We start from the raw sequence: 53,904 nt of genomic DNA on the forward strand, positions 1-53,904 counted from the left end.
CAAAAACCATGGGCCAGCGCTTGACTGCCAAGACAGTCGCTCACCAACTCCGACTAGATCGCTGCGCTCTCAAGTCTCCGTATCCTCTCCCTTTGGGAGAGGAATGATGATTCCCGGAGTCTCGATCGGCCCTGATCTCGAGAAACGGGCGCCGGATCGCGCCGCACTTTCTCAAGTCGCGGATTTCACTGTCGCTTTGGTAAGGAGTTCGCGGCAGGATGCCTTCGGTTCAACCGGGGAGGACGCGATGGATCGAGTGCGCAAGATTGGCTGGGGCTATTTCGCCGGCTTCATCGCGGTGGTCGCGGTCGGTTATGTGCCCGGCTTCCATGATGCGGACGGCAATTTGTTCGGGCTGTTCAAGCTCGATCTCTATGACGACAGCCTGCACCTTGCTTCCGGCATTTGGGCGGGCGTTGCCGCCTGGCTCTCCTACCGGGCGTCGCGCGGCTATTTCCGGCTGTTCGGGCCGCTCTATTTCCTCGACGGGGTGCTCGGGCTGATCACCGGCAGCGGCTATCTCGACGGGGGCATCTTCCTCTACGGGCCGCTCGACCTGTCGCTGACGATCCGGTTCTTCGCCAATTTGCCGCACCTCCTGATCGGCGGCTTCGCGATCTACACGGGCTATGTCCTCGCGCGACAGCCAGCCGCGACTTCATGAAACGGCGCTGGAAGATCGCGATCGGGGCCGGCTGCCTGCTGGCCGCGACGATCCTGATCCCGACGGCCTATATCGAGATGGGCTGCCGCTCGCCGATCGCCGGGTTCGATCCGGGGGCGCCCTACAAGCCGATCCTTCAGCCCGCCGAGCGCCGGCCCGAGGCGCGGACCTTCCTGACCTATCCCGAATGGCACATCGTCTATTCGGCGGAGAGCTATGGCCGGCATTTGACCGCCGGGCAGCGGCCGAGCGGCTATGCCTTTGGCGGCGATATCGGCGGTTTCTGGTCGAGCTATTGCGCGCTCAACCGCGCGACGGCGGGCGGCGATGCGGGCGATGCCAAGATGATGATCTACACGATCGGCATCAGCTATTCGGTCGAGATGCTGGTCAAGGCGGCTTATGAACGGCTAATCGGGCGGTTCTTCGAATGGACGGGCGGCTGGCAGAGCGCCGACGACCGCTACGCCGCCGCCGTGCAGCGCGAATATGGCCAGTTCATGCATGAGACGCCCTGGTACATGTTCCCGTTCGGCAAGGCGTTCAGCGGGGAATGGCGGACGGCAGACAGCAAGAACCGGTTGCGGCATGTCGAGCGGCGGTTTGCGCTGAGCGCCGAATATGGGGTGAAGGCGGGCTATGCGAAGCTGATCGGGTCGGCCGCGGGCGCGACGATGGACCCCGCGGCACCGAAGCTGTGGTTCGTTGCGAAGGGCTCACCGGCGGCAATCCAGACGATCGACCCGCGGCTGAAGCCGATCCGCACGGCGGGCGCCCTGACGGTGGTCGAGGCCCCGCGTTATGCGCAGTTCACCGATCTGCTGGGCAAGCTGGCTGTCTCGCAAGTCGAGGTCGTCGAGATTTCCGGGAATGACGATATCTTCGTCACCGCCCTCGCCCCGGCCTCCGCCGCGCCGAAGCCCGAAGACGGAACGGTGCTGATCTCCCAATCGCTGGCCGACCGGCCCGGCTGGAGGCGCTATGGTATCTCGACCAAGGTGCCGAAGCTGCTCGCGTTGCTGCGTGCGGTGAAGGCGCGCGGCGGGACAGTCGAGCATATCTATGATTATTAGGGCCGACCTCGACCAACCGAACTTCCGTCACCCCGGACTTGTTCCGGCATGACGATGTGGTTGTGACCGTGCCCAAAAATCTGCTCCGCATCGCCGCACGCGTGGCGCTGGTGCTGGGTGGCTGGACGGCGATCATGCTCGCCATGCCCTTTGTCGGGCCGGCGCGGCAGGTGGCCGTGGTCGGCGACCGGGCGCGGGCGCTCCGCGCCATCGCGGCGGCGGGCGGAACCGTGGTCGAAGTGCGCGACGGGGCGACCCTCGCCCGATCCGACACGCCCGGCTTCGTCGCCGCGCTCTACCGCAACGGCGCCCGGCTGGTGATCGAAGGGCGGATCGGCGCGGGCTGTTTCAGCTCTTCGGCAAAGGCGCGCTGAACGCCGGGGCATAGCGGGCATACCAGCTGTTGCTGAACAGCCCGTCCGGGTCCCAGCGCCGTTTCTCCGCGAAGAAAGCACCGATCTGCGGATAGGAGCGCTCGAGCTGCTCCGGCGTGTAATGGAGCTGATAGGGCAGGAAGAAGCGACCGCCTTCCTTGACGGTCAGGTCGATCAGGTCGCTGGTCAGCTTGGCCATCGCCTTCGTGCCTTCGGCATCGGTCTTCTGGTTGAGATAGAGCACGACCGAGAAGGCGGGTGCGGGCGCATAGCTGAGCGCGTTGCTCTCGGTATCGACCGCGCGGATCGACGCGTTGACCAGGTTCGCATGCTGCTGCTGGAACAGCGTGCGCATCGCGTCGATGAACGGCACGATCCGGTCCCGCGGGATGAAATATTCGTGGAGGATGTCGGTCTCGGCCGGCAAGGCGTTGCGCAGATAGGCGACGCTGTCGTGCATCGGATCGTTGCGCGAGACGAGACACGCCTCCCCGTCCTTCATCGCCTGGGCGCGGGTGATGGTGCAGGTTTCGAGCCGGTGCTCGATATGCTTTTCCGACCACCATTTGGCCGACGCGAAGAAGTCGTTGCGCTTGGCGAGGTTGACGGTGAGGCGCCGCAGCTTGGTCGAGCTGACTTCGGTCAGCGGCGCGCGCGTCAGGCCCTGATCTTCGGGCACCTTGCGGTAGCTGTAGACCAGCGCCTCACGCAGCAGCGAACCGGGCGCGGTGGAGAGATGCGTATAGGTCAGACCGACCGCGGGGTTGGCCTCGAGCGCGACGAAGGTCTTCGGGAAATCGCGATAGTCGATCATCGCGCGTTCGGAGCGATAGACGTCGTTCGGCACGACATCGAGCTCGGCCGAGAGCAGCACGCCGAACAGGCCGTAACCACCGACGATATGATTGAAGAGATCGGGGTTCTCGGTACGCGACGCCGTGACGATGCGCCCGTCGGCCAGCATCACGCGCAGGCTGCGGATCGAGCGCATCACCGCACCGGCGCGGTGATCCATGCCATGCGCATTGACCGAGATCGAGCCGCCGACGGTGAAGATATCGGTCGACTGCATCGCCTTGACCGCGAAGCGCGGATGGATCGCCTTCTGGATATCGTGCCAGGTCGCGCCCGACCCAACGGTGACCGTCTGCTTCCCAGCGTCGAGCACGATGGCGCTGAGGCCCTTCATGTCGAGCACGACCCCGCCCTTGCGGAAGGCGTGGCCGCCCATGCTGTGCTTCATGCCGGCGGGCGAGATGGTGAGGCCGTGCGCGCGGGCATAGGCGATCGCGCCGGCGACATCCTGCTCGCTGCGCACCGCGACAACGCCCGCGACCGGCGTGCGGCTAAGGCAGCTCGCGTCGTTGACGGTACCGCCGCGCTGCGCCCAATGCGGTTCGGGGACGCTCGCAGCATGGCCCTTCAGCGCTGGCAGCGGCGGCAGGATGTCGCCGCAATCCTTGGCGCCGACCGGATCGGCGGCAAGCGGCAGCGCGTAGATCGTCGCGCTCGCGGCGATGAGCGCGATCACCGAGACAGTGATCAGCAGCTTCTTGCGTTTCATGGTCGTTCCTCGATGGCGCGGTCCAGCGCGGGCAGGAAATGCGCCGGATCCTCGATATGCGGGATATGGCCGATACCGGGCAGGCGCTGGAGCGGCGCATGCAGGATCCTGGCGAGCCGCTCGCCCTGGGCGATCGGGGTGACGGTATCGGCCTCGCCCCAGATGATCGCCACCGGCGGCTTCATCGCCGCGAGTCGGTCGCGCCGCCAGCTCCAGCCGCCGTCATTGGTCGAGAACAAGGCCGGCGCCCACGCGGCATAGGCAGCGGTCGAGCCGGTGCGGCGCATCGGCTGACGGATCGTCTCGATCCAGGGATCCGCCGCATCCTTGCGCGCGAGCAGCGATCGCATCAGCGCCGGCAGCGCCCAGGGATTGGTGAGCGAGACGGCGATGGCGGGTTGCATGACGATCGGCTGATGGATCAGGCCGCCTGAGGCGGGAGCGCCCGGCGGATCGAGGGCACCCAGCGCCGCATCGACCAGCACCAGCCGTCCTATTTGTCCCGGCGCACGCAACGCCAGTTCGGTCGCCGCGCCTGCACCGAAGCTATGGGCGACGACGATCGCGGGGCGATCGGCAACCAGCGTCTTCAGGACAGCGGCAAGGCGCTGGGCCTGCGCGGCCCGGTCATAACGCAGCTCCGGATCCCGATCGGAATAGCCGAAGGGCGGAAGATCGACCGCGATCACGCGGTAGCCGCGGCCGGCGAGATGGCTCGACACGTCGCGCCAGAAGCCGCTCCACCCCGCAGTGCCCGGGATGAGCATCACTGGCGTGCCGCCCGCCGGCCCCGACAGCGCCACCGCGACGCGGCCCAGCGGCGTCGCGACGAGGGTGGAACTGGCCGGCACGCCATCGCTTCGTTCGCGAAAAACGGCGGCGATGCGGAACAGGAGCAGCAGGACGACGATCAGCACGATCAACCCGAGCGCGAGCCGCCAGAAGAAGCGCCAGGCGCCGCCGATACTGATCCCCCCGGTCATCAGAACGGGACGATAGCGGTTCGGGAGGCGACCGCAACGCGCTTCGCAGCAGGATCGGGGTTAAGCAGCCTTAGGTTTTGCCGCTCCAATCGCCCGGATCCGCCGGTCACCGCGCCCGGCGCACGCCCCGTCGCTGAGCGGATGACCGGAACGGCCGGGCCGGGTTTTCTCTCGCAGGCCGGGGTGGGCGTGTTGCATGCGGGCGTTTTTCCGCATGCGCTTAAAGGGATGAGTTATATGCGTTTCCACCCCATCATGCTGGCAGGCCTGGGCGCCCTGGCGCTCGCCGGCTGCGCCCGGAACGAGCCCCCCGCACCGCCGCCTCCCCCACCGCCGGGCGCCGTCCCGGGTAGTGTCGCGGCCGATCGCGACGGCGACGGGATCATCGACGGCTATTATTCGTCGGATGGCATCTATCATCCCAATGCCCCCGCCCTCCCGCCACCGCCGCCCCCACCCACCCGTCGGGGGGAACGAGGCTGATCGCTTCGTTCCGGGGAATGCGGCGCCGCCGCATTCCCCGTTGCCTCGCTCCTTTCGCCGGCGCGATCGCCGCGGTGTCGATCGGCGGCGCTCCCGCTGCAACGGCGCAGACGAGCAATTCCCTCTCCCTCGCCATCCGGGAAGAAGCAGGCGGCGCGTTCAGGCGCTTCTATGCCGATCGAGGCTTTCGCCCGCTCTGGGTATCGAATGGGAAGATCGGGCGGCAGGCCGGTGCGCTGCTCGACGATCTCGATTCCGCCCGATTCGACGGGCTGAAACCGTACAGGACCGGCGATCTGCGTGAGGCAATCGCCGCGGCGCGCAGCGGCGATCCGAAAGCCGTCGCCCGCGCGGAACTCAAGCTCTCCGCCGCCTTTGTCCGCTATGTGCAGGACCAGCGTCGCGCGCGGGTCAGGATGATCTACGCCGACAGGAAGCTTAAGCCGAAAAGGCTGCCGGCTGAAACGGTGCTGCGCGCTGCCTCCTTCCAGAAATCCTTTAGCGACTATCTGGACGGAATGGGCTGGATGAGCCCGCACTATACGCGCCTGCGCGGCTTGATGGCGCGCGCCGAGAAGACCGGTGCGTCGGAAGCGGCGATGAAACGTCTGCGCCTCAACCTCGACCGGGCGCGATTGCTGCCCAGCGCCTGGACCAGGCATATCGTGGTCGACGCCTCATCGGGTCAGCTCTGGTATTATGAGACGGGCAAACAGGTCGGCACGATGCGCGTCGTGGTGGGCGCCGAGGATACCCAGACGCCGATGCTGGTCGGCACGCTGCAATGGGCGATCCTGAATCCCTATTGGAACGTGCCCGACTATCTCGCGCAGAAGAGCGTCGCACCGAAGATTCTCGCCGGCCGCACCCTCGCCTCGATGCGCATGGAGGCGCTGTCCGACTGGAGTGCCTCGGCACGCAAGCTCGACCCGGCCGGGATCAACTGGACCGCCGTCGCCTCCGGCAAGCGGGTGCTGCGGCTGCGCGAATTGCCGGGGGCGGACAATTCGATGGGCCGTGTGAAATTCCTCTTCCCCAATGACGAGGGCATCTACCTGCACGACACACCGGTTCGGGCGCTGCTGGAGAAGAGCGACCGGCATTTCAGCAACGGCTGCATCCGGCTGGAGAACGCCGCCGAGCTTGGCCGCTGGCTGCTGCAGAAGCCTATCGGCACGACCAAAGCCCCTGAGCAGGCAGTCCCGCTGCCGGTGCAGGTGCCGGTCTATCTGACCTATATCACCGCCCTGCCGACCGAGGCCGGTATCGCCTTCCGCCGGGATGTGTACGGCCGCGACAAGGTCGGGAAATCCGGCTAGCGGCGATTCACCGGCAGCGACGAACGGGGATACCCATGGCGGAGTACGACTATTGCACCGTGGACGTGTTCACGGACCGGCGTTTCGGCGGCAATCCGCTGGCGGTGTTTCCCGCAGCGGCCGGACTGGATACCGCGACCATGCAAGCGCTCGCTGCCGAGATGAACTATAGCGAGACGTCGTTCGTCCTGCCGCCCGCCGATCCGGCCAACACCGCCCAGGTCCGGATTTTCAATCGGACGGCTGAAATGCCCTTTGCCGGGCACCCCAATGTCGGGACGGCCTATGCGCTGGCACAGCTTGGGCTGGCGACGGGGCCGATATTGCGCTTCGAGGAGATTGCCGGACTGGTCGAGGTTCGCCTGACCGAAGAAGCGGGGGCGGTGGTCGGAGCGGAGATCGATGCGCCGCAGCCACTAAGCCTCAAGGGAGAATTACCGGCGGCGGAGATCGCGGCCTGCCTGTCCTTGCCGACGGAAGCGATCGTGCGGGCGGAGCACCCGCCACTACGCGCGACCGTCGGCGTCGATTTCGTGATCGTCGCGGTCGAACCGGATGCGCTGGCCCAGGCCGTGCCCGACATCACCGCCTATCGGCACCTGGCCGATGCGCGGCCCGAGCTTGAGGGCCGCCTGTCCATTTTCCTCTACGCGCTGGCGGGATCAGGCGCTCGGGCCCGGATGTTCGCGCCCCTGGCGGGCACATGGGAGGATGCCGCCACGGGCAGCGCCAACGCCACGCTGGCCGCGCTAAGGCTATCGCTCTCCAGTGAGGAGACGCTTGCCTATGAGGCCGTACAGGGAGTCGAGATGGGCCGCGAAAGCCGGCTCGCGCTGCGCGCATGGCGCGCTGACGATGGCATTCGCGCCAGCGTCGGCGGGCGCTGCGTCAGCATGTTTCGCGGCACGGTGTCGTTGTAACCGTCGCTTATTCGACCGTCACCGACTTCGCCAGGTTACGCGGCTGGTCGACATCCGTGCCCTTGGCCACCGCCACATGGTACGCCAGCAACTGCACCGGCACGGCATAGACGAGCGGCGCGATCAGCGGGTGGACCTTGGGCATCTCGATCGTCGCGATGGTGTTCTCGCCGGCCTGGGCGATACCGTCCGCGTCGGAGATCAGCACGACCTGCGCGCCGCGCGCCTGAGCTTCCTGCATGTTGCTCACGGTCTTGTCGAACAACGGGCCTGAGGGCGCGATGACGATTAGCGGCACCTGATCGTCGATCAGCGCGATCGGCCCGTGCTTCATCTCGCCCGACGCATAGCCTTCCGCGTGGATGTAGCTGATTTCCTTGAGCTTCAGCGCGCCCTCGAGCGCCATCGGATAATCCGGACCGCGGCCGAGATAGAGCACGTCGCGCGCCACCGCGATCTTCGGCGCCATCGCCGCGATCTCCTCGTCATGCGACAGCGCATGGCTCATCGCCTCGGGCACGGCGCGCAGATGCGTGACGATCTCGCGCTCCGCCTCATGGGTCAGCTTGCCCTTCGCCCGGGCGAGGTTGATCGCCAGCGCCGCCATCACCGCGAGCTGGCAGGTAAAGGCCTTGGTCGAGGCGACGCCGATCTCCGGCCCGGCATGAGTCGGCAGCAGGAGGTCGACCTCGCGCGCCATCGAGCTGGTCGGGACGTTGATGATGCCCGCCGTCGTCAGGCCCGCCGCCTTCATGTGACGGAGCGCGGCCAGCGTATCGGCCGTCTCGCCCGACTGCGAGATGACGATGCCGAGCATGTTCGGCGTCAGGACCGGATCGCGATACCGGAACTCCGACGCGACATCGACCTCGACCGGCAGGCGGGCGAACTGCTCGATCCAGTATTTGCCGATCATGCCGACATAGGAGGCGGTGCCGCAGGCGACGATCGCGACGCGCTCGACCGAGCCCAGGTCGAACTCCATGTCGGGCAGCGCGACCATCTCCTCGAGCGGGCGGAGATAGGAACGCAGCGTCTGCGCCACGACCACCGGCTGCTCGTAGATCTCCTTGAGCATGAAGTGGCGGTGGTTGCCCTTGTCCATCAACTGGCCCGAGGCACCCGAGTTGACGATCGGCCGTGTGACCGGATTATTGTCGCGGTCATAGACCTGCACGCCGTCGCGCTTGATGACCGCCCAGTCGCCTTCGTCGAGATAGGCGATGCGCTGAGTCATCGGTGCCAGCGCGAGCGCGTCGGAGCCGAGATAATTCTCGCCTTCGCCATACCCCACGGTCAGCGGTGCGCCGAGGCGGGCGCCGATCAGCAGGTCGGGCTCGGACTTGAACATCACGCCGAGCGCAAAGGCGCCGTGGAGACGCGGCAGCACGTTCGCCACTGCCTCGCGCGGGGCGAAGCCTCGGCTCAACTCGCGGTCGATCAGATGCGCGACGACTTCGGTATCGGTCTGGCTCTGGAATTCGCGGCCCTCGGCGATCAGCTCGTCGCGGAGCGGCTTGAAATTCTCGATGATGCCGTTGTGGACCAGCACCACGTCGCCGACGATGTGCGGATGGGCATTGTCGACCGTCGGCGCGCCGTGCGTCGCCCAGCGGGTATGCGCGATGCCGCTATCCCCGGGGAGCGGATCCTTGGCCAGCTCGGCGGCGAGGTTGAGCAGCTTGCCCGGCGCGCGGCGGCGGTCGAACGCGCCGTCATGCACGGTGCAGATGCCGGCTGAGTCATAGCCGCGATATTCGAGGCGCTTCAGGCCGTCGAGCAGCCGGTCCGCGACGGGGCCCTTGCCAAGAATTCCAACGATGCCGCACATAACTCAAAATCTCCCCCCTCCCTTTAAGGGAGGGGCTGGGGGTGGGTCAGCGGCGACGGAGGCTCGATGCCTCCGACGTCGCTTTTACGGTGAGGGTGGAAGGCTCGCTACGCTCGCTACCCACCCCCGACCCCTCCCTGAAAGGGAGGGGAGAAAGTCATTTCTTGGCCGCCGCCTTCTTCGCCGCCATCACGTCACGGAAGCGCTTGGCGCGGCCGGGCCGTGTCTCCTGCTTGCCCCGGGCGATCGCGAGCGCATCGGCCTCGACATCGGCGGTGATCACCGATCCCGCACCGACGATCGCGCCGGCACCGATCGTGACTGGCGCGACCAGGGCGCTGTTCGATCCGATGAATGCACCCTCGCCGATGACGGTCTTGTATTTGAAATAGCCGTCGTAATTGCAGGTGATCGTGCCGGCACCGATGTTCGCGCCGGCGCCGATCTCCGCATCGCCCAGATAGGTCAGGTGATTGGCCTTTGCACCGGGGCCGAGCACGGCCTTCTTCATCTCGACGAAATTGCCGACCTTCGACTTCTCGCCCATCACTGCGCCGGGACGCAGGCGGGCGAACGGACCGACCTCGGCCTTGGGCCCGATGGTCGCGCCCTCGAGATGACTGAAACCGTGGATCGTCGCGCCGTCGGCGATGCTGGTGCCGGGGCCGAAAAACACATTGGGCTCGATCACCACGTCGCGACCGATCTGCGTGTCATAGGCGAACCACACCGTCTCGGGTGCGATCAGCGTCGCCCCCTCGGCCATGGCCCGCGCGCGGCGGCTGTGCTGCCAGCTCGCTTCGACCGCGGCCAGCTCGCCGCGACTGTTGACCCCTGCCACTTCGGTCGCGTCGGTCTCGATTACCGCGGAGGACCGGCCGTCCTTGCCTGCAAGCATCACGATATCGGGCAAATAGAATTCGCCCGCGGCATTGTCGTTGCCGACCAGGGCGAGGAGCGCGAACAGATCCTCACCACGCACTGCCATCAGGCCCGAATTGCACAAGGTCTCGGCGCGCTCCTCGGGCGTCGCGTCCTTATATTCGACCATCTTCGCGATGCGGCCGTCGCCATCGGCAATCACCCGGCCATAGGCGCCCGGATCGGCCGGGCGGAAACCGAGCACCACCGTCGCCGGCTGGTCGGTGCCGTGCAGCCGATCGAGCATCCGCGCCATGGTCGCGGTAGTGACGAGCGGCACGTCGCCGTACAGGATCAGGATATCGCCCGCGAGACCGCCCATCGCTTCTTCGGCCTGATGCACGGCATGGCCGGTGCCGAGCTGTTCGCCCTGCACCACCGTCATCACCCCGAGCGGCGAGACCACCGCCTCGACCTGCTCGCGCCCCGCACCCGTCACCACCACGGTGCGCTCGGGCTTCAGCGCTGACACGCTGTCGATCAGGTGCAGCAGCATTGGCCGCCCCGCGACCGGGTGGAGCACCTTGTGCAGGTCGGATTTCATGCGCGTGCCCTTGCCGGCGGCAAGGATGATGGCGGCGATGGGTCGGTTGGTCACGATGCCTGAAACCTACTCCGTTCGAGCCGAGGGCGAACGGGAAAAAAGAGCCCTGTAACCGCGGCCCTGCCATGATTGTCTTGCCAATTCCATAGCGCGGCTGGCAGTCGCGCACGCCATGACGAAGTTTTCATTCGATATCGTCGGTTTCGACCTGGACGGAACCTTCCTGGACACGATCGGCGATCTGCGCGCCGCGGTGAACTTCACCCTCGGCGAGGCCGGGCGGGCGGCGCTGACGGTCGAGCAGATCAAGCCGATGATCGGCGCCGGCGCGAAGATCATGCTCGAGCGGACCCTGGCGGCGACGGGCGGATGCAGCGAGGAGGAGTTCCGCCGGCTCTACAAGCTGCTGCTCGGCTATTACGAAGCGCATATCTCGGTGGAGAGCCGCCCCTTCCCCGGCGCGGTCGAAGCGATCGAGGCGCTGCGGGCGATGGGGGTGAAGACCGCCATCGTCACCAACAAGTTCGAAGGCTTGGCCGAAAAGCTGCTCGTCGAGCTCGGCCTGCGCGACCGGTTCGATACGCTGATCGGCGGCGACACCATGGGCAAAGGCTTCGCCAAGCCGCACCGCGCCCCGATCGACGAGATGATCCGGCGGCTGGGTGGCGGACGCGCCGCGTTCGTCGGCGACACGGTCTATGATATCCAGGCAGCGAAGAATGCCGAAGTGCCGGGCATCGCGGTCAGCTTCGGTTTCCTGCTGGGTCCGGTGGAGGAATTGGGTGCGGATGCCGTGATCGACAGCTATGCGGAGCTGATTCCGACGCTCGAAAGGATCGCTGTTTGACGGGTCGCACGCTGGCGGCAAGGCTCGCCTTCTGGGGTTCCCTGATCTTCGCCGTGGTGATGGCGGTCCTGCCCCACCCGCCGCACACCCCGATCGACCAGTTCGGCGACAAGGCCGGGCATATGCTCGCCTTTGGCACGCTCGCTGCCTTCGCCGCGGCCGGTTTTCCCGATACGCCGCTGTCGCGGATCGGCGAGCGCCTGTCCTTCCTCGGCGCGATGATCGAGGTGGTTCAGTCGATCCCCTGGATCCACCGCGACTGCGACATCATGGACTGGGTGGCCGACACCGCGATGATCGTCATCGTCCTGCTCATCGCCGGCCAGTTCCGGCGCATCAACGCAGCGCGTCGCGTCCTGCGGCTATAGGGCACGCTGAGCGCTCAACATTTGATCGGACCCGTTCGTATGGGCGGCGGCTCATCTAGGCCTATTGTGTCCCCGCGAAGGCGGGGACCCAGTCTGGGCTCCCGCCTTCGCGGGAGCACAACGAGGCATCGAACGCCGCCCCGATGCCAGACAACCAATCAGCCCTCGCCCTATAGCGGCCCCAGCGCCTGCTCGATCCAGCCCGTACCGCTCACGGCATCGCCGGCATAGTGACCGGTCACGGTCGCCACCCCTTCATAGACCGGCGCATATTGGCTCGCGAATTCCTGGTCGGGCATCGAGCTGACAAAGGTCAGGCACGCCCCGACATCTTCGATATCGACCTGATAGGTCAGGCAATAGGTCACCCCTTCCGGGCTCTTCCACAGCGGCCCGAGCGGCGTCGTCAGGCTCTTGAAGAAGGTCGAGTTGCCGTCGGGCGTCAGGATGGTGACGAAGGACGGCGTCTGCTGCCCCTCGACCGGCGGAGTCGAGGCGAAGAAGCTCGACAGGTGAACGCCATTGTCGAGCTGGGCGTCCTGCAGCACCCAGGCCTGGGCCGCGGCGAAGGCGCCATATTCATGGTCCATCCACGTCACACCCTTCACCTGCCAGGTCTCGGATCCGACCGTGATCGTCCCCGAGGCCTGCAGGTTGGTGAAGGAATAATAGTAATTATAGACCTGCAGCGGATCGGTGCCGCTGCCGACCGGCTCGGGGCTGACCCCGTCGCCCCAGACGAGCAAGGGCTGACCTTCCTGGCGCATGTTCAGGTCGAACGACACCATATCCCCGCTGGCGACGTCGACGAAGCTGGCCGAGACCGTCATTGTCTCGATATTGCTCGCCAGCGCGGTCATGGAGATCGAGCCGTCGCCGTCCGCGGCGTCTAGCCGGCAATACCACGGCTTGGATTGATCGGATTCGGCCCAGGCTGGATCGAACGGGACCAGGGTGGTTTTCTGATAGTGTTTCTGGCCCTGCACGTCCGTCAGCATGATCTGGCTGAACGAGACGGTCTCGCCGATCACGCGCGTCGCCGCGTTGATCTCGAACCCGAAGACCCGGTCGCCGGCGCTCAGCGTGCCGATATGCCACCACCATTCATTGGGCGCGGTGGGATGGAGATACTGGTCGCGGGGAAGCTCGATTGCGTTGGTGACGACCATGGGGTGCATCCTCTGTTCGGATCGATTTGCCGGAAGCTAGCATGACCGGTCGAGCGGGCGCGGAGTCTCGCAACCGATCCGGTGCCAGTTGCCGCGCGCTCGTCAGATCGCACCGCTCTCAAAAAAATCGTCGCCGATCGATTCAACGTCGTTCCGGATCGGTGCACTATGGAGAGTGGCCGGGGTGCGACGAAACGCCGGCCCGCTCTTTCCCATGACGGTCGCGGCCTCCTCGCCTCATCCGTCCCTGTCACTGAGAAAACCGCCCTGTTAACGGCACGAACCCTCCCTGTTCCGTCCGGATTTCTCCCTGTTATTCAGGAACAGGGAGAAAGGGCAGTAATATGTTGAGATACAAGCAAGAAATCTCCAACAAAGTTGGAAATAACAGGGAGAGAAAAAATCCTCACCCTGTTCCGCCCTGTTAATCGCCAGGAACAGGGCGCGCGGTGCTCGCCCGCTGTCGGCGATCCAGGGAATTTGGGTGGTTTGCAGATAGGCGGCTGTCGGCAGTATCCTTCAGATAGCGGTCCTTCTGCGATCTCTCACTCCGCAGGATTGAAGAAGAAATAGTGTTCGATCAGTTTCCCGTCTTTCTCGCGGGCAACATCGACGCCGGTCACGGTGATTTCACCAGGCGGGCCCCCTTTCCACCGCGCCGTAGCGACGCCGTGATGGCCCAGGCCCGGCCCATCGATTTCGAAGCGGAACCCGGGCGGCATGTCGGCAAGGACGCCCGCCACGACCTCCGAGATGGCTTGATGCCCGCTGACGGCACGTGCCGGCTCGAAGATTGTTGCATCTGTGTGATAGATCTCGTCGATTGCAGCGAGCCGGGCGGTGTCGTCGCGCTCGTTCCAGACGCGCTGGATGCTCGCGTGCAACAGTTCGACCTCTGGCGCTTCCGACAAAATTTCCTCCTGCGTTAACATGCCAGGCCGCCCATCACGTGCCCGCGAACATAACATTGGACGATACAGCGCCGCATACTCAAGTCATTCCGAAGGAGAGACAGGTACCAAGCCGCTCGATCTCGAACTGGAACGGCGGCAATGTCATCGCTTCCGGCCGGTCGTCCGCTTCTTGAGCTGCGCTCTAGACGCCCCCGCCCCGATGCCCGCCGCGCCATTTGGTCCACAGGTGCTTCGCCAGCATCGCCGGCGGCATGCGCAGCCAATGCGAGCGGACATAGAAGCCCAGACGCGTGAAGGGGCGCGTCGCCCTGCCCCAGCCGTCGCGGGCGGTCAGGCGGCGGAGGTAGAGATGGTCGGCCGGGTTGAGCCTGGCACCCTCGCCATAGAACGCCGCCGCCAAGCGCAACGCGCGGGCGACTTCGCGGCCAAGGCCGTGATGCGTCGCGCGTTCGGCAAGCCCGTTCGTGCCGAACTGATCGACGAGGCAGTGCACATCCCACAGGTTGCGCATGCCACCCGCCAGATCGCCGTCAGCGAACAGATGCGCCGCTGCGTGGACCAACATGTCATTGGGCAAGAGCGTTCGTACGCCCGGTTCGACCTCCACGCTCCATGCCAGCAGGCCCGCCGCGTCGGGCGTGATACGGGCGGTGAGCGGCAGGATGGTGTGGTGCACGTCGATCATCCGATCGCGCTCGCGGTGGATCAGCGGCGGCAGCTCGTGCATCCAGCGGCGATAATAGGCGTCGTCATAGGGATCGGGCTTGACCCATTCCCAGCCCGCGCCAAGCAGCGCGGCCTCGACCGCATCGATCCGCTCGCGCGGCACGAGGATGTCGAGATCGCCGATCGACCGCCCCTGCCCCGCCTTAAGATCGGCCGCGACAAAGGCAGTTCCCTTGAGCAGCACCACCGGCACGCCGATCGGCGCCATCGCACGTCGCGCGGCCTCCGCCTCCCACAGGGCGGCGACACGGCCCTGCGCGGCAGAGGCACGGGCATCGGCGAGCAGACGGGCGACCGTCTGCGGCACGCGCAAGCCGTCCAGCCGGTGTGCGAGGGTGCCAATCATCTGCTCGGCGCGCGCGGTCGCGATCAGGGCGGTCCAGCCCTCCGCATCAAGCGTCAGGGTGCTGTCGGGCGAGCGCAGCGCGCGGGCGAGGAGCCAGCCGTCGCTCACAGGTCCCTCCATAGCGCCTCGACTTGCGCCAGGGCGCTGGCGGTATCGGGATAGTCGATCGCCCGGGCCGGCACGGTCGTGACGAGACGGGTCAGCGCGTCGAAGCCGCGTTCGCCCATCGCGACATAATTGGTCGATGCCTGGGTCAGCCGGACGAACACTTCGCTCGGCGCGACAGGGCGCTCAGCCGCTTCGAAGCCGAAGCGCGGGAACAGGATCAGCGCCGGATCGGCGGTACGATCCATGCCCGCGATAGCGGCCGCGTTCGGGACGAGATGGCGGATGTCGCCCTTGGGAGTGGCGGGAAGCAGCGGGCCGAAGATGCCATCGGGCACTGCCGCCTCGGCTACGCCGATCGCCGCGTTCTTCAGGCTGATCAGCCGGGGAAAGGCGTGGATCAACCCGGTCTCGGGATCGAGCAGCGCGAACTCGTCGCCCATCAGCCGCCAGCCGCGATTGCCCAGTAGCGCGGCCAAGGTCGACTTCCCCGCGCCCGAAATGCCGGTCATCACCAAGGCCCGCCCGTCGCGCTCGACGACCGAGGCGTGCAGCAGCAGGTAACGGCGCTGGCCCAGCGCCATCTGCAGGTTCATCCCCATCTCGGCGGCAAGCAGCCCCTGGGCGAGCGGCAGCGGCGCGGCCTCGGGCAGCACGAAATCGCCGCCGATCATCACTGATGGCCGGACGACGCGCCGCCACGGCCGCGCCGCGAACAGACGGACGTTGAAGTCGGGCACGCCGTCATGCGGGCCGGGATAGTCCGCATAGAGGCTTTCCATCTGCGCGATCGGCGCGCGCCAGTCGGAGCCGATGCGGAAGCCAATGGGTCCGATCCTGACGGAGAAGACATGCTTCATGCCGCCGACACCAGCCCGGCCGCGACGAGCTCGTCGAGCCGCGCGGCAAGCGCGCCCGCCTCGAGGTCGCCGAGATCATAGTCGATCGCGAGCCGTTCGGTCAGCGCGGTGAAGCTCATGCCGGCCTCGCCCAGCGTCGCCAGGATCTCCGGCGCGGGCGCGGTGATCAGATGCGTGATGCCGGAGCTGCGGTGATAGACGGCGGTGAAGCTGTCGAGATGGACGATCCTCAGGCTCTCGGCCCGGGCCATCCGGTACAGGATATCAGGCAAAGACTCAGCCGCGGGGCATCTGCAACGAGGCGAAGCAGGTGAAGCCGCTCGTTCCCGACTGCAGGCGGCGGATGTAATTGGTATAGGCGCGGTTCTGGTCGTAGGTCGTGCCCGGCAGCTGGCCGCCGCCGAGCGCGGTCTTCACATCCTGCCCCTTGAACGGCTTGGCGGCAGGCGCGAATGCCCCGACGGTGCCGCTCGGCACCAGCGAGCCGTCGGCTGCGATATAGCTGCCGGCCCGGGCGGGATCGGGCACCGGAATCTCGCAGGTGATGACGGACGCCGCGGTCTGGGCAAGCGCCGGGCGGATCGAGACGATCGCGGTCGCGCCCACCGCGCCGAGCATCAGGGCGCGGCGGCGGTTCACGCCGTCCTGCGGCACAATGTCCTGACTATCTTCTTTCATGATCGGACCCTTTACCTTCTTAGCCCTTTCACATTCGCAAATGACTGGCAAGCAAGGCTGGCCCGGTTAAGGATGAATGGCTAGAGCGGCCGTAATGCTCGGGTTCGGCCACCGCACGTTTACCGCCATCGTCATCGCCATCGTCGCGGCGGTCGCGGTGCTGCTGATCTCGTCCGACGTGCCGGCGACCCTCATCACCCTGGTTGGCGGGACCGCCGCCGCCCTGCTCGCGGCGGGCGCTGGCGATGACAGTGCAGCGGCCATCGACCCGAAGGCGGATGTAACGGAACCCGCGGTGCCCGAGATCACCGAGGTGATCGAGGCGATCGTCGAGCCGGTGCTGATCGTCGATCACGGCCGCGTGACTCACGCCAATGCGGCGGCGCGCGCGCTGCTCGGCGGCCACATCGTCGGCGAGGATGTGCGGCTCGCGATCCGCCACCCCGCCGCCGCCGAACGGCTCGCCAGCCCGGCGGGCGGCGTGCCGCAGGGGCCGATCGACCTGGTCGGGCTCGGCACGCTCGACCAGCGCTGGCAGATGCATGTCGGCCGCGCCGCTGGCGGCCAGCGCATCGTCCATCTGATCGACCAGACCGGCAATTATGCCGCCGAGCGCATGCGCGTCGATTTCGTCGCCAATGCCAGCCACGAGCTGCGCACGCCGCTCGCCTCGATCCTCGGCTATATCGAGACGCTGGAGGAAGAAGCCGGCGCCGACAAGGCCGTGCGCAGCCGCTTCCTCAAGATCATGTTCGACGAATCGCGGCGCATGCAGCGGCTGGTCGAGGATCTGATCTCGCTCAGCAGGATCGAGGCGGAGAAATACCGGCTGCCCGACAGCGCGGTCGACCTGGTCAATCTGATCGACGAGGTGCGGACCGAGTTGCTCGATGCACGCGACGCACGCGGCAACGAGATCGTGGCGGATATCGGTGCCGATATCCCACCCGTCGCGGGCGACCGCGCGCAGCTCAGCCAGATCCTCCACAATCTCATCGGCAATGCGATCAAATATGGCCGGCCGGGCGCGCCGGTCGCGGTCAGGCTGTGGCGGGACCAGACGGGTATGGTGCGGATCAGCGTGGCCGACGAAGGCGACGGCATCGCCCCCGAGCATATCCCCCGGTTGACCGAGCGATTCTACCGGGTCGATGCCGGGCGCAGTCGCGCGGCGGGCGGCACCGGCCTTGGCCTCGCGATCGTCAAGCATATCGTCGAGCGGCATCGCGGGCGCCTCGACATCGCCAGCACCGTCGGCAAGGGCACCATTGTCACCGTCCTGTTGCCGGCTCACGGAACCACTGTCATCAAACGGTAACGCAACTGTCACACAGGCGCGTTGATCGTGCTGCTAGCGCGACTCAGGAATTGCTCCCCGAGGAACCGCCCAGTGACCCGAATCGCCCTGATTCTCGCTTTCTCAGCGCTCGCCCTTTCGGCGTGCGAGGACCAGGCGAACGGCGGTGGCGCAGGATCGCGCGACCAGATCAAGGCGGTTGGCTCCTCGACCGTCTATCCCTTCACCACCCTGGTCGCCGAGCAGTTCATCAACTCAAGCCCCGACGCGCGCACGCCGGTGATCGAATCGACCGGCACGGGCGCCGGCATGAAGCTGTTCTGCGCCGGCATCGGCGCGGCGCATCCCGATATCGAGGCGGCGTCGCGCCGGATGAAGGCATCCGAATATGCCAGCTGCAAGGCCAACGGCGCCGGCGATATCCTGGAGATCCAGGTCGGCATGGACGGCATCGCCTTTGCCGAGGCGAATAACGGGCCGAAATTCCAGCTGACCCCCGTCGACCTGTTCAAGGCGATGGCGGCAAGCCCGATGGGCAAGAAGAACAGCGCACACACCTGGCACGACGTGAACCCGGCGCTGCCTGCGACTCCTATCCAGATCTATGGCCCGCCCGCGACCAGCGGCACGCGCGATGCACTGACCGAGCTGATCCTCAACAAGGGCTGCGAGACGGCAATGCCGGAGATGAAGGCGCTGAAGGATACCGACAAGGACGGCTACGCGAAGATCTGCAGCCGGGTGCGCGAGGACGGCGCCTATATCGATGCGGGCGAGAACGACAATCTGATCGTCCAGAAGCTGCAGTCCAATCCGACCGCGATCGGCATCTTCGGCTATTCCTACCTCGAGGAGAATCGCGACGAGGTGAACGGCGTGCCGCTGAATGGCGTCGAGCCGACCTATGAGACGATCGCGCAGGACCGCTATCCCGGGTCGCGCCCGCTGTTCCTCTACGTGAAGAAGGCGCATCTGAATGCGATCCCCGGCCTGCGCCGCTTCCTCGTCGAATATTCGAAGCTGTGGGATCCAAGCGGACCGCTGGTGAAGCGCGGGCTCATCGCCTCCCCGCCCGAGGTGCGCAAGCAATCGGCGTCGATCATCAAGAACGAGACCCTGCTCGACCCGGGCAAGCTTCACTAGATGTCGGCGCTCGCCCTTCTGTTCCTGATTGCCGGGCTCGGGCTGATCGGCTGGCTGACCGCGCGCGTCCGCGCCGTCAGCTTCCGTCGCGACAGCAGCGCGCGGTTCAGCTCGCTGCCCTCGCATCACGGCACCTATGTCGCGATGTGGACGGTGCTGCCGGCTGCTCTGTTCCTGGCGATCTGGTCGTCGGTGTCGCCTGCGCTCGTCACGGATGCCGTGCTCGAGGCGCCCGCCGCGGCGCAATTGCCGGCCAACAAGTTCGAACGCGCGTCGGTGCTGTCCGAGGCGCGCAACCTCGCCGCCGGACGGAGCTTCGGCACGTTCAACCCGCTCTCGCAAACGCTCGCACCGGCCTATGCCTCGGCGCAGAAGCGCTATGATTGGATCGGCAGCGCGGCGGCCCTGCTGCTCGCTTTCGCCACCGGCGCCTGGGCGTTTACGCGGGTCCGCCCCGCTTTCCGCGCGCGGACCCAGATCGAGCGCGTGGTGATGGTGCTGCTGCTCGCGGCATCGCTGATCGCGATCCTGACGACGCTCGGCATCGTCGCCTCGCTGCTGTTCGAATCCGCGCGCTTCTTCCGCATGGTGCCGATCGGCGATTTCCTGTTCGGCACGCATTGGAGCCCGCAGGTCATCCCGGCCAACGATCCCGGTTCGGCGCTCGGCGCGGTGCCGTTGTTCTGGGGCACCTTCTTTATCGGCGCAGTGATCGCGATGATCGTCGCGATCCCGTTCGGGCTGATGAGCGCGATTTATTTGACTCAGTATGCCGCGCCCCGGGTGCGGGCCTGGATGAAGCCGATCCTCGAGGTGCTCGCGGGCGTGCCGACCGTCGTTTATGGCTATTTCGCCGCGCTGACCGTCGCGCCCGCGGTGCGCGATCTCGCGGTCTCGCTGGGCGTGACCTGGGCCTCGTCCGAAAGCGCGCTGGCTGCCGGGCTGGTGATGGGGGTGATGATCATCCCCTTCGTCTCTTCGATGGCCGACGATTCGATCGCCGCGGTGCCCTCCTCGATGCGCGACGGCAGCCTCGCCATGGGCGCGACCTCGTCCGAGACGATCCGGCGCGTGCTGCTGCCCGCGGCTTTGCCCGGCGTGGTCGGCGGCGTCCTGCTCGCGGTCAGCCGCGCGATCGGCGAGACGATGATCGTGGTGATGGCCGCCTCCGGCGTCGCGACCATGACGCTCAACCCCTTTGCCAGCGCGACCACCGTCACCAAGCAGATCGTCGACCTGCTCACCGGCGAGGCCGAGTTCGACAGCCCGAAGACACTCGCCGCCTTTGCGCTGGGTCTGACGCTGTTCGTCGTGACGCTGCTGCTCAACATCATCGCACTGACGGTCGTGAAACGGTACCGGGAGGCGTATGAATGAGTAACGTCGTGCCCGAAAAGACGCCGACCGACTGGCGCGCCGACGCGATGCAGCGCCGCATCCGTCGCCGCTATCGCGCCGAGCGCCGCTTCAAGCTGCTCGGGCTGGCGGCCGTGCTGATGTCGGCCGGCTTCCTCGTCTTCCTCCTCGCCACGATGCTGGCGAACGGCATCGGCGGCTTCAGCCGGACCGAGATCAAGCTGCCGGTCGACTTCCCCAGGGCCGGGCTGACGCTCGACGCATCGCGGCTGGCGGGACCGGGCGCCGACCTGGCGCTGGCCGGCGCCGGCATCCAGGGCGCGACCGACGGCGCCGCGATCGCCGCCTTCGGCAAGGGCGGCGACCGGCTGATCTCCGATGGCGCATGGCTGAGCGTGCGCAGCGCGGTGAAAGCCGATCCGGCGCTGCTGCGCGGCCGCGCGACGATCGCGGTGCCCGCATCGGACTCGATCGACATCGCCGCCAAGGGCGAAGGATCGCCCGAGGCCGAGGCGCAAGTGGCGAGGCTGAAGGCGGCCGGCGTGCTGACCACCGGCTTCAACCTGTCCTTCCTGCAGGAAGCGGATTCGACCGACCCGACCATGGTCGGCATCTGGGGCGCGCTGAAGGGATCGATCTACACCATGATCGTCACCCTGCTGCTCGCCTTTCCGATCGGCGTGCTTTCCGCGCTCTATCTCGAGGAATATGCGCCGCAGAACCGTTGGACCGACCTGATCGAGGTATCGATCAACAACCTGGCGGCGGTGCCCTCGATCATCTTCGGCCTGCTTGGCCTCGCGGTGTTCCTCAACACCTTCCATCTGCCGCGCTCGGCGGCGATCGTCGGCGGGCTCACGCTTGCGCTGATGACCATGCCGGTGATCGTCATCGCCGGGCGCAACGCGATCAAGAGCGTGCCACCTTCGATCCGCGACGCGGCGCTCGCCGTCGGTGCCTCGCCGGTGCAGGTTGTGTTCCACCATGTCCTGCCGCTCGCCTTGCCCGGCATCCTGACCGGCACGATCATCGGCATGGCGCGCGCGCTGGGCGAGACGGCGCCGCTGCTGATGATCGGCATGCGCGCGTTCATCGCCTCCCCGCCCGAACGCCTGACCGATCCGGCGACGGTACTGCCGGTGCAGATCTTCCTCTGGTCCGATCAGGTCAATCGCGGCTTTGTCGAGAAGACCAGCGCGGCGATCATCGTGCTGCTCGTCTTCCTGCTCGCGATGAACGGCGTCGCGATCTACCTCCGCAATAAATTCGAGACCCGCTGGTAATGACCCAACACCTCAAGATGACGGCCAACAACGTCAACGTCTTCTACGGCAAGAAGCAGGCGATCAACGACGTGTCGATCGACATCGACCAGGATCTCGTCACCGCGTTCATCGGCCCGTCGGGCTGCGGCAAGTCGACCTTCCTGCGCACCCTCAACCGGATGAACGACACCGTCGCCAGCGCCAAGGTGACGGGCGATATCCGGCTCGACGGCGAGGACATCTACGCCCCCGAGATGGACGTGGTGCAGCTCCGCGCGCGGGTCGGCATGGTGTTCCAGAAGCCGAACCCCTTCCCCAAGTCGATCTTCGAGAACGTCGCGTACGGCCCGCGCATCCACGGCCTCGCCTCAAGCAAGAGCCAGCTCTCCGGCATCGTCGAGCAGTCGCTGAAGCGCGCGGGCCTGTGGGAGGAAGTGAAGGACCGGCTGCAGGACAGCGGCACGGCCTTGTCGGGCGGCCAGCAGCAGCGGCTGTGCATCGCCCGCGCGATCGCGGTCGACCCCGAAGTGATCCTGATGGACGAGCCCTGTTCGGCGCTCGACCCGATCGCGACCGCCAAGATCGAGGAGCTGATCCACGAATTGAAGGGTCGCTACGCGATCGTGATCGTCACGCACAACATGCAGCAGGCGGCACGCGTGTCTCAGCGCACGGCGTTTTTCCACCTGGGTACGCTGATCGAGTACGGCGCGACCTCGGACATCTTCACGAACCCGCGCGAGGAGCGCACGAGGGACTATATCACCGGCCGGTACGGCTGAGCGACGGGACAGAGGTAGTGAGCGAACATACGGTAAAGGCTTTCGACGACGATATCGGGCAGCTCCGCGGCCTGATCGCGGAGATGGGCGGGCTGGCCGAACAGGCGATCCGTGCCGCGATCGAGGCACTGCAGCGCCACGACCTGGAAGCGGCCGCGCAGATCGTCGCCGAGGACAAGAAGATCGACGCTCTGGAAATGCAGGTCGAGCAGCTTGCCGTGCGCATCATCGCGTTGCGCGCACCGATGGCGGTCGACCTGCGCGAGGTGGTCGCCGCGCTGAAGATCGCCGGCGTGGTCGAGCGGATCGGCGATTATGCCAAGAATATCGCCAAGCGCGTGCCGCTGATCGACAGCCATGGCGACATCGAACCGCTGTCGGTGCTGCCCGCGATGGCAACGCTCGCCGCCGCGCTGGTGCACGACGTGCTCGACGCCTTTGCCGCACGCGACGCGGAAGCCGCAGTCTCGGTGTGCGAGCGCGACAAGGCAGTCGACGATTTCTACAACAGCCTCTTCCGGGTCCTCGTGACGCACATGATGGAGAACCCGAAGACGATCGGCCAGGTCGCCCACCTGCTGTTCATTGCCAAGAACCTGGAACGCGTTGGCGACCACGCGACCAATGTTGCCGAAATGGTATATTATGCCGCAACGGGCACGCACATGGCCGAGCGTGACCGCGCGACGATCGAAACGATCTGAAGGAGCAAGACCGATGGCCCGAGCGAAAATGCTGCTGGTAGAGGATGATGCGGCGCTTGCCGAACTCCTGATCTATCATTTCAAGCGCGAGGATTTCGAGGTCAAGCAGACCCCGGACGGCGAGGAAGCCCTGCTGCTCGCCAAGGAGCAGACCCCCGATATCGTGCTGCTCGACTGGATGGTCGAAGGGCTGTCCGGCATCGAGGTGTGCCGCCGCCTGCGCCGCATGCCCGAGACGGCAAACGTGCCGATCATCATGCTCACCGCGCGCGGCGAGGAAGAAGATCGCGTGCGCGGGCTGGAGACCGGCGCCGACGATTATGTGACCAAGCCCTTCTCGCCGCGCGAGCTGGTGGCACGGGTCGGCGCAGTGCTGCGCCGCGTGCGGCCGGCGCTGGCGGGCGAGCAGCTCACCTACGGCGATGTCGAGATGGACACGGTCGGCCACAAGGTCCGCCGTGCGGGCGAAGTCGTGCCGCTTGGCCCGACCGAGTTCCGCCTGCTCAAGCATTTCCTCGAGCATCCGGGCTGGGTCTTCTCGCGCGAGCGGCTGCTCGATGCGGTGTGGGGGCATGATTCCGACATCGAATCGCGCACCGTCGACGTGCATATCCGACGCCTGCGCAAGGCGATCAACGGGACGAACCGGCCGGATATCATCCGGACAGTGCGTTCCGCCGGCTACGCGCTGGATTCAGGAGCCTGATCAATCTCCCTCCCAAAAGGGAGAGGGATTTCTTGTCGAATCGCCTGCGAAACAGTGGAGCCATGCGCGCGCCCGCGCGTTGGGGGCGGGCGCGGCGACAGCCTGCGCCTATAATGCAGGAGACAGTGATGAAACTCATGCTCTTGGCCGCTCTTGCGGTCGCGATGCCGGCGGTGGCGCAGGAGACGCCCGCCCCGCAGACGGCAGCCACCACCGATGCGGCGACGACGCCCGATCCGGTCGGCGGCTATCAACCCAGCCAGCCGGCACTGTCGGGCACGCCGCAACCGGGCGTGAAGCCGACCTTCGTACAGGCGCCCCCGCCGGACCAGGCCTTCCCGCCGCCGCCGCCGCTCGCGAAATACCCGATCTGCAAGCGCGGCCAGTTCGACAAGTGCATGCAGCGCGGCGGACGCTGAGGTGACAGGCGGGCGCCCGGGAGCGCCCGCCCTTTCTGCCACTCTTGCCTTGGCGGTGCGATAGAATAGGAAGCGCTCCATCATCTTTGGGAGCGCCCGCATGACCATCAGTTTCAAGGACCGCGTCGCGATCGTCACCGGCGCTGGCGGTGGCTTGGGCCGCGCCTATGCGCTCGAGCTGGCGAAGCGCGGCGCGAAGGTCGTCGTCAACGACCTGGGCGGCTCGCGCGACGGCACCGGCCATTCCGACGCGGCGCTGAAGGTCGTCGCGGAGATCCAGGCGGCCGGCGGCGAGGCGATGTCGGATGGCGGCAGCGTCACCGAATATGATCATATGGTCGAGCTCGTCGCGAAGACGAAGGAGAAATGGGGCGGCGTCCACGTCCTGATCAACAATGCAGGCGTGCTGCGCGACAAGAGCTTCGCCAAGATGGAGCCGGCCGATTTCCGGTTCGTGGTCGACGTCCACCTGATCGGATCCGCCAACGTCACCAAGGCGGTGTGGGAGACGATGCGCGAGCAGAATTACGGCCGCATCCTGATGACCGCATCCTCGACCGGCCTCTACGGCAATTTCGGCCAGACCAATTACGGCGCAGCCAAGCTCGGCCTCGCCGGCTTCGCCAGGACGCTCTATCTTGAGGGCGCCAAGAACAACATCAAGGTCAACACGATCGCCCCGACCGCAGGCACGCGCATGACCGAGGACTTGTTCCCGCCCGAGGCGTTCCAGGCGTTCGCGCCGGAAAAGGTCGTTCCCGCCGCGCTCTATCTCGTGTCCGAGGATGCGCCGACCAACATGATCGTCGGCGCGGGCGCCGGCGTGTTCCAAGCCGCCTATATCACGCTGACCCAAGGCAAGCTGCTGACCGGCGACGAGTTGAGCCCCGAAGGCATCGCCGCGCACTGGAGCGAGATCGTCGACCGGACCGGCGAGATGACGCCGCAATCGGGCGGCGAACAGGCGATGTCGATCCTCCGGAAACTCCAGGGCGGCTGAACTGTACCAGTGTATTGCAATGGCAATACACTCATGATATTCTTCCCGTAACGAACAGGAGGAATGCCATGTACAGCGAGAGCGATCTTGACGACGCGGTGGCGGCGGGGGCCATCTCCCGCGAAGCCGCCGCGGCCCTGCGCAGCCATGTCGCCAGGAGCCATTCGGCCCCGGCGGTGGACGAGGAGCATTTCAAGCTCCTCAGCGGATTCAACGACATCTTCGTCGCCATCGCGGTCGGGCTGGTGCTCGTCGCCCTCGCCTGGATCGGCGAGTCGATCTTCACGCCGCTCGCCGGCGCACTCGTCGCCATCGCCGCGTGGGGGCTCGCGGAATATTTCACCCGGCAGCGCCGCATGGCACTGCCCAGCATCCTGCTGCTGATCGCCTTTGTCGGCGGCGTGGCGGCCACCCTGGTCGGCATGATGGTCGAGATCGACCCCGACCTCTCCGACCGCACCAACGCCGTGATCGGCGCGGGCATCGGCCTGGTCGCGGCCGGCGCGGCCTGGGTGCACTGGAAGCGCTTCATGGTGCCGATCACCGTTGCGGCCGGCGCTGCATCGCTGGTCGCGGTCGCAGTCGCGCTGACGCTCGCCGCGATCCCGGCGGCGAAGGATGCGATCTATCCGATCCTTCTCGCCGGCGGCCTCGCGGTGTTCGCGCTGGCGATGTGGTGGGACATGTCGGACCGGGAGCGCCGCACGCGCCGCTCCGACGTCGCCTTCTGGCTCCATCTCGCCGCCGCGCCGCTGATCGCACATCCGGTATTCCACATGCTCGGCGTGTTCAACGAGACCATCACGCTCGACATCGCGGGCATCGTACTTGCGCTCTACCTCGTCTTCGCCTTTGTGGCGCTGGCGGTGGACCGCCGCGCGCTGCTCGTCTCCAGCCTCGCCTATGTGCTCTATGCGATGTACTCGCTGTTCTACACGGCGGGTGCGGTCGAGCTGGCCTGGGCCTTCACCGCGCTGGTGATCGGTTCCGCGCTGCTGACGCTCTCGGCCTTCTGGCACCCGATGCGCCGGCTGGTCGTCGGCACGCTGGGCGGGCTGAGTGAAAAGCTTCCGCCAGTCGGAGCAATGGCCACCGCCTGACGCAAGAACCCGCCAAGCCAAACTGCCCCCGGCAGCCCATGGGCCGCCGGGGGTTTCTTTTTTTACGACGCAGGCGACGCAGGCGACGCAGGATTCCCCAGTGGATGTCGCACCGGCCAGCAGCTACCCCCGTCGTCCAGCGGCATCGGGGACATTTGGATGGGCTATGATGTTCACATCACCAGACGCGGGGACTGGTCCGAAGAGGGCGACGACATAACGCCCGAAGAATGGGTAGCCTTCGTCCACGCAGCGCCAGATATGACACTGAGCGGCGTGGCCGAAACGACGGTCGGGAAGGGCGAAATCCTGCGCATGGAATCCGCTGGACTCGCCACCTGGAACGGTCATTCCCGAGGCACCTCCGCCCATGGCAGCGTCTGGTTCAATCATCATCGCGGCACCATCACCGTCAAGAATCCGGACACGGAGATACTGATAAGGATGTGGTCCATCGCTCAACATTTCGGCGCGCGGGTGCAGGGCGACGAGGGCGAACTATATGGTGCCTCTGGTATCGTTCAGAGTTGAGAAAGAACGGGGCGACACCCAGAAGGGCACCGCCGAACCTCGCATTGCCAGCATCCGCACAGACGTTGAATCAAGGGACGACCCGGCGCCGAATGCCGATCCGTCCTAGTCGACGAGCTTCATCAACCGCCGTTCGAGCGGCGCCAGCACGGGCACGAGTTCATGCCCGCGTTTCAGCACCACCCCCGCCTCGTTGACCAATGACCACATGCCCTGGCGGCTGCGCAGGGCGGGGTGCTTCTGGATGCGGTATTCGGGCCGTTCGGTTGCGCGGCGGAAGGCGGCGAATATCGCCACGTCGCGGCCCAGCTCGATCGCATAGTCGCGCCAATGGCCGGCCGCGACCATCCGGCCGTAAAGATCGAGGATACGAGTGAGTTCGAGGCGTTCGAAGCCGACCTGGCTGGCGCGCCCCCGCGGCAGCGGAAAAGGGGTTACCGTCCCCATCAGGCCTCGGCGTCCAGGCCGTCAGGCACGATCACGCACGTTCTTGCGCTTGGGCTCGGACTCGGCGAGCAGCGCGTCGACCCGCTTGCGCATCGTCTCCAGCTCACAGCGGAGCAGTTCGAGCTTCTGGGTCTGCGGATCGAACATCTCGCTGCACGGCGTGCCATAAGCGAGGAAGCCCGGCTGCTTCTGCCCGCCCTCGACCATGGTCGCGCGGGCGGGGATGCCGACCATCACCGCGCCCTCGGCCACGTCACGCGTCACCACCGCATTGGCGCCGATGCGCGAACCGCGGCCGACCGTGATCGGCCCGAGTACCTGGGCACCAGATCCGATGATAGCGCCCTCCAGGATGGTCGGGTGGCGCTTGCCCGCGACGCCATTGTCGGGGCTGGTGCCGCCGAGCGTGACGCATTGATAGATGGTGACGTTGTCACCGATCTCCGCCGTCTCGCCGATCACGACGAAGCCATGGTCGATGAAGAAGTTGCGGCCGATCTTCGCGCCCGGATGGATATCGATCGCGGTGAAGGCGCGCGAGAAGTGATTCACCAGCCGGGCGAGGAAATAGAATCGCGCGCCGTACAAACGATGCGCGACGCGGTGCCATGCTAGCGCCCAGACCCCCGGATAGGTCAGAATTTCCAATCGAGACCGTGGCGCTGGATCGCGCGCCTTGATCGAATCGAGATAGGCGAACATCCGCTCCATCATCTCGCGTCCCCTTTGCTGCGCCCACATCTAGGCGCTCAATCGGGCGAATTAAAGGACCGGCCTGTCGCTAACTTTCGCGGCATAAACCCTATCTTGCTTGTAGGATTTCGCAGGAACGGCGAATTCGGCGCAAATCGGCCGCGGAGAATTCAACAAGATGTTCGACGTAACGCTCGCGACCGTTGAAACCGTGCTGCCCTATATCGCGGTCGGTTTTGCCGCGCAGATGGTCGACGGGGCGCTGGGCATGGCCTTTGGTGTGATCAACAACACGCTGCTGGTGAGCTTTCTCGGCGTCTCCCCGGCGCTCGCCTCGGCCAGCGTCCACGCGGTGGAGACCTTCACCACCGCCGCGTCGGGCGCGAGCCATATCTTCCACAAGAACGTCAACTGGAAGCTGTTCCGCCGCCTCGTCATCCCCGGCGTGATCGGCGGTGCGCTCGGCGCCTATGTGCTGAGCAACGTGGATGCGGCGGTCGCGAAGCCGTTCGTGATGGCTTATCTCGCTTCGATCGGGCTGTATCTGCTCTATCGCGCCTGGCGCGGCCGGGTCGAGCCACGCGAGCCCAAGATCATCGAACCGCTCGGGCTGGTCGGCGGTTTCCTCGATGCGGCAGGCGGCGGCGGCTGGGGGCCTGTGGTGACGTCCAACCTGCTGGTCCAGGGCGCGAGTCCGCGCAGCACGATCGGCACGGTCAACACGTCGGAATTCTTCCTGACCGCCACCATCTCCGCGACCTTCATCGCGACCATGGGGTTCGCGGCGTTCACCTTGCAGACGGTGGGCCTGCTGATCGGCGGGCTGATCGCGGCACCGTTCGGGGGGCTGCTGGCCAAGCGCGTGCCGGCACGGCTGCTGATGGCGATGGTGGGCGTGCTGCTGACGGTGACCAGCGCTTATACGATCTGGGCTGCGCTGACGAAGTAAGGCCTAGCACCCCTCCCCTTCAGGGGAGGGGCAGGGGGTGGGGGCTTCCGACATCCAACGGCGTTAGCATTTGCGGGACTGCCCCACCCCAACCCCTCCCCTGAAGGGGAGGGGCTTTTGAAGAAAGCTTAGTTCACCGCTGCGTGCACCGTCGCAACCGCCGTCATCACGGCGCCAATGCGCACCGCGGTCTGGATCGCCTCGGCGGTGGCGCCGGCTTTCTTCAACACATTTTCATGCGCGTCGATGCACATGCCGCATCCGTTCATCGCCGAGACGGCGAGGCTGAACAGCTCGAAATCGACCTTGTCGATGCCCGGCGCGCCGATCACATTCATGCGCAGCTTGGCCGGCATGGTGCGGTACTCCTGGTTTCCCGCAAGGTGGGTGAACCGGTAATAGACATTGTTCATCGCCATCACCGCCGCCGCCGCGCGGGCCGCATTGGCTGCCTCAGGCGAGAGCTTGCCAGCCACTTCTGCCTCGGTCGCGTCGACCAGCGGCTTGTAGCCCGAGCCATGCGCGCAGGTAAGCAGCAGACCGTATTTCTGCTGATCGGGCAGATGCGCCTCGTTGAGCAGCGAGCCGACGTTCAGCCGGATATCCTTGGCGAAGTCAGGCAGCGTGCCCGCGAATTCCTTGAGCGACATGTTTGTCCTTTTCCGGCCGCTCACACTCCTCCCCGCCCGCTTGCGGGAGGGGTCGGTGGAGGGCCTGTAATGAAAAAGGGGGCGTGCCGCTTGCGGACACGCCCTCCCCCTAACCCCTCCCGCAAGCGGGAGGGGAATTGATCAGGCTGCAACCTGGAGGACGTCGTCGCCCTTGTTCCAGTTGCACGGGCAGAGTTCGTCGGTCTGCAGCGCGTCGAGCACGCGAAGCGTCTCGGCGGGGTTGCGGCCGACGTTCAGGCCGTTGACCTGCACCGCCTGGATGACGTTGTCCGGGTCGATGATGAAAGTCGCGCGATACGCGACATGCTCATTGGCATCGAGGATGCCGAGCTTCGATGCGAGCACCGCGCCATTGTCCGCCAGCCAGGGGAAATCGGCGGCGGCCAGATCAGGATCCGACTTGCGCCAGGCCAGGTGGACGTGCGCGGTATCGGTCGAGGCGCCGATCAGCACGGCGTCCCGATCGGCGAAATCGTCCTTGAGCGCGGCATAGCCGACAATCTCGGTCGGGCAGACGAAGGTGAAGTCCTTCGGCCAGTAGAACAGGATCTTCCAGTGGCCGGGGAAGGCGTCGTTGCTGAGCGTCTCGCCGGCGGGAAGCGCGTCGATGCCCTGCTGGACGGGAACGGTGAATTCGGGGAGCTTGTCACCGACGGTAAGCATATTGGCCTCCTCAAGGAATTGGGTCGGCCTTCGGCATCCTCGCGGGCGCAGCGATCGATTCGCCGTCTGTACCGGACCGCATATAAGGCTGGCGTTTGATCGATCCAACAGGTTATTTAGGGCGCGTTGATCGATTGAGGCGATTATGGCCACCTACCTGCCCACGTTGAAACAGCTGCAATATCTCGTGGCGCTGAAGGACCATGGCCATTTCGGCCGGGCGGCGGATGCGTGCTTCGTCACCCAGTCGACGCTCTCCGCCGGCATCCGCGAACTGGAGACGCTGATCGGCGTGACCCTGGTCGAGCGTACCCGCCGCGTGGTGCGCTTCACGCCGCTGGGCGACCGGATCGCCGACAAGGCGCGCCGGGTGCTGCGCGAGGCAGAGGAGCTGGGCGATCTCGCCCGCGCCGCCGGACGCCCGCTGTCGGGCGAGATGCGCATGAGCGTGATCCCGACCATCGCGCCGTTCATGCTGCCGCGCATCCTGCCCCGGCTGCGGCGCGACTATCCCGACCTGAAGCTGTTCCTGCGCGAGGAGCCCAGTGGGGCGGCGTGCGAAGGTCTGCACAATGGCCGGACCGACTGCGTGTTGCTGGCCCTGCCCTATGCTTGCGGCGAAGTGGCGTCGCAGTTCCTGTTCGACGACCGGCTGTTCGTCGCGGGTCCGGAAGGCGAGATCGGCAGTGCTACGGGCGCGATGCATGCCGACGACATCAACGAAGACCGGCTGTTGCTGCTCGAGGACGGGCATTGCCTGAAGGACCATGCGCTCGCCGCGTGCAACCGGCCCGAGCTGCGCGCCGAGGCGACGATGATGGGTACGTCGCTTCACACCATCGTCCAGATGGTCGACAATGGGCTGGGCGTGACGATGCTGCCGGAGATGGCGCTGAAGGCAGGCATCCTCGATCATACCGGGCTCACCGCACGACCACTGGATGCCGCAAATCCTGCACGCCGTATCGCGCTGGTCTGGCGCCGTGCCTCTCCGCGCGAAAAGGATTTCCACCTGCTCGCCGAGGTACTTGCCGAGGCGCAGTAGCCCGCGGTTCTGAAACCATTCAGCCGCCGGACCGTATCTTGTCGTGCGCGCTTCCCCCGCGCGCATTCGATATAACTGGAGAGACTGATGAGATTTTCCACCAAGCTTCCGGTTGTGGCGATGTCCGGCCTGTTGATGGTCGCGTCCGCCACCGAAGCTCGTACCCCCCAGGCCGCCCCTGCCCCCGCGGCCCAGGCAGCGCCGAACCCCGCCGTCGGCGGCGCCGCGATGGATGCGGCCAAGCCGATCACGGAAAACGCCGCCGCCGCCCCGAACCTGACCACCCTGGTCAAGGCCGTGAAGGCGGCTGGTCTGGACTCGACTCTGGCAGGCCCCGGCCCTTTCACCGTCTTCGCCCCGACCAACGACGCGTTCGGGCGGCTCGCCGCCGGTACGGTCGATACGCTGATGAAGCCGGAGAACAAGGCCACGTTGGTCAAGGTGCTGACCTATCATGTCGTGCCGGGCGCGATCACGCTCGAGCAGCTCAAGGCGCAGATGACCGCGGGCGGCGGCACCGCGACCTTGACCACGGTCGAAGGCTCGACCCTGACCGTGACCGATGTCAACGGTGCGATCCAGCTGACCGACGCCAATGGCAACAAGAGCTATGTCGAAGTACCCGATGTGCGCCAGTCGAACGGCGTGGTGCATGTCGTCAACGGCGTGCTGCTGCCCAAGCTGGGCTAAGGTTTGTCCCACCGCGCGGCGGCATGCGTATCGCCGTCGCGCGGTTCGACCCAACGGGCCTCGTCACCGCGCGTCTCGCGTTTCCAGAAGGGCGCCTCGGTCTTGAGGCGGTCGATCAGGAAGGCGCAGGACTCCAAAGCAGCGCTGCGATGCGCCGCGGCCGTGCCGACGAATACGACAAGCTCGCCCGGCTGCATCACGCCCACGCGGTGCACCACGCTTGCCGCGGCGAGACCCCATCGGCCGGCGGCCTCTTCGGCCAGGCTGTGCAAGGCAGCCTCGGTCGCTCCCGGATAATGTTCGAGTTCCAGCGTGGTGACGCCGTCATCGGCGCGGACCACGCCAGTGAAGGTGGCGATCCCGCCGACGCCCGCCGCCATGATCGCGGCGAACTCGGCCGCCTGGTCGATCGGCTCGTGCTGGACGATGACGCGGATCATCCCCCGGTCACCGGCGGGAAGATCGCCACCTCGCGCGGGCGCCCGAGCGGGGAATCGAGGCCGACGAAGATCTGGTCGACCGCAGCACGCAGCCGGCCGCGATCGGCCAGGGCACGGGCATGGCCCTCGCTGCGCGTCGCGAGCCAGTCGATCAGATCGGTGACGCGCACCAGTCCCTCGGGCGGATCGACCGTCTCGCTGCCCGTGCCGATCGCTTCGCGCACCCAGGAAAAATAGAGGAGATCAATCGCCATAGCGGCGCTCAATCCATATGCTTCAGGCCGACCCGCAGATAGTCCCAGCCGGTGATCAGGGTCAGCACGGCGGCGCCCCACAAGGCGGCGATGCTCAAGGTCTGGATCCAGGGAAAGGCGGGCAAGGCGCCGGCAAGGATCAGCCCGCCGAGCGAGACGAGTTGCAAGGTCGTCTTCCACTTGGCCAGCTTCGACACCGGCACCGAGACCTGGAGCTGCGCCAGGAACTCGCGCAGGCCGGAGATCGCGATCTCGCGCAACAGAATGATGATCCCGGCGATCAGCGACCAGCCCGCGATATCCCGCGTCGCCACCAGCATGAGCACGACGGAGGCGATCATGATCTTGTCGGCGATCGGATCGAGGAAGATGCCGAGCTTCGACACGGTGCCCTTGGACCGGGCGAGATAGCCATCGAAATAATCGGTGATGCCCATCAGGCAATAGAGCGCGAAGGCGACCGCATAGCCCGCTGCCCAGGCCGGCCACCACAGGAAGCCGACAAGCAGCGGCACCGCGAGAATCCGCGACAGGGTGAGAATGTTGGGCAGGGTCAGCATCGCCACCAACCTAGGGTCCGGCGCCCTCCCCCGCAATGCTCGAGTCATGGCTCCATCGGGAGGCGGCGAGACGGTAACCGACTATTCGGTTGCCGCCCCAACGCACGCTCGGCTATGCGTTGCCCCTATTTCGCCACATGTGAGGCCGTTTCCCATCATGCTCAATGCGCTCGGCTTGCTGAAAGAGCGCCGGTTCATGCCGCTTTTCATCACCCAGTTCCTCGGTGCCTTCAACGACAACCTCTTCAAGACCTCGATGGTGCTGTTCGCGACCTACCAGGTGTTCAACGACCCCAAGGTCGAACAGAGCTTCAATGCGCTGGCAACCGGCCTCGCGATTCTCCCGTTCTTCCTGCTGTCCGCGCTGTCGGGGCAACTTGCCGACACGACCGACAAGGCGAAGATCATCAGGATCGTGAAGACCGTGGAGATCGCGATCATGCTGCTCGGCGCTGTCGGGCTGATGGTGGCCAGAGCCGGATTCTGGACCACCGGGCTTGGCCTGATGCTGGGTGCCGTGCTGTGCCTCGGCGCGCATTCGACCTTTTTCGGCCCGATCAAATACGCGATCCTGCCGCAGCATCTGAAGCCTGACGAGGTGCTCGCGGGGACCGGCCTAGTCGAGGCCGCGACCTATCTGGCGATCCTGCTCGGGACGATCTTCGCCGGTATATTGTCGGTCGAGGGTGCCGCGATCATGGGCATTTGCGTCGCGGTGATCGGCTGGATCACCGGCCGCATGGTGCCACCGGCGCCGCGCGCGGGCGCGGTGCTCTCGATCAACTACAATCCCTTCACCGCATCGTGGCGGCTGATCAACGCGACGATGCACATCCCGCGCCTGTTCCTCGCGATCTGCGCGATCAGCTTCTTCTGGACGATCGGCGCGGTGCTGATCGTCACCTTCCCGCCGCTGGTGAAGAACGTGCTTACCGCCGATCCGCGCGTGTCCAGCATCGTGATCGCGCTGTTCTCGATCGGTATCGCGATCGGATCGATCGCGATCAACACCCTGCTCAAAGGGCGGGTATCGGCGAAATATGCGCCGGCCTCGGTGATCGCTATGGGCGGCCTGGTCGTCGTCTTCTCGCTGATGATCCGCGCCTGGCCGGCCGCGCCGGAGGGCACGCTGTACGACTGGATCGGCTTCTTCCAGATCCCCCGCGCCATCCCGCTGGTGCTGGTGCTGATGGGGATCGCGATCACGGGCGGGATGTTCGTGGTGCCGCTCTACACTTTCCTCACCACGACGGTGACCAAGGACCAGACGGCGCGCACCGTGGCGGCCAACAATGTCGTCAATTCGGGTGCGATGGTGGTCGGTACTCTGTTGGTACTGGGCGCGTCGGCGCTGGGCGTGACGCCCGACAACATGCTGTTCGTGGTCGCCGGCATGTGCCTGGTTTCGGCATGGCTTGCGCAGAAGCTGCATCTGGCCTGCGACTAGGCAGCCGTACCGAGCCACGGAAATTCCCTGTTAAATGCCCCCGGAACAGGGAATTAACAGGGAATTTCTTTTTTTCTGGGCGATTCCGGCGGATTTTTCGCGTAAATTTCATAGATATTACAACAGTATATATATGAATTCCCTGTTATTCGATAACAGGGAATTTGTCCGCGCATAACAGGGAAAATTTCTCGCTGAACAGGGAAATCCGCAATTTGGGTTGGGGCGATCAGCTTGACCGTCATGCCGGACCCGTTCCGGCATCCACTGTGCCGCACACCCATCGGCGCGTTGATTTGCGGGACGGTGGCCCCGGAACAAGTCCGGAGTGACGACGCTACCGGGTCGCATTCGATTCCACCGACGATGAGAAACAGCGTGTCGGGCGCCGCAGCGCCGTCCGCCATCATCCTGCGACGATCGCCCGCATGTTTGGATCGATGCGCGACCGTGCCGCGCCCGCTTTCAGAAGATGAAGGTGTAGATGCAGATGAAGAAGGCGGTGAAGCTCAGCGCGAACAGTTTCAGATCCTGGTCGTCGTTGCGCGACCGCGCCTGCTTGCGCGGCAATGCCTGGGGCTGCGCGAGGGCGAGCCGGCGGCGGAACGGGTGGCGGGCGGCGGTAACCGGGAGGGCGAGGTGCTGTGCCATAGGCAACAGTTAACGACGCGTTTACGATTCTAACCAGCACAGAATTCGGTTAACGCGCGTCCGATACCGGGACAGCGCCACGGGCGATGTTTCCGCACGCTGACCGGAACCAATGCAGGGTTGGACGATAGCGCCCTGTGCAGGGTAGGATTGCGCCGTGACGTTCTTCGAAAGCCTGATCGCGCTGCTGCTGATGGCGATCCTGCTGCTGCAGGTAGCGCGGCGAACCTGGATTCCCTACCCCACCATGCTCGCCGCAGCGGGGGTGATCGTCGCGCTGATCCCGGGCAGTCCGGTGATACGCCTCGACGGCCATACCGCGCTGGCGCTGTTCATCGCACCGGTGCTGGTCGACGCAGCGTTCGACTTTCCGCTGGCAGCGATTCGCAGCCTGTGGCGCCCGCTGCTCGCACTCGCGGTCGGCGCCGTCGTCATGACCACCGGCGTGGTCGCCTGGATCGGCTGGACGTTCGCCGGCCTGCCGATCGCCGCCGCGATCACCCTGGGCGCGATCGTCGCGCCGCCCGACGCAGCGGCGGCGACGACCGTATTGCGATCAGCCAAGCTGCCGCGGCGCACGGTCGAGGTGCTGACCGGCGAGAGCCTGCTCAACGACGCGACCGCGCTGCTGCTGTTCAGCGCCGCGCTCGCGATCCAGAGCAATGGCGGAATCGACGGCGGGGTGGCGTTGCGCCTCGGCTTCGCCGTGCCCGGCGGCATCGCGCTCGGCATCGGCTTCGCCTGGCTCACGCGCTATATCGCGCCTTACACGCGCGGGACACTCGGCGGGAATGTGCTCGAGTTCGTCAACACCTTCCTGGTGTGGATGATCGCCGACCGGCTCGGGCTTTCCGCGGTGCTGTGTGTGGTCGCGATGGCGATGTTCCTGGCCAATACTCCCTCGGTGCGGGCCAGCGCGCGGAGCCGCATCCAGTCCTTCGCGGTATGGAGCGGCGTGGTTTTCCTGCTCAACGTGCTCGCCTTCCTGCTGATGGGCATGCAGGTGCGCGAGATCGTGGGAGAGATGCGGCCGGAGCGGTTGCGCGAAGCGCTGGGTTTCGCCGGGCTGGTGGTCGCCGGAGTCGTGCTCACGCGCATGGCATGGGTGCTGCTCTACAACCGGCTTGCTGCGCGCTTCGCCGTGATCCGCGGTCCGTTGAAGGCGCCGGGCCTGGCGCAGAGCGTCGTGGTCGGCTGGTGCGGCATGCGCGGGCTGGTGACGATGGCGACCGCCTTCGCATTGCCCGTCGATTTCCCGCAACGCGACATGATCCTGATCGCTGCCTTTGGCGTGGTGCTGGCGACGTTGGTCGTCCAGGGCCTGACGCTGACGCCGCTGATCCGCCTGCTCAACCTGCACGATGGCGGTGCGGAGGAGCGCGAGATGGCCACCGCCCGCAGGTCGCTGGCCGAGGTGGCGCTGGAGGCGATCGCCGATGCCAAAGGCAGGGTCGCCGAGGAGACGCGCCGGCAGCTCGAGATCGACCGGGACGCGTTGATCGACCCCGACGCGTGCAGCGCCTTCGAAGAGCGCCAGCGATTGAAACGCGCCGCCATTGCCGCGCAGCGCGAGAGGCTGTTTGCGCTCCGCGACGAGGCAAAGGTCGGCGAAGACGCCTTTGAAGTACTTCAGGAAGAGCTCGACTGGCGCGAGCTGGCGGTCGGGCCGGAAGACATCCGCACGATCGAGGAAGGCTGACCCGTGCCGCGCACTACGCCTCCCCCAGCCCCTGCGACGATCGGCGGCGCGATCGCGCAGCGTATCCGGCGCAGGATCGTCGGGCAGGTCCGCGCGGTGTTCAACGACACGAAAAAGGGCGAGCGGCCGGTGGTGCGCAGCGACGATGCGCTGTTCGATCCGGGCACGGTCGTGTGGCGCGTGCACGGCGACGTGACGACGATGATGGTTGGCGGGGTCGCGGCGCTGCTGTTGCAGATGCTTCACCCGGCAGTGCTCGCGGGCGTCTGGGATCATTCCAATTTCCGCACCGACATGCTCGGGCGGTTGCGGCGCACCGCGCGGTTCATCGCGATGTCCACCTATGGCGCGCGGGACGAGGCGCAGGCCGCGATCGCGCGGGTCCGCGGCATCCACGACAAGGTCGACGGCGCATTGCCCGATGGCACGCCCTATCGCGCGGGCGATCCGAAACTTCTCGCCTGGGTACATGTCAGCGAGGCAACGAGCTTCCTCGACGCCTGGATCCGCTATAGCGAGCCGGCGATGTCAACCGCCGATCAGGACCGTTATTTCGCCGAGTTCGCGCGTATCCCCGAGGCGCTGGGCGCCGTCCCGGTGCCGCGCAGCCGGGCCGAGGCGAATGCGCTGATCGCCGCGATGCGGCCCGAGCTGATGGTCGACGAACGGACTCGGGAGGTTGCGGCACTGGTGCTGAACCAGCCCGCACGCACGCTTTCCGCCGGGCCGGTGCAGGCGATCACCTTCCAGGCGGCGGTCGACCTATTGCCGGACTGGGCCCGGCGGATGCACGGACTCGCCGCGCCGCGCCTCACCCGGCCGCTGGTGCGCGTGGGCACATTCGGGATCGCGCGGACATTACGCTGGGCGTTCGGCTAGAGACTCTCCTTCGGGCGGCGCGACGATCCGCAGCGCCCCTGCCCTGATCCTGAAATGCAGCGGGAATTCGAGTTGCCGCACTTCACCGTCGAGCCCGACATCGACCCGCTTGCGGTGCGCATGGACGGTCAGCGATTCGCATGCGCCATATTCGACGAAATCCTTGTGATGATCGGCCCGTCCGGTCACCGCGCGCAGCGCGAACCACAGCAAGGCGAATCGCCCCGGCGCGGCCAGCGCGAAAACCGACAGCTTGCCCTGCTTCAGCGAGGCACGCTCGCCGATCCGCCCGCGTTCGAGCGAATAGAGGTTGTTGCCCACGAAGAGCAAAGAGGTGACCAGCGGCTTCCGGCCCTCGCCCATGTCCAGGCTGAGCCGGTAGCGCCTGAGGCGGGTCCAGGCGTTCCACGAGGCCGGAATGGCGGCGAACCATTTCGGCACGCCCAGCCGCTCGCGATAGGCGTCCCGCTCTCGCACCATCATCGGATAAAGGCCGATCGACGCGTTGTTGGCAAAGACATGGCCGTTGACCTCGGCAAGGTCGATCGAGGTCGCGGTGCCGTGCGCGGCCAGTGCCGCCGCCTCTTCCAGCTTGGCGGAGATGCCGAGATCGCGCGCGAGATGGTTCAGCGTGCCCAGCGGCAACAAACCCATCTCCACATCGCCGCCCGCCAGCACGGCGGCGGCGCAGGCCGCGGTGCCGTCACCGCCGCCGACGACCACGCGCCGACCGGTCGCGGCCGCTTTCCGCACCGCGCCGGGCGTGTCGGGCCCGTCAAGCAATCGCACGGCGATATCGACGCCGGCGAACGCATCGACCAGATGCGTTTCGAGATCCTCGCCGGCCGATGCGGCGGTGCCTCCCTTGCGGTTGACCAGAACGGGAAGCGGCGATGTCGACACAGGCCCGTAACGATCAACCGTGCCGGTTGTTCAGATCATAAGCGCCGGCGTTGTGACGATATCGTCCATCACCTGTCGCGACATCCAGCCATCGCCAGCGGCGACACGTCCGGTTTCGATACCGTCCCATCGCATTTTTTCCTATTAAATGCATAGGAATTGATCCATGGAGGCTGCGGACACACGCCAGGATGGCACGGGTGACGATCGACGTCTCTCCGTGGCGCCCTGAATCAACTACGGAGAAATCGTCCATGAAGAAGTTCGTTATCCTGCCGCTCATCGCCGTCGCTTCGCTCGGCCTCGCCGCTTGCGACCCGAAGCCGGCAGCCGTCGACAACAACAGCAGCGAAGTCACGCTGAACAGCGAAGACACGCTGGACGTGAACGCGACCGACGAAGCCGCGCTGAACGTGACGGACAACGCGACCGCGGTCGACAATGCGGCTGCTCCTCTGGACAGCGCCGCGAACGCGGCCAACTAAGCCCGACCCCCGGCGTCCCCAAGCGGCGTCGGAACAGGGCCGCGCGACCCCAGGGTCGCGCGGCCCTTTTTATTGGGGCATCGGATCGCCCGAATTTCGTCCGATGGCGAAGGCGGACTATCGCAAAGCAAAGCAGGCCTGTATTTCCTAGTTATCCGATAGGGATTAGATTGGCGATGCGTTGATGCTCCCTAGCAAAACGTAACCTACGGCCCGGCACCCACGTGCCGGGCCGCTCCTTTTCCCGCGATCAGGCTTGCCTTCGGCGATGGTGCGCATGGATGTCGAGTTCGACGCCGCAGAGACGCTAGCGATCAGGCATAAGCCACGATGGATCAACCGACCTCAGACGCGCGGCGCGATCTCGACTCGAGCGGATTCAGGGAAGTGGTGGAGCCGTGGGGGATCGAACCCCAGACCTCTGCAATGCCATCGCAGCGCTCTCCCAGCTGAGCTACGGCCCCATCGTCGCGGGTCTGGAATTTCCCGCGAAGGCGTCGCCCCTACCGAGGCGACGCGACCTTGGCAAGCGGTGTGATCGCCATGCCGGTCGATTTTCAAACAAAATTCCGATGGGCGCCCCGGTTGAAGCCGGGACGCCCCTTTTCATGCGATCAATGCTCGTCGTCGTCCGTCGGCGCTTCGACGCCGAGATCGTCATCACCGCCGAGATCGACCTCGTCGTCGGGCGAGGGCTCCTCGTCTTCACCGGTGTCGATATCCTCGTCATCGTCACCGACCAGGTCGGCATCCTTTTTGACAAGTTCCGGCTTCGGCGCGTCGAACGGCAGAGGCTGTTTCGACTTGAGAATGGGCTCGGGCAGCCAGGTCGATCCGCAGGAGATGCAGGTGACCGGATCGTCCTTGCCGAGATCGTAGAAGCGCGTTGCGCATTTCGGACACGACCGTTTCGTGCCCCATTCCGGCTTGATCATGCCGATTCGACCTTTCGAAGAAATGGGAGTTTTGCGAGATGACCCGCAAAGTGGGGCGCGCCTTGCCATAGCGCAAGCGCACTGTCAAAAGCCCGCGCCAATGCCGCATCCCCTGCCCCGCCCGCTCCAGATCGCCCCTTCCGGCCCGCTGCACGGCACCGCCGTCGTGCCCGGCGACAAGTCGATCAGCCACCGCTCGCTGATGCTGTCCGCGCTCGCCGTCGGCGAAAGCCGGATCGAGGGGCTTCTGGAGGGCGAGGATGTACTCGCCACCGCCGCGGCGATGCGCGCGATGGGCGCCGATATCCGGCGCGGCGACGACGGCATCTGGACCGTCAACGGCGTCGGGGTCGGCGGACTGCTCCAGCCGGAAGCGGCGTTCGACATGGGCAATTCGGGCACCTCGACCCGGCTGTTGATGGGGCTGGTTTCCAGCCATGCGATCACCACGACCTTCATCGGCGACGCCTCGCTGTCGAAGCGCCCGATGGGCCGGGTGATCGAGCCGCTGTCGCGCATGGGCGCCGAGTTCACCGCAAGCCCGGGCGGCCGTTTGCCGCTGATGGTGCGCGGGCTGAACCCGGCGGTACCGATCGAATATATCCTGCCCGTCGCCTCGGCGCAGGTGAAGTCGGCAATATTGCTCGCCGGCCTCAATACGCCCGGCATCACCCGGGTGATCGAGCCGGTCGCGACGCGCGATCACAGCGAACGGATGCTGCGCGGCTTCGGCGCCGAGTTGAGCGTCGAGGAAACGAATCAGGGACGGATCATCTCGCTGGTCGGCGAGGCGGAGCTGAAGCCGCAATCGATCGTCGTGCCAGGCGACCCCTCGTCCGCCGCCTTCCTGGTGGTTGCCGCGACGATCGTGCCGGGATCGGACGTGCTGGTGACGAATGTCGGCCTGAACCCCACGCGCGCCGGCCTGTTCGAGGCGTTGCGCCTGATGGGCGCCGACATCGTTGAGGAAAATCCACGCATCGTCGGTGGGGAGCCGGTCGCCGATCTGCGCGTGCGCCATGCGGCGCTCCGCGCGATCGAGGTGCCGGCCTATCTCGCCCCGAGCATGATCGACGAATATCCCATATTGTTCGTCGCCGCCGCCTTTGCCGAGGGGCGGACGGTCGCCCGCGGTGCCCATGAGCTGCGCGTCAAGGAATCGGACCGGATCACCGCGATGGCCGAGGCGCTGGGCACGTGCGGCGTGGGGATCGAGGAATTTGAGGACGGCGCCGCGATCCAGGGCAATGGCGGCGGGCCGATCGCCGGGGGCGCGACCATCGCCTCGCAACTCGACCACCGCATCGCGATGAGCATGGCGGTGGCGGGCCTCGCCGCGAAATCTGCGCTTACCATCGACGATGTCTCGCCCATCGCAACATCCTACCCTATGTTCCTCGAAACGCTGGATGCGTTGAAGGGTACAGAAGTGGTTGCAGGGTCATGATCATCGCCGTCGACGGACCTGCCGCATCGGGCAAGGGCACCATCGCCCGCGCGCTCGCCAAGCGCTACGGGTTGCCGCATCTCGACACGGGCTTGCTCTACCGCGCGGTCGCGGCGAACGTGCTGCGGCTCGAGCTCGACCCGGCGATCGAGGCCGATGCGGTTGCCGCCTGCGATTTCGACGATCATCTGCTCGAGGATCCCGAACTGCGCAGCGACGAGATCGGCAAATATGCCTCGGTCGTCTCAGCGCATCCGCTGGTGCGGGCCGCGCTGTTCCACCGCCAGCGCCGCTTCGCGCATCAGCCAGGCGGCGCGGTGCTCGACGGGCGCGATATCGGCACGGTCATCGCGCCCGATGCCGATGCCAAGCTGTTCATTCGCGCGACGCCGATGATCCGCGCCAAGCGCCGCCATGCCGAGCTGCGCGAGCGCGGATCGCAGGTCAGCCTCGACCGGGTGCTGGCCGACATCCGCGCCCGCGACCTGCGCGACGCGACGCGGGGCATCGCGCCCATGGCACCGGCGAACGATGCCGCCTTGCTGGATACCAGCTTTCTCTCTATAGACGCCGCCATCCAGCGGGCCGTTGCGCTCGTGGAGGCTCGGACAGCGGCGCCGGTGGCAACACCCTAGCCGGGGCGAGGCGCGAAGCGGAAACGGCTCATCCGGCAACGGATGGTAACTCGCCGGTCCTGCTTACGCGCCCTTTTCGCTTTGTCATGATCTTTCGCGAGGGCGATGGGCGTTGGGCGTCGCGACCGGCAACCGGCCGCCGCGGCATATAGGCCAAGACCGCCGGAGACAACCGGCTGGCCGGAAACATAGTGTTTAGGAATCAAGAATTTATGGCCACTTCGGCATCCCCCACGCGCGATGATTTCGCGGCACTTCTCGAAGCCACGCTCGGCGACGCAGACGGCTTTGAAGGCCGGGTCGTCAAGGGCACCGTCACCGCGATCGAGAATGATCTCGCGGTCATCGACGTCGGCCTCAAGTCGGAAGGCCGCGTGCCGCTCCGCGAATTCGCCATGCCGGGCCAGAAGGCCGATCTGAAGGTCGGCGACGAAGTCGAGGTCTATGTCGACCGAGTCGAGAACGTCCACGGCGAAGCGATGCTGTCGCGCGACCGCGCCCGCCGCGAAGCCGCCTGGGACAAGCTGGAAACCGAATTCGCCAAGACCGCCCGTGTCGAGGGCGTCATCTTCGGCCGCGTGAAGGGCGGCTTCACCGTCGACCTGAACGGCGCCGTGGCGTTCCTGCCCGGCTCGCAGGTCGATATCCGCCCGGTCCGCGACGTGACCCCGCTGATGGACATCCCGCAGCCCTTCCAGATCCTGAAGATGGACCGCAAGCGCGGCAACATCGTCGTCTCGCGCCGCGCGATCCTGGAAGAGACCCGCGCCGAGCAGCGTTCGGGCCTGATCCTGTCGCTGGCCGAGGGCCAGGTGATCGACGGCGTCGTCAAGAACATCACCGATTATGGTGCGTTCGTTGATCTCGGCGGCATCGACGGCCTGCTGCACGTCACCGATCTGAGCTACAAGCGCGTCGGCCATCCGAGCGAAGTGCTGAACATCGGCGACACCGTCCGCGTCCAGATCATCCGCATCAACAAGGACACGCAGCGCATCTCGCTCGGCATGAAGCAGCTCGAGAGCGATCCGTGGGAAGGCGCCGCCGCCAAATATCCGATCGGCGCCAAGCTGTCGGGCCGCGTGACCAACATCACCGAATATGGTGCGTTCGTCGAGCTGGAGCCGGGCATCGAAGGCCTGGTGCACGTCTCCGAGATGAGCTGGACCAAGAAGAACGTCCATCCGGGCAAGATCGTCTCGACCTCACAGGAAGTCGATGTCGTCGTGCTCGAGGTCGATCCCGACAAGCGCCGCATCAGCCTTGGCCTCAAGCAGGCCCAGTCGAACCCGTGGGAAGCCTTCGCCGAAGCGCATCCGGTCGGCTCGACCGTCGAGGGTGAGGTCAAGAACGCCACCGAGTTCGGCCTGTTCATCGGCCTCGACAACGACGTCGACGGCATGGTCCATATGTCCGACATCGCCTGGGGCGTTTCGGGCGAAGACGCGCTCAACCTGCACCGCAAGGGCGAGATGGTTCAGGCCATCGTGCTCGACATCGATGCCGAGAAGGAGCGTATCTCGCTTGGCATGAAGCAACTCGAGCGTGGCGCTCCGGCAGCCGGCGGCGCTGCGGCCGCTTCGAGCGGCAGCGGTTCGGGCGGCCTCAACAAGAACGCGATCGTCACGGTCACCGTTCTCGAAGTCCGCGACGCGGGCCTCGAGGTCCAGGTCGGCGACGATGGCGCGACCGGCTTCATCAAGCGCACCGATCTCGGCCGCGACCGCGACGAGCAGCGTCCGGAGCGTTTCCAGGTCGGCCAGAAGTTCGACGCGATGGTGACCGGTTTCGATCGTTCCAAGAAGCCGACCTTCTCGATCAAGGCGATGCAGATCTCCGAAGAGAAGCAGGCGGTTGCGCAGTATGGCTCGTCCGATTCGGGCGCGTCGCTGGGCGACATCCTTGGCGAGGCGCTCAAGGCGCGCAGCAGCGAAGCCAAGAAGTAAAAACCCCCATTCCGGGCAGGCGGACGGGTCCGCCTGCCCGGGAAATGTCGATTTTTTACAAATTTGCGTCGATTCGATCCTATTCGCCGGATGGCGCTTGAGCTACACAATAGGTCCGAGGCGGTCATTTGTCCGGAACGGGACTAATCCGCCAAGGCCTTCCGGGGGGAAGGTCGAGCGCCCTGAGGTCGCTCGATATGTTGGGGTTAGAAGGAGTCGACAACGCCATGATCCGTTCCGAACTCGTCGAAATGCTCGCCGCGGATAATCCCGATCTGGCCATGCGTGACGTGGAAGCGATCGTAACAACCTTCTTCGACGAGATCTCGAAACGCCTCGCGACGGGCGGTCGCGTCGAACTGCGCGGCTTCGGCGCCTTTTCCACCCGGGCCCGCGATGCCCGTATCGGCCGCAACCCGCGGACCGGCGAAGTGGTCGAGGTCGACGCCAAGCGCGTCCCTTATTTCAAGCCCGGCAAGGAAATGCGCGTTCGATTGAACGTCTGAGCGCCGGCATGGCTTGACGCCTGCCCGCCTATGCGCTTCGCAGGGCGTCAAGCGGACGTGGCGAAATTGGTAGACGCACGGGACTTAAAATCCCTCGCCCTCGTGGTGTGCGGGTTCGAGTCCCGCCGTCCGCACCATTAAGTTATTGAATTTTCCTGATCCTCCGACGTCGCCCAAGGCTTCCCGTGACAGGATTCAGGAAGATCGGGGCGTTCAAGGCCCCAGGCTCAGTCGCGAAAGCTGCCGGGATAGAGGCCGCGACGACCAGCAAATTCTGGCCGGTGATATACCCCGCATGACGGCTGCACAGAAATGCGCACGCCGCGCGTTCGCCGATCCGGGGCTGAAGATCACCGTCTATGCGACGACCAGCTATACCAAGCCGCGCACGGTCGGTGTGCGGCTGGATTATAGTTTCTGAAACCATGGCGGTATCATTGGCGTTTGGCGTATCCGTCGAAGGCGACGGCCGCGACGATGATCAGGCCGATCACGATCTGCTGCCAATAGGCGGAGACGTGCATGATCACGAGGCCGTTGGTCAGCACGCCGATGAGCAAGGCCCCCACGATCGTGCCGCCGATGGTGCCGCGTCCGCCGCTCAGGCTAGCGCCGCCGATCACCACCGACGCGATGATGCGCAGTTCGTAGCCCGTCCCGGCCACCGCCTCCGCCGATCCGAGCCGCGAGGCCAGCAGGAAGCCGGACAGGCCGGCAAGCAGCCCCACAATCGCATAGACGCTCGCAATCAGGGCGGGGACATTCAGACCGCTGAGCCGCGCCGCCTCCGCATTGCCGCCGACCGCGTAGATCTGCCGGCCATATCGGCTGTACCGTTCGATCACCACACCGATGGCGACGACGAGCGCGAAGACCAGAACCGGCACGGGCAGCCCCAACACGGCACCCGAACCCCACCAGCGGAATGACGGGCCGAAGCCGTTGATCGGCCCGCCGTCGTTCAGCACCAGCGTCGCGCCGCGCCAGATCGTCATGCCGCCCAGGGTCACGATGAAGGGCGGGATGCCGAACGCCGTCACCGCCCGTCCCTGCATCCAGCCGACCACGCCGCCCACCAGCAGGGACACGAGCAGCGCGCACCCCCATTCGGCCGCGCCTTGCAAGCCCGCGGATTGCGCCGCCAACGCACCGGTCATCGCGGCGAAGGCAAGCAGCGACCCTACCGCCAGATCCACCCCGCCGCTCACGATCACGAAGGTCATCCCGACCGCGACGATGCCGAAGATCGACACTTCGGTCAGGATGTTGAGCAGGTTGCGGACGCTCAGGAAGTTCGGATTCAGCAGCGCGAGCGCGACGATCAGGAAGACGAGGAAGAGGCTCGTTCCCCACCGCCGGAGCCACCGGATCACCGCGCGCCGCCGCGACGCCGGGATGGACGGGCCCGGCTGGGCCAGCGTCGCGTTCATGCGGCTGCTGCCTCGACCGCATCGTCCGCACCGGTCATCATCGCCATCAAAACCGCCTCCTCCGCCTCTGCCGCATCGACCTCCCCCACCCGCCTGCCCTCGCGGAACACGAGGATCCGGTCGCTGACCGCCATGACTTCCGAAAGTTCGGACGAAACCACAATCACCGCGGTGCCCTCGGCCGCGAGGCCGGCGAGCAGCGCGTGGACCTCCGCCTTTGCGCCGATGTCGATGCCGCGGGTCGGCTCGTCCACGATGAGGATCTTCGGCGCCAACGCCATGCAGCGCGCGAGAATGACCTTCTGCTGGTTGCCCCCCGACAAATGCCCGATCGGCGTCTCGGGACCCGCCGTCTTGATGTTGAGCGCGCGCACATATCGGTCGACCAGGCTGCGCTCAGCGCGGCGATCGACCAGGCCCCAGCGCGAAATCCGGCCCAGACAGGCCAAAGTGAGGTTCTGGCGCACGGACTGGTCCAGGAAGCAGCCGGTCTGCTTGCGATCCTCCGACACCATCGCAAAACCGTCGCGGATGGCGTGGCCCGGGGTCTTCGGAAGGCCGCGATGGGCACCCCCCAGCATCATGTTGCCGGAATCGGCAGGATCGGCGCCGAACAGCGCACGGCAGAACTCAGTTCGGCCCGCGCCGACAAGACCGGCCAGACCGACGATCTCGCCTGCCGAAACCTCGATCGAAAGATCGTGCAGCTGCACCTTGTGCGTATCGCCCCCGCGCCGGGCGCGGCTGATGCCGCTGGCCCGGAGCAACGGCGTGCCCTCGCCCGGAGCCCTGGGCGACCGGCGCTCGAACTCGACATCGCGTCCGACCATCATCCGCACGATATCGCGCTGAGCCACGTCCGCCACCTGTCCCGCCGCGACGAAGCGGCCGTCACGCAGCACGGTGTAGCGGTCGCATATCGCGAACACCTCCTCGAGCCGATGGGTGACGTACACGACCGATATGCCTCGGCGCCGCAGCCCCCGGATGATCCCGTGAAGCGTCTCGACCTCGCGCCCGCTGAGCGCCGCGGTCGGCTCGTCCATCACGATCAGGCGCGCATTCTGCGAGAGCGCGCGCGCGATCTCGACCATCTGCTGCTGGGCGACGCTCAATCGCTCGACCGCGACCCGAGGGTCCATGTCGAAGCCGAGCGCCGCCATCGCCTCGCGGGCCTGCGCGTACATTCCGCGCCAGTCGATCAGCCCCCAGCGCAGCGGCTCGCGGCCCAGGAAGATATTCTCCGCGACCGACATGGCGGGCAACAGGCTCAACTCCTGGTAGATCGTGACGAGGCCGGCGTCGGTTCGGCCGAGCGGGCCTTCGTGCGGATCGAGCATCCGCCCGTCGAACTCCATCCGCCCATCGTCGGGCGGCAACACGCCGGCCAGGATGCGGAGAAGGGTCGACTTTCCCGCGCCATTCTCGCCGAGCAGGGCGTGAACCTCTCCCCTGCCGACCTCGAACGCCGCGCCATCGAGCGCCAGGACGCCGCCGAAACGCTTGGTTATCCCGGCCGCGGCCAGCAACAGGCCGGCCTCGTCAGGCTCGCGCAAGGCGATTTCCCGACCCGATGCACGATATGCCGAAGCAGGGCCCCCAGTTCACGCAACTCTCCCAGATGGCGATCAATCCCACCTCCATCTCATCGTTGCGTATTGCTAACGCCCGATCCGGCCATTGCCAAGCGGCTTCAGGAAATCTGTATATATGGTTGCACAGATTATGTAGTCACTTTACGCTATATCTATGATACAGGCTAAGCGTGATTACCGACTGACGGGACCAGAAAAGGTACGGGCCAGCGCACGCGGCCAGGATTCCATCCGCTGGTATGCGCCGGCCATCCCCAGGAAGCGCCTGGCGGAGCTCATGGAGCGGCGCGACGGGCCCGCCATTCGCGATACGTCGCTCTGGTTCGCACTGCTCGGCGCGAGCGGTGCCGGCCTCGTGGCAACCTGGGGCACGCCATGGTGCATTCCCTTCGTGATCGCCTATGGCCTTCTCTACGGGACGGCATCGGATTCGCGCTGGCATGAGTGCGGGCATGGCCGTGCGTTCAAGACGAAATGGATGAACGACGCGGTGTACCAAATCGCGAGTTTCATGATCCTGCGCGAACCGGTCGTGTGGCGTCGCAGCCATACGCGGCATCATACCAATACCCTGATCGTCGGCTGGGATCCGGAGATCGCGGTGGAGCGGCCTCCGAGCATCTCCCATCTCTTGCTCAACCTGCTGGCGATCAGGAGCGGCGCGCACGCTTTTGCTGGCATGGTCCGCCATGCGGCCGGCCGCATGGGCGCGGACGAGGCAAGCTTCATTCCCAGATCCGACTGGCCGTCGGTCTTCCGGACGGCCCGCCTGTGGCTCGCCATCTACGGCGCCGTTATGGCCGCGTGCCTCGTGACGCGCAGCGTCCTGCCGGCAATGCTCGTCGGGCTGCCGAGCTTCTACGGCGCATGGCTCTCGGTGATCTTCGGCATTGCGCAGCACGGTGGACTGGCGGAAGATGTCGAGGATCATCGCCTCAACAGCAGGACCGTGTTGATGAATCCGGTCTTCCGGTTCCTCTATTGGAACATGAACTACCACCTCGAGCATCACATGTTTCCGCTGGTGCCCTATCACGCGCTGCCCGACCTGCACCGCGAGATCGCCGGTGATTGCCCCCCACCGGCGCGCAGCCTGTTCCACGCCTATCGCGAAATCGTCCCGGCATTGCTCTCCCAGCGCCGCGACCCCACGCACGAGATCGACCGCGTGCGCGCGCACCTCCTGCGCACGAAGACCCGGGAAGACTGAACACGACAAAAGAGAAGGGGAACGGATGCGATTGCTCGAAAAACCGGTGAGGCTCGCCCTCCCAGCCCTGATCGTCCTCGCGCTCGCCGGCTGCGACAAGGCGCGCCAGGACAGCGTGCAGGTTACGGCGAGCTTCAGCTCGCTCTCCACGCCCTATTTCATCACGATGCGGCAAGCGGTCGAGAAGCAGGCGCCCATGGCCGGCGTGGATGTCACCATACTCGACGGTCAGGCGAACTCGTCGAAACAGGCTTCCGACCTCGAGACCGCATCGGTCGACGGCACCCAGGGGGTGATCCTCGCCGCCAATGACGGAAGGGCATTGGCGCCTCAGGTCGATCGTCTGCGCGCCGCCGGAATCAAGGTCGTCGCGGTCGACAGGCGGATCGACGGCACCGCAGCTCCGGTGCCTTATGTCGGCGCCGACAATGTGGCAGGCGGTCGCCTGCTCGCGTCCTGGGTGATCGAGCATTTCCCCCGCGGGGCCCGTGTCGTGGTCATCACCAACGAACCGGGAACCAGCACACAGATCGACCGGAGCCGCGGCGTCCGGGAAGGCCTGGCCGCCGGCGGCGCGACCTATCGGATCGTCGCCGAGCAGACCGCGAACTCGTCGCGCGACCAGGCGCTCACGGTGGTGCAGAATCTGCTCACCTCGTTCGGCGCCGCGAAGCGCCCCGACGCCATTCTCTGCCTCAATGACAATATGGCCCTCGGCGCGATCTCGGCGCTCAAGGAAGCCGGCATTCCGGTCGGCGCGGTCAAGGTGCTGGGCTTCGACGCGATCCCCGAAGCCCTCGACAATGTCCGGGCCGGCACCCTGGCCGCAACCGTGGATCAGGATGCAGGCGCCCAGATCAAGGCCGCGCTCGCCACCATCGTCAAGGCGATCAAGGGCGGCGACGTCCAGTCGGTCTCGATCGCACCGCATTTGGTTACCGCCGCCAACCTGAAGAAAATAGTCCCTGCGGAAGGGGCGTCAGATGCCGCAACGCGCGGCATGGCGCCAGCCCAGGCCGGCCAATAGCGGGAAGTTTTCGGCCCGCTCGCGCGCATGGGCGGAGGACGCCGTGCCGCGGATCACCCGCCCCTTGATGCCGTGAAAGATCGCAGCGAGGCGGAAGAAGTTGAAGGCGAGATAGAAGCCATAGTCAGGTATTCCGACCCGCCCGGTGCGACGGCAATAGGCGGCCACATAATCGGCTTCCGACGGGATATTCAGCGCCGCCAGATCGGCACCGGCGAGGCCAGCCACGATGTGCGGCGGCATGTGATACATCATGGCGTGATAGGCGAAATCGGCGAGCGGATGGCCGAGCGTCGACAATTCCCAGTCGAGCACCGCGAGGATGCGCGGCTCGGCCGGATGGAAGATCAGATTGTCGATGCGGAAATCGCCATGGACGATCGCGACATCCCCGCCCTCGGGGATATGGGCCGGCAACCATTCGGCCAGCCGATCCATGTCGGGATCGCGGCCGGCCTGCCCGTCGTCCAGATACTGGCGCGACCAGCGCGCGATCTGGCGCGCGAAATAATTGCCGGGCCGGCCATAATCGCCGAGACCGATCGCCTGCGGATCGATCCCGTGGAGCCGTGCCAGCACGGCGTTCATCGCGTCGAAATAGGCCGGGCGCGCGTCTCGCTCGACCTCCGGCAGGGTCGCATCCCAGAAGATCCGCCCTTCGACCATGTCCATCACGAAGAAGGGCGTGCCGATCACCTGCTCGTCGTCGCACAGGCCATGCACGTGCGGGACGGGAAAGCCCGTCCTACCGAGCGCCGAGAACACCTGCGCCTCGCGCTCGATCGCATGCGCGCCCTTCAGCAAAATCCCGGGCGGCTTGCGCCGCAACACATAGTCGCGGCCGGGGGTGGCAAGACGATAGGTCGGGTTGGACTGGCCGCCCTTGAACTGCTCGACCACAAGCGGGCCGGCATAGCCGGGAATATGCGCCGCCATCCAGCCATCCAGCCGGGCCTCGTCGAAGCCATAGCCGGGGCGAACGGGGGTCGTTCCGGTGTTCGCGGCCCGATCGGCAGCGGTCATCCGGCGATCGGGCGGGGCGTGAATTCCACCGGCAGCGTCTTCAGCGCGCGGGCCTCGCTCGACGTGTAATCGGGCTCGAACCCGTCGGCGATCCGATAGTCGCCGATCCGGCGCAGCACGGTCTTCAGACAGATGTCGATCATCACCCGCGCATAATGCCGGCCGATGCAGACATGCGCGCCGGTGCCGAACGACATATGCTCGCGCGCATCGCGCGAGATGATGCACTGATCGGGGTCGGCGAACTTGGCTGGGTCGCGGTTCGCGGCGCCGTTGATCGCCAGCACGAAATCGCCGGGGTGGACGATACCGCCGTCAAGCTCGGTTTCCTTCGTCGCCGTGCGGCGCAATGCCTGGATCGGCGTGGTGAAGCGCAGGAACTCCTCGATCGCGCCTTCCCAGGGGACCTCGCCGGAAAGCAGGCGCTTCTTGTCCTCGGGATGCTCGCCCAGATGATAGAGCGAACCGCTCATCGCCGAGCTGGTCGAATCGAGCGCGCCGAACAAGGCGAGGATCAGCACCTGATACCCCTCGGTGTCGGTCAGCATCCGGCCGTCGAATTCCTCCTCGATCAGGCATTGCAGCAGGTCGTCGCGGCGTTCGGTCGCGGTACGCCGTTCGGCGACGAGGTTGGTGAGATAGCCGGCGATCTCGCCATAGCGCTGGACCCAGCCGTCATGGTCGTTGAGCCGGTGATGCACCATCCACAACAGCTTCTCGGACAGCATCTGCCGGTCGCTGAGCGGCACGCCAAGCACCGGCAGAGTCGTCATGGCGAGGAACGGCCGGGTAAGCTCGTTGACGAGATCGGCGGTACCCCGCGCGGCGAACGCATCGATCAGCTCGTCGGCCAGCCCCTGGATGCGCGGGCGATCCGCCTCGGCCGCTTCCTGGGTGAAGAAGCGGTTGAGCACGCGGCGCCAGCGGGTGTGGCTCGGCGGATCGAGATCTACCGGCAACAGGCGCACGAGCTGGTCGGGCAACCCGGCGCCGTCAGCCGACGAGAAGGTCTTGTACTCGGCGAAGACCCGTTTCACCCCGTCATAGGTTGTCGGGAAATAGAATCCGCCCAGTTCGTTGGAATGGCCAAGCGGGCATTTGCCGCGGACCGCCGCCAGGAAGCTGTAGGGGTCCTGTGCGATCTCCGGGCTGTGATGATTGTAATCCGCCTCGGTATGGTTCGCGGTCATCCTGGCTCTCCTGGTCGCGCTCAACGCTGGCTGCGCGGGGTGAGGATGGTGATCCCCTCCATCGCGGCGGTGACATGGATCTGGCACGATAAGCGGCTGCGTTCGTCCACTTCAACGCCGAATTCGAGCATCTCCCGCTCGTCGTCCGAGGCTTCGCCGGTCACCGTGCGCCATTCGTCGGGAATATGGACGTGGCAGGTCGCGCAGGCGAGCGCGCCGCCGCACTCGCCCTCGATGGCGACGACGCCGTTGCGCACCGCCGTTTCCATCAGGCTGGCGCCCTCCATGGCGTCGACCTCGATTTCGGCACCGTCCACATCCTTGTACGTGACCCTGACCATCGCCGCTCCCTTGATGGCATGTGACCGGCGACATTGTGCCGCCGGTCACCAATTCCTGCCGTTGCCCGTTCCGACCGGTCAACGGTTCCTGAAGCTGACCGTGACGCCGACGGTACGCGGCGGCGCCAGGAACTGGATGTCGCCCAGCGCCTGCTCGGTACGGTTCAGATAATAATCCTTGTCGAACAGGTTCCTGACCCAGAACTGGACGCCATAAAGCTTGTCGGGCGAGGTCCAGCCGATCGTCGTGTTGACGACCGCATAGGACGGAATGAACAGCCGGTTGGCGGCCGAGACGAACACCTTGTCGCGATAGGACCCCGTGGCGTTCAACCCGAATTCGCCGATGCTGGTCGGGATGCGATAGTCGAGCGACAAATTGGCGCTGACCCGCGGCGCGTAGATCATGTCGTTGCCCGTCGCGTTCACCGAACTCTGCCCGCCGAGCAGGGGCGAGGAGGGCGTGAAGGTCGCGTTGGGGAAGTCGGTATATTTGCCGTCGAGCCAGCCCGCGCCCGCCGAGATGGTGAAATGGCGCGATGCCTTGATCGTCAGGTCGGCATCCACGCCGTGCACCCGGGCAGCCGCCGCGTTGGTGGTCAGCACCGCGCCGCCGCCGGTGATGTTGAAGACCTGGATGTCCTTGTAATCATAGATGAAGGCGGCGATGTTGAAGCGGACCTTGTGGTCGAAGAACTGCATCTTCAGGCCGGCTTCATAGGCATCCAGCACCTCGGGCCGATAGCCGGGCGTGCCGGCGTTGATCATGTTGAAGCCGCCGCTCTTGATGCCGCGATTGTATGAAAGATAACCGAGGATATCCGGCGAGAAATTATGGTCGAGCGCCGCGCGCCAGGTGAGCTTCTTGATGTTCTGCGATTGCGGGCAGTTGGTGGTGGCGCCGGGGCATAGCGGGTTGGCGGGATGCGGAAACACCACGCCACCGCTTGCGGTGTAACCATCGGTATCCTGCGTTTCATAGGTGTAGCGCAGGCCGCCCGTCAGCTTGGTGTCGGTGAAGATCGGCACGGTCGCCTGGCCATAGCCCGAATAGGATCTGGTCTTCTGTGAGCCGAACAGATCGATATTGGGAAGCGGCGCCGCGGCGAAGCCGGCGATGCGCAGCGGCGTATAGGCATATTTGGCGTCGA

59 protein-coding genes and 2 tRNA genes (1 of these 61 only partly in view) are annotated in these 53,904 nt (G+C 65.9%); 34 read left to right on the plus strand and 27 right to left on the minus strand.

Annotated elements, in window-relative coordinates:
* Positions 1 to 247: 247 nt before the first annotated feature.
* From AC1RT8_RS18560 to AC1RT8_RS18570, 3 genes are all read left to right on the plus strand, one after another.
* Entirely contained in the window at positions 248 to 664 is a 417-nt protein-coding gene (locus AC1RT8_RS18560; protein WP_493077310.1) for a DUF4383 domain-containing protein, read from the plus strand.
* Positions 661 to 1,737, plus strand: a complete 1,077-nt coding sequence (locus AC1RT8_RS18565) for a hypothetical protein (protein ID WP_493077311.1) — start codon at positions 661 to 663, stop codon at positions 1,735 to 1,737. The genes AC1RT8_RS18560 and AC1RT8_RS18565 overlap by 4 nt, the downstream gene beginning before the upstream one ends.
* A gap of 62 nt (positions 1,738 to 1,799) precedes the next feature.
* Positions 1,800 to 2,111: a hypothetical protein gene (locus AC1RT8_RS18570; protein ID WP_493077312.1), complete on the plus strand. Its 312-nt coding sequence runs from the start codon at positions 1,800 to 1,802 to the stop codon at positions 2,109 to 2,111.
* Here the strand turns inward: AC1RT8_RS18570 and AC1RT8_RS18575 are convergent.
* Entirely contained in the window at positions 2,086 to 3,675 is a 1,590-nt protein-coding gene (locus AC1RT8_RS18575) for an FAD-binding oxidoreductase (RefSeq protein ID WP_493077313.1), read from the minus strand. The genes AC1RT8_RS18570 and AC1RT8_RS18575 overlap by 26 nt on opposite strands.
* Positions 3,672 to 4,658, minus strand: coding sequence for an alpha/beta fold hydrolase (locus tag AC1RT8_RS18580; protein ID WP_493077314.1), 987 nt, complete (start codon positions 4,656 to 4,658; stop codon positions 3,672 to 3,674). Before AC1RT8_RS18580 ends, AC1RT8_RS18575 begins: the two co-directional genes overlap by 4 nt.
* Before the next feature lie 237 nt (positions 4,659 to 4,895).
* Between AC1RT8_RS18580 and AC1RT8_RS18585 the strand changes: the two genes are divergently transcribed.
* The 3 genes from AC1RT8_RS18585 to AC1RT8_RS18595 are packed head-to-tail and all read left to right on the plus strand — an operon-like array spanning position 4,896 to position 7,380.
* The gene (locus AC1RT8_RS18585; RefSeq protein WP_493077315.1) at positions 4,896 to 5,141 is read left to right on the plus strand and encodes a hypothetical protein; all 246 of its coding nucleotides are present in this window, start codon (positions 4,896 to 4,898) and stop codon (positions 5,139 to 5,141) included.
* 17 nt (positions 5,142 to 5,158) lie between these two features.
* Complete coding sequence (locus AC1RT8_RS18590; protein WP_493077316.1) at positions 5,159 to 6,460, plus strand: L,D-transpeptidase scaffold domain-containing protein; 1,302 nt, start codon at positions 5,159 to 5,161, stop codon at positions 6,458 to 6,460.
* A 35-nt stretch (positions 6,461 to 6,495) separates the two neighbouring features.
* A complete protein-coding gene (locus AC1RT8_RS18595; protein WP_493077317.1) occupies positions 6,496 to 7,380 on the plus strand; it encodes a PhzF family phenazine biosynthesis protein in 885 nt (294 codons plus the stop codon).
* Positions 7,381 to 7,387: 7 nt separating this feature from the next.
* On the opposite strand, the gene glmS is transcribed toward AC1RT8_RS18595, so the two are convergent.
* Together glmS and glmU are read right to left on the minus strand one after the other, a co-directional pair.
* Positions 7,388 to 9,211, minus strand: a complete 1,824-nt coding sequence (gene glmS, locus AC1RT8_RS18600; protein WP_493077318.1) for a glutamine--fructose-6-phosphate transaminase (isomerizing) — start codon at positions 9,209 to 9,211, stop codon at positions 7,388 to 7,390.
* Between the two features lie 157 nt (positions 9,212 to 9,368).
* Positions 9,369 to 10,730 (minus strand): bifunctional UDP-N-acetylglucosamine diphosphorylase/glucosamine-1-phosphate N-acetyltransferase GlmU, encoded by a 1,362-nt coding sequence (gene glmU / locus AC1RT8_RS18605; protein ID WP_493077319.1) that lies wholly within the window; start codon positions 10,728 to 10,730, stop codon positions 9,369 to 9,371.
* Positions 10,731 to 10,848: 118 nt separating this feature from the next.
* Between glmU and AC1RT8_RS18610 the strand changes: the two genes are divergently transcribed.
* Together AC1RT8_RS18610 and AC1RT8_RS18615 are read left to right on the plus strand one after the other, a co-directional pair.
* Positions 10,849 to 11,523, plus strand: a complete 675-nt coding sequence (locus tag AC1RT8_RS18610; RefSeq protein ID WP_493077321.1) for an HAD-IA family hydrolase — start codon at positions 10,849 to 10,851, stop codon at positions 11,521 to 11,523.
* Complete coding sequence (locus AC1RT8_RS18615) at positions 11,520 to 11,891, plus strand: VanZ family protein (RefSeq protein ID WP_493077322.1); 372 nt, start codon at positions 11,520 to 11,522, stop codon at positions 11,889 to 11,891. The genes AC1RT8_RS18610 and AC1RT8_RS18615 overlap by 4 nt, the downstream gene beginning before the upstream one ends.
* 170 nt (positions 11,892 to 12,061) lie before the next feature.
* On the opposite strand, the gene AC1RT8_RS18620 is transcribed toward AC1RT8_RS18615, so the two are convergent.
* The 6 genes from AC1RT8_RS18620 to AC1RT8_RS18645 all read right to left on the minus strand — a co-directional run bounded on the left by AC1RT8_RS18620 (position 12,062) and on the right by AC1RT8_RS18645 (position 16,689).
* Complete coding sequence (locus AC1RT8_RS18620) at positions 12,062 to 13,060, minus strand: lipocalin-like domain-containing protein (protein WP_493077324.1); 999 nt, start codon at positions 13,058 to 13,060, stop codon at positions 12,062 to 12,064.
* A gap of 545 nt (positions 13,061 to 13,605) precedes the next feature.
* Positions 13,606 to 13,992 carry a nuclear transport factor 2 family protein gene (locus tag AC1RT8_RS18625; protein ID WP_493077325.1) on the minus strand — a complete coding sequence of 129 codons (387 nt, stop codon included), beginning with the start codon at positions 13,990 to 13,992 and terminating at the stop codon, positions 13,606 to 13,608.
* 163 nt (positions 13,993 to 14,155) lie between these two features.
* On the minus strand, positions 14,156 to 15,166 hold the full coding sequence (locus tag AC1RT8_RS18630; protein WP_493077327.1) for a nucleotidyltransferase domain-containing protein: 1,011 nt from the start codon (positions 15,164 to 15,166) through the stop codon (positions 14,156 to 14,158).
* Positions 15,151 to 16,011, minus strand: a complete 861-nt coding sequence (locus AC1RT8_RS18635; protein WP_493077328.1) for an HprK-related kinase A — start codon at positions 16,009 to 16,011, stop codon at positions 15,151 to 15,153. Before AC1RT8_RS18635 ends, AC1RT8_RS18630 begins: the two co-directional genes overlap by 16 nt.
* Entirely contained in the window at positions 16,008 to 16,283 is a 276-nt protein-coding gene (locus tag AC1RT8_RS18640; protein WP_493077330.1) for an HPr-rel-A system PqqD family peptide chaperone, read from the minus strand. The genes AC1RT8_RS18635 and AC1RT8_RS18640 overlap by 4 nt, the downstream gene beginning before the upstream one ends.
* A gap of 4 nt (positions 16,284 to 16,287) precedes the next feature.
* Positions 16,288 to 16,689, minus strand: a complete 402-nt coding sequence (locus tag AC1RT8_RS18645; protein ID WP_493077332.1) for a hypothetical protein — start codon at positions 16,687 to 16,689, stop codon at positions 16,288 to 16,290.
* 76 nt (positions 16,690 to 16,765) lie between these two features.
* On the opposite strand from AC1RT8_RS18645, the gene AC1RT8_RS18650 reads away from it, so the two are divergent.
* The 11 genes from AC1RT8_RS18650 (at position 16,766) to AC1RT8_RS18700 (ending at position 26,992) form a co-directional block, all read left to right on the plus strand.
* Positions 16,766 to 18,007 carry an ATP-binding protein gene (locus AC1RT8_RS18650; protein ID WP_493077333.1) on the plus strand — a complete coding sequence of 414 codons (1,242 nt, stop codon included), beginning with the start codon at positions 16,766 to 16,768 and terminating at the stop codon, positions 18,005 to 18,007.
* 72 nt (positions 18,008 to 18,079) lie between these two features.
* Positions 18,080 to 19,129, plus strand: a complete 1,050-nt coding sequence (locus AC1RT8_RS18655; protein ID WP_493077334.1) for a substrate-binding domain-containing protein — start codon at positions 18,080 to 18,082, stop codon at positions 19,127 to 19,129.
* Positions 19,130 to 20,506 (plus strand): phosphate ABC transporter permease subunit PstC, encoded by a 1,377-nt coding sequence (pstC, locus tag AC1RT8_RS18660; RefSeq protein WP_493077336.1) that lies wholly within the window; start codon positions 19,130 to 19,132, stop codon positions 20,504 to 20,506. It begins immediately after the preceding gene.
* Positions 20,503 to 21,768 (plus strand): phosphate ABC transporter permease PstA, encoded by a 1,266-nt coding sequence (gene pstA / locus AC1RT8_RS18665; RefSeq protein ID WP_493077338.1) that lies wholly within the window; start codon positions 20,503 to 20,505, stop codon positions 21,766 to 21,768. The genes pstC and pstA overlap by 4 nt, the downstream gene beginning before the upstream one ends.
* The gene (pstB, locus tag AC1RT8_RS18670) at positions 21,768 to 22,532 is read left to right on the plus strand and encodes a phosphate ABC transporter ATP-binding protein PstB (protein WP_493077340.1); all 765 of its coding nucleotides are present in this window, start codon (positions 21,768 to 21,770) and stop codon (positions 22,530 to 22,532) included. The genes pstA and pstB overlap by 1 nt, the downstream gene beginning before the upstream one ends.
* Before the next feature lie 17 nt (positions 22,533 to 22,549).
* Complete coding sequence (gene phoU / locus AC1RT8_RS18675; RefSeq protein WP_493077342.1) at positions 22,550 to 23,236, plus strand: phosphate signaling complex protein PhoU; 687 nt, start codon at positions 22,550 to 22,552, stop codon at positions 23,234 to 23,236.
* A gap of 13 nt (positions 23,237 to 23,249) precedes the next feature.
* Positions 23,250 to 23,942: a phosphate regulon transcriptional regulator PhoB gene (phoB, locus tag AC1RT8_RS18680; protein ID WP_372852268.1), complete on the plus strand. Its 693-nt coding sequence runs from the start codon at positions 23,250 to 23,252 to the stop codon at positions 23,940 to 23,942.
* A 128-nt stretch (positions 23,943 to 24,070) separates the two neighbouring features.
* Positions 24,071 to 24,361: a hypothetical protein gene (locus AC1RT8_RS18685; RefSeq protein WP_493077344.1), complete on the plus strand. Its 291-nt coding sequence runs from the start codon at positions 24,071 to 24,073 to the stop codon at positions 24,359 to 24,361.
* Between the two features lie 100 nt (positions 24,362 to 24,461).
* On the plus strand, positions 24,462 to 25,361 hold the full coding sequence (locus tag AC1RT8_RS18690) for an SDR family NAD(P)-dependent oxidoreductase (protein WP_493077345.1): 900 nt from the start codon (positions 24,462 to 24,464) through the stop codon (positions 25,359 to 25,361).
* Between the two features lie 68 nt (positions 25,362 to 25,429).
* Entirely contained in the window at positions 25,430 to 26,461 is a 1,032-nt protein-coding gene (locus AC1RT8_RS18695; protein WP_493077347.1) for a hypothetical protein, read from the plus strand.
* 159 nt (positions 26,462 to 26,620) lie between these two features.
* Positions 26,621 to 26,992: a hypothetical protein gene (locus AC1RT8_RS18700; protein ID WP_493077349.1), complete on the plus strand. Its 372-nt coding sequence runs from the start codon at positions 26,621 to 26,623 to the stop codon at positions 26,990 to 26,992.
* 105 nt (positions 26,993 to 27,097) lie between these two features.
* On the opposite strand, the gene AC1RT8_RS18705 is transcribed toward AC1RT8_RS18700, so the two are convergent.
* A complete protein-coding gene (locus AC1RT8_RS18705) occupies positions 27,098 to 27,439 on the minus strand; it encodes a DUF2794 domain-containing protein (protein ID WP_493077350.1) in 342 nt (113 codons plus the stop codon).
* A 21-nt stretch (positions 27,440 to 27,460) separates the two neighbouring features.
* The gene (gene epsC, locus AC1RT8_RS18710) at positions 27,461 to 28,153 is read right to left on the minus strand and encodes a serine O-acetyltransferase EpsC (protein WP_493077696.1); all 693 of its coding nucleotides are present in this window, start codon (positions 28,151 to 28,153) and stop codon (positions 27,461 to 27,463) included.
* Between the two features lie 157 nt (positions 28,154 to 28,310).
* Here epsC and AC1RT8_RS18715 point away from each other — a divergent pair, with 157 nt between their 5' ends.
* A complete protein-coding gene (locus AC1RT8_RS18715) occupies positions 28,311 to 29,081 on the plus strand; it encodes a sulfite exporter TauE/SafE family protein (protein WP_493077352.1) in 771 nt (256 codons plus the stop codon).
* Positions 29,082 to 29,209: 128 nt separating this feature from the next.
* Here AC1RT8_RS18715 and ahpD read toward each other — a convergent pair whose 3' ends face one another.
* Positions 29,210 to 29,731, minus strand: coding sequence for an alkylhydroperoxidase, AhpD family (gene ahpD, locus AC1RT8_RS18720; protein ID WP_493077353.1), 522 nt, complete (start codon positions 29,729 to 29,731; stop codon positions 29,210 to 29,212).
* A 141-nt stretch (positions 29,732 to 29,872) separates the two neighbouring features.
* Positions 29,873 to 30,415, minus strand: coding sequence for a peroxiredoxin (locus AC1RT8_RS18725; RefSeq protein ID WP_493077355.1), 543 nt, complete (start codon positions 30,413 to 30,415; stop codon positions 29,873 to 29,875).
* A 145-nt stretch (positions 30,416 to 30,560) separates the two neighbouring features.
* Here AC1RT8_RS18725 and AC1RT8_RS18730 point away from each other — a divergent pair, with 145 nt between their 5' ends.
* Together AC1RT8_RS18730 and AC1RT8_RS18735 are read left to right on the plus strand one after the other, a co-directional pair.
* Positions 30,561 to 31,460 carry a hydrogen peroxide-inducible genes activator gene (locus AC1RT8_RS18730; protein ID WP_493077357.1) on the plus strand — a complete coding sequence of 300 codons (900 nt, stop codon included), beginning with the start codon at positions 30,561 to 30,563 and terminating at the stop codon, positions 31,458 to 31,460.
* A gap of 87 nt (positions 31,461 to 31,547) precedes the next feature.
* Complete coding sequence (locus AC1RT8_RS18735; RefSeq protein WP_493077359.1) at positions 31,548 to 32,150, plus strand: fasciclin domain-containing protein; 603 nt, start codon at positions 31,548 to 31,550, stop codon at positions 32,148 to 32,150.
* On the opposite strand, the gene AC1RT8_RS18740 is transcribed toward AC1RT8_RS18735, so the two are convergent.
* The 3 genes from AC1RT8_RS18740 to pgsA are packed head-to-tail and all read right to left on the minus strand — an operon-like array spanning position 32,147 to position 33,404.
* Positions 32,147 to 32,590, minus strand: coding sequence for a molybdenum cofactor biosynthesis protein MoaE (locus AC1RT8_RS18740; protein ID WP_493077360.1), 444 nt, complete (start codon positions 32,588 to 32,590; stop codon positions 32,147 to 32,149). The two genes, AC1RT8_RS18735 and AC1RT8_RS18740, sit on opposite strands and share 4 nt — an antisense overlap.
* Positions 32,587 to 32,844: a MoaD/ThiS family protein gene (locus tag AC1RT8_RS18745; RefSeq protein WP_493077362.1), complete on the minus strand. Its 258-nt coding sequence runs from the start codon at positions 32,842 to 32,844 to the stop codon at positions 32,587 to 32,589. The genes AC1RT8_RS18740 and AC1RT8_RS18745 overlap by 4 nt, the downstream gene beginning before the upstream one ends.
* A gap of 8 nt (positions 32,845 to 32,852) precedes the next feature.
* Positions 32,853 to 33,404 carry a CDP-diacylglycerol--glycerol-3-phosphate 3-phosphatidyltransferase gene (pgsA, locus tag AC1RT8_RS18750; protein WP_493077364.1) on the minus strand — a complete coding sequence of 184 codons (552 nt, stop codon included), beginning with the start codon at positions 33,402 to 33,404 and terminating at the stop codon, positions 32,853 to 32,855.
* A gap of 157 nt (positions 33,405 to 33,561) precedes the next feature.
* On the opposite strand from pgsA, the gene AC1RT8_RS18755 reads away from it, so the two are divergent.
* Complete coding sequence (locus tag AC1RT8_RS18755) at positions 33,562 to 34,851, plus strand: MFS transporter (RefSeq protein WP_493077698.1); 1,290 nt, start codon at positions 33,562 to 33,564, stop codon at positions 34,849 to 34,851.
* Between the two features lie 465 nt (positions 34,852 to 35,316).
* On the opposite strand, the gene AC1RT8_RS18760 is transcribed toward AC1RT8_RS18755, so the two are convergent.
* Positions 35,317 to 35,502, minus strand: a complete 186-nt coding sequence (locus AC1RT8_RS18760; RefSeq protein WP_493077366.1) for a hypothetical protein — start codon at positions 35,500 to 35,502, stop codon at positions 35,317 to 35,319.
* Between the two features lie 157 nt (positions 35,503 to 35,659).
* On the opposite strand from AC1RT8_RS18760, the gene AC1RT8_RS18765 reads away from it, so the two are divergent.
* The gene (locus tag AC1RT8_RS18765; protein WP_493077368.1) at positions 35,660 to 37,201 is read left to right on the plus strand and encodes a cation:proton antiporter; all 1,542 of its coding nucleotides are present in this window, start codon (positions 35,660 to 35,662) and stop codon (positions 37,199 to 37,201) included.
* Positions 37,202 to 37,240: 39 nt separating this feature from the next.
* On the plus strand, positions 37,241 to 38,080 hold the full coding sequence (locus tag AC1RT8_RS18770) for an oxygenase MpaB family protein (protein WP_493077700.1): 840 nt from the start codon (positions 37,241 to 37,243) through the stop codon (positions 38,078 to 38,080).
* Here AC1RT8_RS18770 and AC1RT8_RS18775 read toward each other — a convergent pair.
* Positions 38,060 to 38,983, minus strand: a complete 924-nt coding sequence (locus tag AC1RT8_RS18775) for a diacylglycerol/lipid kinase family protein (RefSeq protein WP_493077370.1) — start codon at positions 38,981 to 38,983, stop codon at positions 38,060 to 38,062. The genes AC1RT8_RS18770 and AC1RT8_RS18775 overlap by 21 nt on opposite strands.
* Before the next feature lie 254 nt (positions 38,984 to 39,237).
* Between AC1RT8_RS18775 and AC1RT8_RS18780 the strand changes: the two genes are divergently transcribed.
* A complete protein-coding gene (locus AC1RT8_RS18780; protein WP_493077372.1) occupies positions 39,238 to 39,468 on the plus strand; it encodes a hypothetical protein in 231 nt (76 codons plus the stop codon).
* A 388-nt stretch (positions 39,469 to 39,856) separates the two neighbouring features.
* Here the strand turns inward: AC1RT8_RS18780 and AC1RT8_RS18785 are convergent.
* Positions 39,857 to 39,932, minus strand: a tRNA-Ala gene (locus AC1RT8_RS18785).
* A 150-nt stretch (positions 39,933 to 40,082) separates the two neighbouring features.
* On the minus strand, positions 40,083 to 40,403 hold the full coding sequence (locus AC1RT8_RS18790) for an FYDLN acid domain-containing protein (protein ID WP_493077374.1): 321 nt from the start codon (positions 40,401 to 40,403) through the stop codon (positions 40,083 to 40,085).
* A gap of 100 nt (positions 40,404 to 40,503) precedes the next feature.
* Between AC1RT8_RS18790 and aroA the strand changes: the two genes are divergently transcribed.
* The 6 genes from aroA to AC1RT8_RS18820 all read left to right on the plus strand — a co-directional run bounded on the left by aroA (position 40,504) and on the right by AC1RT8_RS18820 (position 45,358).
* Positions 40,504 to 41,850 carry a 3-phosphoshikimate 1-carboxyvinyltransferase gene (aroA, locus tag AC1RT8_RS18795; protein ID WP_493077376.1) on the plus strand — a complete coding sequence of 449 codons (1,347 nt, stop codon included), beginning with the start codon at positions 40,504 to 40,506 and terminating at the stop codon, positions 41,848 to 41,850.
* On the plus strand, positions 41,847 to 42,485 hold the full coding sequence (gene cmk / locus AC1RT8_RS18800; RefSeq protein WP_493077378.1) for a (d)CMP kinase: 639 nt from the start codon (positions 41,847 to 41,849) through the stop codon (positions 42,483 to 42,485). The genes aroA and cmk overlap by 4 nt, the downstream gene beginning before the upstream one ends.
* Before the next feature lie 212 nt (positions 42,486 to 42,697).
* Entirely contained in the window at positions 42,698 to 44,431 is a 1,734-nt protein-coding gene (gene rpsA, locus AC1RT8_RS18805) for a 30S ribosomal protein S1 (RefSeq protein ID WP_493077380.1), read from the plus strand.
* 227 nt (positions 44,432 to 44,658) lie between these two features.
* Positions 44,659 to 44,937 (plus strand): integration host factor subunit beta, encoded by a 279-nt coding sequence (locus AC1RT8_RS18810; RefSeq protein ID WP_272625862.1) that lies wholly within the window; start codon positions 44,659 to 44,661, stop codon positions 44,935 to 44,937.
* Positions 44,938 to 44,988: 51 nt separating this feature from the next.
* Positions 44,989 to 45,074, plus strand: a tRNA-Leu gene (locus tag AC1RT8_RS18815).
* A 158-nt stretch (positions 45,075 to 45,232) separates the two neighbouring features.
* A complete protein-coding gene (locus AC1RT8_RS18820) occupies positions 45,233 to 45,358 on the plus strand; it encodes a hypothetical protein (protein ID WP_493077382.1) in 126 nt (41 codons plus the stop codon).
* 13 nt (positions 45,359 to 45,371) lie between these two features.
* Here AC1RT8_RS18820 and AC1RT8_RS18825 read toward each other — a convergent pair whose 3' ends face one another.
* Entirely contained in the window at positions 45,372 to 46,367 is a 996-nt protein-coding gene (locus AC1RT8_RS18825) for an ABC transporter permease (protein ID WP_493077384.1), read from the minus strand.
* Positions 46,364 to 47,923, minus strand: coding sequence for a sugar ABC transporter ATP-binding protein (locus AC1RT8_RS18830; RefSeq protein ID WP_493077386.1), 1,560 nt, complete (start codon positions 47,921 to 47,923; stop codon positions 46,364 to 46,366). Before AC1RT8_RS18830 ends, AC1RT8_RS18825 begins: the two co-directional genes overlap by 4 nt.
* 193 nt (positions 47,924 to 48,116) lie before the next feature.
* Between AC1RT8_RS18830 and AC1RT8_RS18835 the strand changes: the two genes are divergently transcribed.
* Complete coding sequence (locus AC1RT8_RS18835) at positions 48,117 to 49,172, plus strand: fatty acid desaturase family protein (RefSeq protein WP_493077387.1); 1,056 nt, start codon at positions 48,117 to 48,119, stop codon at positions 49,170 to 49,172.
* A gap of 46 nt (positions 49,173 to 49,218) precedes the next feature.
* The gene (locus tag AC1RT8_RS18840; protein ID WP_493077389.1) at positions 49,219 to 50,199 is read left to right on the plus strand and encodes a substrate-binding domain-containing protein; all 981 of its coding nucleotides are present in this window, start codon (positions 49,219 to 49,221) and stop codon (positions 50,197 to 50,199) included.
* Here the strand turns inward: AC1RT8_RS18840 and AC1RT8_RS18845 are convergent.
* The 4 genes from AC1RT8_RS18845 to AC1RT8_RS18860 form a co-directional block, all read right to left on the minus strand.
* A complete protein-coding gene (locus AC1RT8_RS18845) occupies positions 50,152 to 51,222 on the minus strand; it encodes a phosphotransferase (protein WP_493077391.1) in 1,071 nt (356 codons plus the stop codon). The genes AC1RT8_RS18840 and AC1RT8_RS18845 overlap by 48 nt on opposite strands.
* Entirely contained in the window at positions 51,219 to 52,412 is a 1,194-nt protein-coding gene (locus AC1RT8_RS18850; RefSeq protein ID WP_493077393.1) for a cytochrome P450, read from the minus strand. Before AC1RT8_RS18850 ends, AC1RT8_RS18845 begins: the two co-directional genes overlap by 4 nt.
* 20 nt (positions 52,413 to 52,432) lie before the next feature.
* Positions 52,433 to 52,753, minus strand: a complete 321-nt coding sequence (locus tag AC1RT8_RS18855; RefSeq protein ID WP_493077395.1) for a 2Fe-2S iron-sulfur cluster-binding protein — start codon at positions 52,751 to 52,753, stop codon at positions 52,433 to 52,435.
* 78 nt (positions 52,754 to 52,831) lie between these two features.
* Positions 52,832 to 53,904: the 3' portion of a TonB-dependent receptor gene (locus tag AC1RT8_RS18860; protein ID WP_493077397.1), read on the minus strand. The gene runs 1,117 nt beyond the window's last position; 1,073 of the gene's 2,190 nt are visible here — the last part of the coding sequence; the start codon falls outside the window, past its right edge; it ends in the stop codon at positions 52,832 to 52,834.

Source organism: Sphingomonas sp. GW821-FHT10F11, from assembly GCF_058809095.1.

What these genes read in the sequence shown, in the direction of transcription:
- AC1RT8_RS18580 (WP_493077314.1), bottom strand. Translation starts at nt 4,658, where the DNA reads ATGACCGGGGGGATCAGTATCGGCGGCGCCTGGCGCTTCTTCTGGCGG.
- AC1RT8_RS18575 (WP_493077313.1), bottom strand. Translation starts at nt 3,675, where the DNA reads ATGAAACGCAAGAAGCTGCTGATCACTGTCTCGGTGATCGCGCTCATC.
- AC1RT8_RS18820 (WP_493077382.1), top strand. Translation starts at nt 45,233, where the DNA reads ATGACGGCTGCACAGAAATGCGCACGCCGCGCGTTCGCCGATCCGGGG.
- AC1RT8_RS18740 (WP_493077360.1), bottom strand. Translation starts at nt 32,590, where the DNA reads ATGATCCGCGTCATCGTCCAGCACGAGCCGATCGACCAGGCGGCCGAG.
- pstA (WP_493077338.1), top strand. Translation starts at nt 20,503, where the DNA reads ATGAGTAACGTCGTGCCCGAAAAGACGCCGACCGACTGGCGCGCCGAC.
- AC1RT8_RS18790 (WP_493077374.1), bottom strand. Translation starts at nt 40,403, where the DNA reads ATGATCAAGCCGGAATGGGGCACGAAACGGTCGTGTCCGAAATGCGCA.
- AC1RT8_RS18625 (WP_493077325.1), bottom strand. Translation starts at nt 13,992, where the DNA reads ATGTTAACGCAGGAGGAAATTTTGTCGGAAGCGCCAGAGGTCGAACTG.
- AC1RT8_RS18845 (WP_493077391.1), bottom strand. Translation starts at nt 51,222, where the DNA reads ATGACCGCTGCCGATCGGGCCGCGAACACCGGAACGACCCCCGTTCGC.
- AC1RT8_RS18715 (WP_493077352.1), top strand. Translation starts at nt 28,311, where the DNA reads ATGTTCGACGTAACGCTCGCGACCGTTGAAACCGTGCTGCCCTATATC.
- AC1RT8_RS18635 (WP_493077328.1), bottom strand. Translation starts at nt 16,011, where the DNA reads ATGAAGCATGTCTTCTCCGTCAGGATCGGACCCATTGGCTTCCGCATC.
- AC1RT8_RS18690 (WP_493077345.1), top strand. Translation starts at nt 24,462, where the DNA reads ATGACCATCAGTTTCAAGGACCGCGTCGCGATCGTCACCGGCGCTGGC.
- AC1RT8_RS18560 (WP_493077310.1), top strand. Translation starts at nt 248, where the DNA reads ATGGATCGAGTGCGCAAGATTGGCTGGGGCTATTTCGCCGGCTTCATC.
- pstC (WP_493077336.1), top strand. Translation starts at nt 19,130, where the DNA reads ATGTCGGCGCTCGCCCTTCTGTTCCTGATTGCCGGGCTCGGGCTGATC.
- ahpD (WP_493077353.1), bottom strand. Translation starts at nt 29,731, where the DNA reads ATGTCGCTCAAGGAATTCGCGGGCACGCTGCCTGACTTCGCCAAGGAT.
- AC1RT8_RS18735 (WP_493077359.1), top strand. Translation starts at nt 31,548, where the DNA reads ATGAGATTTTCCACCAAGCTTCCGGTTGTGGCGATGTCCGGCCTGTTG.
- AC1RT8_RS18850 (WP_493077393.1), bottom strand. Translation starts at nt 52,412, where the DNA reads ATGACCGCGAACCATACCGAGGCGGATTACAATCATCACAGCCCGGAG.
- AC1RT8_RS18630 (WP_493077327.1), bottom strand. Translation starts at nt 15,166, where the DNA reads ATGGAGGGACCTGTGAGCGACGGCTGGCTCCTCGCCCGCGCGCTGCGC.
- AC1RT8_RS18645 (WP_493077332.1), bottom strand. Translation starts at nt 16,689, where the DNA reads ATGAAAGAAGATAGTCAGGACATTGTGCCGCAGGACGGCGTGAACCGC.
- AC1RT8_RS18685 (WP_493077344.1), top strand. Translation starts at nt 24,071, where the DNA reads ATGAAACTCATGCTCTTGGCCGCTCTTGCGGTCGCGATGCCGGCGGTG.
- aroA (WP_493077376.1), top strand. Translation starts at nt 40,504, where the DNA reads ATGCCGCATCCCCTGCCCCGCCCGCTCCAGATCGCCCCTTCCGGCCCG.
- AC1RT8_RS18780 (WP_493077372.1), top strand. Translation starts at nt 39,238, where the DNA reads ATGAAGAAGTTCGTTATCCTGCCGCTCATCGCCGTCGCTTCGCTCGGC.
- AC1RT8_RS18725 (WP_493077355.1), bottom strand. Translation starts at nt 30,415, where the DNA reads ATGCTTACCGTCGGTGACAAGCTCCCCGAATTCACCGTTCCCGTCCAG.
- pstB (WP_493077340.1), top strand. Translation starts at nt 21,768, where the DNA reads ATGACCCAACACCTCAAGATGACGGCCAACAACGTCAACGTCTTCTAC.
- AC1RT8_RS18745 (WP_493077362.1), bottom strand. Translation starts at nt 32,844, where the DNA reads ATGGCGATTGATCTCCTCTATTTTTCCTGGGTGCGCGAAGCGATCGGC.
- AC1RT8_RS18825 (WP_493077384.1), bottom strand. Translation starts at nt 46,367, where the DNA reads ATGAACGCGACGCTGGCCCAGCCGGGCCCGTCCATCCCGGCGTCGCGG.
- cmk (WP_493077378.1), top strand. Translation starts at nt 41,847, where the DNA reads ATGATCATCGCCGTCGACGGACCTGCCGCATCGGGCAAGGGCACCATC.
- AC1RT8_RS18730 (WP_493077357.1), top strand. Translation starts at nt 30,561, where the DNA reads ATGGCCACCTACCTGCCCACGTTGAAACAGCTGCAATATCTCGTGGCG.
- AC1RT8_RS18810 (WP_272625862.1), top strand. Translation starts at nt 44,659, where the DNA reads ATGATCCGTTCCGAACTCGTCGAAATGCTCGCCGCGGATAATCCCGAT.
- AC1RT8_RS18585 (WP_493077315.1), top strand. Translation starts at nt 4,896, where the DNA reads ATGCGTTTCCACCCCATCATGCTGGCAGGCCTGGGCGCCCTGGCGCTC.
- AC1RT8_RS18760 (WP_493077366.1), bottom strand. Translation starts at nt 35,502, where the DNA reads ATGGCACAGCACCTCGCCCTCCCGGTTACCGCCGCCCGCCACCCGTTC.
- AC1RT8_RS18610 (WP_493077321.1), top strand. Translation starts at nt 10,849, where the DNA reads ATGACGAAGTTTTCATTCGATATCGTCGGTTTCGACCTGGACGGAACC.
- rpsA (WP_493077380.1), top strand. Translation starts at nt 42,698, where the DNA reads ATGGCCACTTCGGCATCCCCCACGCGCGATGATTTCGCGGCACTTCTC.
- AC1RT8_RS18650 (WP_493077333.1), top strand. Translation starts at nt 16,766, where the DNA reads ATGGCTAGAGCGGCCGTAATGCTCGGGTTCGGCCACCGCACGTTTACC.
- glmS (WP_493077318.1), bottom strand. Translation starts at nt 9,211, where the DNA reads ATGTGCGGCATCGTTGGAATTCTTGGCAAGGGCCCCGTCGCGGACCGG.
- AC1RT8_RS18565 (WP_493077311.1), top strand. Translation starts at nt 661, where the DNA reads ATGAAACGGCGCTGGAAGATCGCGATCGGGGCCGGCTGCCTGCTGGCC.
- AC1RT8_RS18705 (WP_493077350.1), bottom strand. Translation starts at nt 27,439, where the DNA reads ATGGGGACGGTAACCCCTTTTCCGCTGCCGCGGGGGCGCGCCAGCCAG.
- AC1RT8_RS18595 (WP_493077317.1), top strand. Translation starts at nt 6,496, where the DNA reads ATGGCGGAGTACGACTATTGCACCGTGGACGTGTTCACGGACCGGCGT.
- AC1RT8_RS18835 (WP_493077387.1), top strand. Translation starts at nt 48,117, where the DNA reads ATGATACAGGCTAAGCGTGATTACCGACTGACGGGACCAGAAAAGGTA.
- AC1RT8_RS18695 (WP_493077347.1), top strand. Translation starts at nt 25,430, where the DNA reads ATGTACAGCGAGAGCGATCTTGACGACGCGGTGGCGGCGGGGGCCATC.
- pgsA (WP_493077364.1), bottom strand. Translation starts at nt 33,404, where the DNA reads ATGCTGACCCTGCCCAACATTCTCACCCTGTCGCGGATTCTCGCGGTG.
- AC1RT8_RS18590 (WP_493077316.1), top strand. Translation starts at nt 5,159, where the DNA reads ATGCGGCGCCGCCGCATTCCCCGTTGCCTCGCTCCTTTCGCCGGCGCG.
- AC1RT8_RS18700 (WP_493077349.1), top strand. Translation starts at nt 26,621, where the DNA reads ATGGGCTATGATGTTCACATCACCAGACGCGGGGACTGGTCCGAAGAG.
- epsC (WP_493077696.1), bottom strand. Translation starts at nt 28,153, where the DNA reads ATGATGGAGCGGATGTTCGCCTATCTCGATTCGATCAAGGCGCGCGAT.
- AC1RT8_RS18620 (WP_493077324.1), bottom strand. Translation starts at nt 13,060, where the DNA reads ATGGTCGTCACCAACGCAATCGAGCTTCCCCGCGACCAGTATCTCCAT.
- phoB (WP_372852268.1), top strand. Translation starts at nt 23,250, where the DNA reads ATGGCCCGAGCGAAAATGCTGCTGGTAGAGGATGATGCGGCGCTTGCC.
- AC1RT8_RS18855 (WP_493077395.1), bottom strand. Translation starts at nt 52,753, where the DNA reads ATGGTCAGGGTCACGTACAAGGATGTGGACGGTGCCGAAATCGAGGTC.
- AC1RT8_RS18755 (WP_493077698.1), top strand. Translation starts at nt 33,562, where the DNA reads ATGCTCAATGCGCTCGGCTTGCTGAAAGAGCGCCGGTTCATGCCGCTT.